Source organism: Streptomyces sp. NPDC053755 (assembly GCF_040677675.1).
Classification (GTDB): Bacteria; Actinomycetota; Actinomycetes; order Streptomycetales; family Streptomycetaceae; genus Streptomyces.
In genome coordinates, this window is sequence record NZ_JBFASK010000025.1 from 1 (window position 1) to 56,213 (window position 56,213).

A 56,213-nucleotide genomic window follows, 5' to 3' on the forward strand; every position below is an offset into this window, starting at 1 on the left:
CCACCGTCAGCGACAGGCCCTCGATGAGCGGCTTGTCCGGCTCGTAGCGGAAGGACGTCTTCTCGAAGGAGACCCGGCCGGCGGCGGGCGGCCGCGCCGCCGCGTCCCGGTCCGGGCGCCCGGGCGCGGCCGGGGCCGGTGACTCCTCGTCCGCGTCGAGCAGGTCGAAGACGCGTTCGGCCGAGGCGACGCCGGACTGGAGCAGGTTCGCCATGGCGGCGATCTGGGTGACCGGTCCGTTGACGTCGTAGGAGTACTGGACGAACGCCTGGACGTCACCGATCGACAGGGAGCCGGTGGCCACCCGCAGTCCGCCGACGACCGCGATGAGGACGTAGTTGAGGTTGCCGACGAAGGTGAGGGCGGGCTGGATGAAGCCGGACATGAACTGGGCGCGGAAGCTCGCCGTGTAGAGCTCCTCGCCGAGTTCGCCGAAGCGCGCCACCGCCTCCTCGCCGCGCCCGAAGGCGACGACCTCGGCGTGGCCCGTGAACATCTCCTCGACATGGCTGTTGAGGCGGCCGGTGACGGCCCACTGGCGGACGAACTGCGGCTGGGCGCGCCTGCCGATCCGCGCCGCCACGACCACCGAGACCGGCACCGTCGCCAGCGCCACCAGGGCGAGGAGCGGGGAGATCCAGAACATCATCAGCAGTACGCCGACGAGGGTGAGCAGCGCCCTGATCATCTGACTGAAGGCCTGCTGGAGGGTCTGCGTGATGTTGTCGATGTCGTTGGTGGTGCGGCTGAGGATCTCGCCGCGGGGCTGCCTGTCGACGTACGACAGGGGCAGGCGGGAGAGTTTCCGCTGGGCGCCGGCGCGCAGCCGGTGACCGGCCCGCTGGACGACCGCGGTCGCGAGCCGCTGCTGGAGCCGGTTCAGCGCGGCGGAGCCGGTGACGAGGGCGACGGACAGGGTCAGGGCCCGGGCGACCGCGGGGAAGTCGACCCCGGCCGGGCTCCTGGCACCGGAGACGACGAGGTCGGTGGCGTGCCCGAGGATGAGGGGGCTGAGGACGGCGAGGCCGACGGCGGCCGCGGCGGCGGCGAGCACGGCGAGGATCAGGGGGCGCTCCGGGGCCATCGTGCGCAGCAGCCGCAGACCGGAGGAGCGGAAGTCCAGGGACCTCTCGAGGGCGGGGGCGCTCAGCCCGGGTCCTCGCTGCCGGACGGCGGGGCCCCGGCGCTCGGGGGTCCGGGAGACGGGCCGGGTGCCCGGTGCGGGTGGGGTGGGCGAGGTGCGCGAGGTCCCTGGGGACTGCGTAGCGCGAGAGGGACCCGAGGCCCCTGAGAGACCCGAGGTGCGAGAGGGACCCAAGGCGCCCGGGGTGCGCGGGGTACCCGGCGTGCGCGGGGCGGGCCCGTCCTTCGGGCGGGTCTCGCTCATGCCGCTTCCTCCTCGGTGAGCTGGGAGAGGACGATCTCCCGGTAGGTGGGGTTGTCGCGCATGAGTTCCTCGTGGGTGCCGCTGCCGACGGCCCGGCCCTGGTCGAGGACGACGATCCGGTCGGCGCCCCGGATGGTGGAGACGCGCTGGGCGACGATGACGACGGTCGCGTCGGCCGTCTCCCGTGCGAGCGCGTCGCGCAGGCGCGCGTCGGTGGCGTAGTCGAGGGCGGAGAAGGAGTCGTCGAAGAGGTAGACCCGGGGACGGGCGACGAGGACCCGGGCGATCGCGAGCCGCTGGCGCTGGCCGCCGGAGAGGTTGGTGCCGCCCTGGGCGACCGGCGCGTCGAGCCGTTCGGGGAGGTCGCGGACGAAGTCGGCCGCCTGCGCGACCTCCAGGGCGTGCCACAGCTCCTCGTCGCCCGCCTCGGGCCTTCCGTACCGCAGATTGCTCGCCACCGTCCCGGAGAAGAGGTACGGCTTCTGCGGCACGAGGCCGACCGTGCGGGCGAGCAGGGTGCGGTCCATGGAGCGGACGTCGACGCCTCCGACGAGGACCTCGCCGCCGGTCACGTCGAACAGCCGCGGGACCAGGCCCAGCAGGGTCGACTTGCCGCTGCCGGTGGAGCCGATGACGGCGGTGGTGCGGCCGGGGAGGGCGGTGAGGTCCACCGCGCGCAGGACGGGTTCCTCGGCTCCGGGGTAGCTGAAGTCCGCGCCGCGTATGTCGAGCCGGCCGGGGCCGTGCAGGTGCCGGACGGGGGCGGAGGGCGGGGCGACGGAGGGTTCGGTGTCGAGGATCTCCCGGATGCGTTCGGCGCTGACCTCGGCGCGGGGCATGTGCATCAGCAGGAAGAGGACCATCATCACCGACATGAAGATCTGGAGCAGGTAGCCGAGGAACGCGATCAGCGAACCCGCCTGGAGCGCGCCGGAGTCGATCCGGTGGGCGCCGACCCAGATGATGCCGACGGTGGCCAGCTCCCAGACGATCAGCACGATCGGGAACATCAGGGCCTGGAGGCGTCCGACGCGCATGCCCACGGAGAGCAGGTCGTCGTTGGCGGCCGCGAACCGGCGCTGCTCGTGCCGGTCGCGGACGAAGGCGCGGACGACGCGGACGCCGGTGACCTGCTCCCGCAACACCCGGTTGACCCGGTCGACGCGCTCCTGCATCCCGCGGAAGAGGGGCCGCATCCGGACCACGACCGTGCCGACGGCGCCGCCGATCAGCGGGACGAAGACGAGCAGGAGCAGGGCGAGCGGAATGTCCTGGTCGAGGGCCATGACGATGCCGCCGACGCACATCAGGGGGGCGGCCACGAGCATCGTGAGGACGAGGACGGCGAACGTCTGGACCTGCTGGACGTCGTTGGTCGTGCGGGTGATCAGGGAGGCGGTGCCGAAACGGCTCATCTCGCGTGCGGAGAAGTCCTGGACGCGGCGGAAGACGGTGATACGCAGATCACGGCCGATGCCCATGGCGATCCTGGCGCCGACGTAGACGGCGGCCGCCGCGGCGGCCGCCTGGAGGAGGGTGACGGCGGCCATCAGGCCGCCGCCGGACAAAACGTGCGCGGTGTCGCCGCGCAGGACGCCGCGGTCGATGACGTCGGCGTTGAGGGTGGGCAGGGTGAGGGAGGCGAGGACCTGCAGGAGCTGGAGGAGGACGACGAGGGCGAGTGTCCGCCGGTGGGGCCGCAGCCGCCCGGCGACGAGTCGCAGGAGCATGGGTGTCCGTCCCGCTCAACCGGTGTAGGCGCGGACGGCCTTGGCGTCGCGCAGGGCGCGCGCCCACCAGGCGATCTGGTCGAGCATCGTCTTCGCGGCGGCGTCCGGCCCTGTGGGGTCCTTGTGCCGGCCGTCCTGTCCGAACTGCCCGTGGACGAAGGGGAAGGCGACCGAGTCCCGCATGGTGACCGCGTGCAGCTCGGCGTAGATCTGGCGCAGTTGCTCGACCGCCCGCAGGCCGCCGGAGATTCCGCCGTAGGAGACGAAGCCGACGGGCTTGGCCTGCCATTCGGTGTAGTGCCAGTCGATGAGGCTCTTGAGGGAGGCGGGGAAGGAGTGGTTGTACTCGGGGGTGAGGACGACGAAGGCGTCGGAGGCCGCGAGAACCGGGGAGACCTTGGCGAGTTCGGCGCGGACCTCGGGGCCCGGCGAGTGCGAGAGGGAGGTGGGCAGGTGGATGCCGGCCAGGTCGACGACGTCGACCCGGAAGTCCTCGCGCTCGGCGGCCCGGTCGAGGAACCAGTCGGCGACGACGGGTCCGAACCGGCCCTCGCGGTTGGAGGCGATGACGACGGCGAGCGTGAGCGGCATGACGGAGTCGGCGGACTCCGTGGAGTCGATGAGGTCCATGCGGACGATCGTGTTACCTCAAGTTTGGTTGAGGTCAAGCGCCGTTTCTCCCGGGGCCCCCGGCATACGGTGGAGCCATGACCACGGCACCCGTGCACGTCGAGATCGACGGCTCCCCCGCATCCGACCCCGCCCTGTCGGCCACGCTGATGAGCGGCTACGGCCACTTCACCGCGATGCAGGTCCGTGACGGCCGGGTACGGGGTCTCGGCCTCCATCTCGACCGGCTGGACCGCTCGACCCGCGAACTGTTCGACCGGGCGCTCGACCCCGGGCACGTCCGCGCATCGGTGGCCGGCGCCCTGAAGGCGGCGGGACGGCGGGACGCGGCGGTCCGCGTCCACGTGTACGAGGGCGTACGGCTCGTGGTGACGGTCCGGGAGCCCGCCTCGATGCCTCGCACCCCGCAGAGCCTGAAGTCGGTGGACTACTGGCGTCCGGCCGCCCACATCAAGCACCTCGGCGGCTTCGGCCAGCGCTACCACGGCGGCGCGGCCCGCCGGGCCGGCTTCGACGAGGCGCTGCTGACCGGTCCGGGCGGCGAGATCGCGGAGGGTGCCGTCGCCAACATCGCCTTCTGGGACGGCGCCTCGCTGGCGTGGCCGTCGGCGCCGGCCCTGCACGGGATCACGATGGCCCTGCTGGAGCCGCGCCTCGGGTCGGTGCGGCGCCGCGTCACGCTGGAGGACCTGCCGGGACTCCGCGCGGCCTTCGTGGCGAACGCACGCGGGATCGCCGCGGTGGAACGGATCGACGACACCCGGTTCGAGGTCGACGAGGAGTTGATGGAGCGGGTGTACGCGGCGTACGACGCGGTTCCCTGGGACGAAGTCTGAGCCAGGTCGCGGCAGGCCAACTGCGCGCCCGGGTCGCGCCGTTCACCCGCTCCGGTACCATCGACGGCTCCAGACGAGGGCATCGGGGGTCCGGGAGATGGTCGCGAGGTACGTGGTCTCTCCGCGCGGCGGCCGTCGCGCCCACCCCGACATCTCGTCCGCCCTGCGCGCCGCCGCCGCACGCGGACGGGCCGCCGTGATCGAGATCGCTTCCGGCCATTACGAGGAGACGCTCACCGTCCGGGGCGAGGTCCGGCTGGTCGCGGCCGACGGTCCCGGCTCGGTGAGGGTGAGCCGGGCGCACGGCGGCGTCCTGGAGGTCTTCGGCGCGGTCGAGGCCGTCGGTCTCGCGCTGACCGGCCGCGGCGCCGACGTCGTCGCCTGCCACGGCGGGAGGCTCATGCTGGAGCACTGCGAGATCCGGGCGCACGACGGCGTCGCCCTGCACGCGCGGCCCCACACCTTCGTCACCCTCCGGGACAGCGTCGTCCTGTACGGCCGCACCCTCTTCACCGGTTCCGGCGGACTCGTCGAGCGGTGCCGGTTCACCGGGGCCGCCGACAACGCGATCGCCGCGATCGAGGGCGCCCACGTCTCCGTCCGGGCCAGCCGGATCGAGGACAGCCGGATCCACGGCGTGCGCGTCAGCGACGCCCGCGCCGAGGTCACCGGCTGCGAGCTGACCGGCACCGGGCAGGCCGCCCTCATGGCGGACACCCGGGCGGAACTCACCGTGGCGGACTGCTCGATCACCGCCGTGCACGCCGAGGGAGTCATGTTCCTCGACCAGTCCCGGGGGACCGTGGACGACACGCACGTGACGGACGCGCTGCACGGGATCGCCGCGGCGAACGGCTCCGACCCGGTGGCGCGCCGCTGTGTCCTCACCGCCTGCCGCGACACCGGCATCAACGTCCGCGCCTCGGCCCGGGGCAGGTTCGAGGACTGCCGGGTCGTCGACGCGGGCAACGTCGCCGTGTTCTCGACGCAGGGCGGCGCCCCCGAGGTCCACGGCGGCCACATCACGGGGGGCAACGTCGGCATCGCCGTCACCGACGGCGCCAGGGGCCGCTTCGCCCGCGTCGAGGTCCGGGATCTGACGGGCACCGCGCTGCGGGTCCGGGACGGGGCCCGGGGCGTCTTCGACCACGTCCGCGTCGACCGCTGCCCCTCGGGCCTGGACACCACCGGCGACGGCGGCACCACGGCCGAGCTGACCGACGTGGTGTTCCGCGACTTCGACATCACCGCGGTGACCGTCCTCGGCCAGTCCAGGGTCACGCTCAGGGGCGTGACGGCGCAGCGCGGCACGGTGGGTTTCGGCGTCGGCGAGGAGGCCCAACTCCTCGTCCACGACAGCCGTGTGGCAGCGGTCAGGGTCGGCGGCGCGGTCGCGTACGACAGGGCGAGGCTCGTCGCGCGAAACCTCACCGTCGCCGGGTCGGAGGGGTGCGGCCTGAGCGCCTCCCACTCCGCCTACGTGGACGTCGCGAACGGCGAGTTCACCGACTGCGCGACCGCGGGCGCCGCCTTCACCGACGAGAGCGCCGGCCGTCTGGTCGAGTGCTCGGTGAGCGGGACGGGCGAGACCGGCGTGCTGCACAACGGCCGCGTCGACCTCGTCTCGGTGCACACGTCCCTGCCGGTCGTCAGGAAGACCGTCCGCACGGTCGAACCGATCCCGACGGTGATCCACAACCATCACATGGGCCCGGTCATCTACGGCCCGGTCAGCAACGCCCAGCTGGCCTGGAACAACGAGCAGGTCATCCAGCAGCAGTCCGAAGGGGAGGATCCCGGCCCATGAGCGACCCGCGGAACCCGAACGACCACCACGGCCCGCGCTTCGACGCGCCCGTATCCCATGCGCAGTTCGCCTGGGGCAACCAGTCCGTCACCCAGAACCAGCAGAACGTGGGGGGCCACGGCGCGGTCGCCCCCGGGTTCGAGGCCCTCGCCGAGCTGGTCACCGAGCTGCTCCGGCAGCTGCCCCAGGCCGGCCTCGCCGACCGGGACCGCGAGGACGCCGAGGCGGCGGCCGACGAGGTCCTCGCGACGATCACCCGGCCGGACGCCCCCGAGCCGGGCAGGGTGCGCCGCGCGGTGGCCGCGCTCAAGGGGGCGCTGGCCCCGGTCGCGACGGGCGTGGTGGCCGGTACGGCGGTGGGGGCGCAGGAGTGGGCCCGCGCGGCGATCGAGGGCCTGACCGGCCTGGTCTGAACCGGCCGGTCTGAACCGGCCGGTCCGAAGCGGCATGCCGAGGTGAGCCCGGCCGGGTGGCGAGGGCCGGCCCGGCGGGGGGCCGGCCCGGCGGTGGCCCGGCCCCGTGCGAGCCGGGCCGGCGGTGGGGCCGGCCCCGGAGCGGCCTCGTCCGAAACGGGCGGCTTGACCCGAAGCGGCCTGGTCCGACGGCGAGGCTGCCCCCTGGGCTCACCCGTTCGGCGCGTGCCGCCGACATCCACCCCACCACCGGCCCTGACCTGCGCAAACAGTGCCGGGGCAAGCCGACACACCGCACCGGACAGCGTAATTCTGACCCTCCATCAGCAGGCGCGTGGCGCACCGCGGCTCTTACCTCGGACAAGAGGAGACGGCTCGCAACGGCCGCTCGGAAGACCGCTCGCGCGCCACGGAGGACCCCATGCGCACCACTGCCCGCCTGCTCACCGGTACCGCGTTGTCGGTCGTCGCGATCGGCGCCTTCGCCGCACCGGCCGCGTACGCCGGGGACTACCACACCCTGGAGGTGTACCCGTCCTCCGCGACGCCGGGCACGACCATCACCGTCAACACCCTCGCGTGCGGCCACAAGGGGCACGGCATCGGCGACGCGCAGTCCCTCGGGGCGGGCGACTTCCAGCTGAACCCGAGCACGCACAAGGAGGTCGTGGTCGGCCAGTTCACCGTCCCGCAGCACACCCAGCCGGGCACCTACGGCATCAGTGTCGCCTGCGACAACGGCAAGACGGCCCGCGGCGACCTCGTCGTCAAGCACCGCGGCCCGAGCGGGCACGTCCAGACCGGCGTCGGCGGCAGCGTGGGCCCCGACACCGCCCAGGTCACGGCGGGCGCGGCGGTGCTGGCCGCGACCGCCGTCGGCGGTACCTGGCTCCTGCGTCGCCGGGCGAGCGGCGCGCAGGGCCGTTAGCCGTACCGCACGTCCTGCCCCCGTCGCGCGCCCGCATACGGCCCGGCGGGGGCAGGGCCACATCCGGACGACGGCACCGGCGGCGACGCTCGCGACAGCGCCGCCCCGGGAGCCGAGAAGGGAGACCGAACGCCGTGAGCAACAGGAGCAAGGGCTGGGGCATCGCGGTCGCCGCGTGCGTCGGCGTCTGGCTCGTCCAGAACGGGTCGGAGAACGTCACCCCGCCCGTCCCCTCCGCCGCGCAGGCCTTCGCCGCGGGCCCCAACGAGCACACCGACGCGGCCGCCGACCCCCTGCCGCCCTCGGCCCCGGTCCGGCTGCGCATCCCCGAGATCGACGTCGACACCCCGATGACCCGGCTCGGCCTGGACCCGAAGGGCTCGCTCGAGGTGCCGCCGGCGAGCGACCGCAACCTCGCCGGCTGGTTCGGGGACGGCACCACGCCCGGCGCCAAGGGCACCGCGATCGTCGCCGGACATGTCGACAACGCGCAGGGACCGGCCGTCTTCTACGCCCTCGGCGCGCTCCGGAAGGGCAACCGCGTCGAGGTCGACCGCGAGGACGGGCGTACCGCCGTCTTCACGGTCGACGCCATCGAGGTCTACGACAACGAGGACTTCCCCGACCGGAAGGTCTACGGCGAGCGGGACCGGGCCGAGCTGCGGCTGATCACCTGCGGCGGCGGCTTCTCCGAGAAGTCCGGCTATCAGGGGAACGTGGTCGCCTTCGGGCACCTCATCGGGGTACGCGGGACGGCCTCATGACCCCCTGTCCGGGCGGCCCCGCGGCCGCGGTGACCGGGCCGCCTCATGACCACTGGTCGAAGGCGAGCTTCGCGACCAGGGAGAGCACGACCACGAGCAGCACCCCGCGGACGAACTCGGCGCCCTTGCGCAGAGCCATCCGCGCCCCGATCATCCCGCCCGCCAGGTTGAACACCGCCATGACCGCCGCCAGCTGCCACAGCACGGTGCCCTGGTAGGCGAACATCGCGAGCGCCCCGGCGTTGGTGCAGACGTTGACGATCTTGGCGGTGGCGGAGGCGGTCACCAGGTCCAGATGGAGTACGGCGCTGAGCGCCAGGACGAGGAAGGTGCCGGTCCCCGGACCGAAGAGGCCGTCGTAGAAGCCGATCCCGCCGCCGACCAGCACGATCGCGGTGACGACCCTGGCCCGGCCGACGGGGGCCTTGCTCCCGCCCCCGGTGCCGAAGGACGGCCGCAGCATCACGAACGCGGCGACCGCGAGCAGCACGACCATGATGACCGGGCGCAGCACGTCGCTGCTGATGCCGGCGGCGAAGAAGGCACCGCCCATGGACCCGGCGAGGGCCGCGAGCCCGATGCGTACGGCGGTCTTCACCTGCACCGGCGCCTTGCGGACGTACGTGACGGCGGCGCCGGAGGTGCCGACGATGGCGACGGCCTTGTTGGTGCCGAGGACGTGGGCGGCGGGCACGTGCGGGAGCCCGAGCAGCAGCGCGGGCAGCAGGAGCAGCCCTCCTCCTCCGACCACGGCGTCGATCCAGCCGGCCACCAGGGCGGCGGCGCAGAGCAGCAGAAGCGTGGTCAGGGATATGTCAGGCATGATCCCGAGCCTAGGGAGGGGTTGGATGGCCCGTCCATCGATCCCCGGAGCCCTGAGCTACATCTGAGGTTGCCGTCCACCGCCGGGAGACGGCCGGGAGCGGCGCACCCGCCCCGGAGGAGCGGCCCGCGAAGGCGGTGAGGGTGATCCGCCGGTATACGGGAGATCCCCGGCGCGGAGCCGCAAAGGCTCACACCGCCGCCCGCTCGCCCGTGAGCGGCGCGCGCCTCACAGCGTGCTCCCCCGCGGGCTGAGATCAGCGTTCCGTACGGGAAACAGTCGGGATGCCGACGGGTAACACCGGCCCCGCACTCTCGTGTCATGAGTACACGGATCGTGGTGGTCGGCGGCGGAACGGCGGGCGCCCGGCTCGCCCAGCGCCTGCCGGTCACCCTCCTCGGCGAAGAGCCGCACGCCCCCTACAACAGGGTGCTGCTCGCGGACGTCCTCGCCGGACGGTACGCGCCGGAGGTGATCGCGCTGCCCGCTCCCAAGGAGCCGGTGCGGCGCGGGGTGCGGGCGGTGCGGATCGACCGCGCCGCCCGGATCGTGGAGTGCGAGGACGGGACGGCGGTCGGCTACGACCGGCTGGTCCTGGCGACCGGCTCCAACCCGGTGCTGCCCCCGCTGCGCGGACTGCGCGGCTCGCGGCTGCCGTCGGGCGTCCACCCCTTCCGTACGCTCGACGACTGCCTGGAGCTGCGCGCCCTGGTGCGTCCCGGGATCCGCGCGGTCGTCATCGGCGGCGGGCTCCTCGGGGTCTCGGCCGCCCGCGCGCTGGCCGCTCTGGGTGCCGAGGTCGTGCTGACCCAGCAGGGCGAGCGCCTGATGGAGCGGCAGCTGGACGAGCAGGCGTCGGTGCTGCTGCGCGAGCACGTGGAGTCCCTCGGGGTGGAAGTGCACACCGAGTGCCGCGTCAGCGGGCTGCGCCAGGAGGACGGCGCGGTGACGGCCGTCGAACTCGCCGACGGTTTCGTGCTCGACGCCCAGGTCGTGGTGCTGGCCTGCGGGGTCAGGCCGCGTATCGGCCTGGCGAGGGACGCGGGCCTCGAGGTCCGCACCGGCGTCGTCGTGGACGACGAGCTGCGGACCTCCGACCCGTTCATCCACGCCATCGGCGACTGCTCCGAGCACGACGGCCGGGTCTACGGCCTGGCGGGCCCGGCCCTGGAGCAGGCGGACGCCCTGGCAGGCGTCCTGCTCGCCACCGCGGCCGACGCCTCCGACGCGGCCCGCACGGCGTCCGTGCCGTCGGCTCCCGTCCCCGCCGGACAGGGCGCCCGAGCCCCGTACACCGGCACCCGGGCGCTGACCCGCCTCACCCTCGGCGGTGCCGAGTCGCTCGATCTCGCCGCCTTCGGCGACGCCACCCCCAGGCCGGGCGACGACGTCGTCCAGCTGACCGACGCCACCCGCCGCGCCTACCGCAAGGTCGTCGTCCGCGGGGACCGCCTGGTCGGCGGCGTGCTGCTCGGCGATCTCGCCGCGGTCGGTGCGCTCGCCCGGGCCTGGGAGGGCGACGAAGCCCTTCCGCCCGCTCCCCTGCTCCACCTGCTCACCCACGACGGAGGCTCCTGAGATGTCGACCATGCCCGCGCACACCCCCACTGTCGTCCTGGTCGGCCACGGAATGGTCGGCCAGCGCTTCCTGGAGGCACTGGCGGACCAGGGCGTCACCGAGCGCGCCCGGATCGTGGTGCTCTGCGAGGAGCCCCGCCCCGCCTACGACCGCGTCCAGCTGTCCTCGTACTTCAGCGGCCGCACCCCCGACGACCTCTCGATGGTCGAGGACGGCTTCATGGAGAAGCACGGCATCGAGCTGTACGTCGGCGACCCCGCGGAGTCGATCGACCGCGAGGCCCGTACGGTCACCGCCCGCTCCGGGCAGGTCTTCCCGTACGACACGCTGGTCCTGGCGACCGGCTCGTACCCCTTCGTGCCGCCCGTCCCCGGCAAGGACGCCCGCGGCTGTTTCGTCTACCGGACGATCGAGGACCTGCTCGCCATCGAGGAGTACGCGAAGACCTCGACGACCGGCGCGGTCGTCGGCGGCGGTCTGCTGGGCCTGGAGGCGGCCGGCGCGCTCAAGGGTCTCGGAATCGACACCCACGTCGTGGAGTTCGCACCGCGGCTGATGCCGGTGCAGGTCGACGAGGGCGGTGGCGCGGCGCTGCTGCGCACGATCGAGCAGATGGGGCTGAGCGTCCACACGGGCACCGGCACCCAGGAGGTCGTGACCGAGGACGGCGTGGTCACCGGGATGCGTCTGTCGGACGGCTCCGAAGTGGCCGTCGACATGGTCGTCTTCTCCGCCGGTGTCCGGCCCCGGGACCAGCTGGCCCGCGACTGCGGCCTCACCGTCGGCGAGCGCGGGGGCATCGCGGTCGACGAGCGGTGCCGGACCTCCGACCCCGCCGTCTTCGCGATCGGCGAGTGCGCGCTGGCCTCGGACGGCCGGGTGTACGGCCTCGTGGCGCCCGGCTACGAGATGGCGCTGACGGCCGCGGCGACGATCGCCAGCGCCGAGGAGCGGTCCTTCACCGGGGCGGACATGTCGACGAAGCTGAAGCTTCTCGGCGTGGACGTGGCGTCCTTCGGCGACGCGCACGGCACGGCCGAGGGCTGCCTCGACGTCGTGTACTCCGACTCCCGCTCCGGGGTCTACAAGAAGCTCGTGATCGACCAGGAGGGCAGGCTGCTCGGCGGTGTGCTGGTCGGTGACGCCGACTCGTACGGCATGCTGCGGCCGCTCACCGGCTCGGTGCCGCCCGTCTCCCCCGAGCAGCTGGTGCTGCCGGCGGGCGCCGGTGCCCCGGTCGCGCTCGGCCCGTCCGCGCTGCCGGACGACGCCGTCATCTGCTCCTGCCACAACGTCACCAAGCACGCGATCACCCAGTGCTCGACGCTGCCCGAGGTCAAGAAGTGCACCAAGGCCGGTACGGGCTGCGGCAGCTGCGTCAAGCTGATCGGCCAGCTGCTGCCGTCGGCCACCGACAAGGGGCTCTGCGGCTGCTTCTCGTACACCCGCAGCGAGCTGTACGAGATCACCCGCACGCTGCGGCTGACGTCCTTCGCCGAGCTGCTCGACTCGCACGGCCGGCCCGAGGCGCGCGGCGGCGAGGGCTGCGAGGTCTGCAAGCCGACCGTCGGCTCGATCCTCGCCAGCCTGGCCCCGGCGCTCGAACTGGGCGGCTACATCCTCGACGGGGAGCAGGCCGCCCTCCAGGACACCAACGACCACTTCCTGGCCAACATGCAGCGCAACGGCTCCTACTCCGTCGTGCCGCGCATCCCGGGCGGCGAGATCACCCCGGAGAAGCTGATCGTGATCGGCGAGGTGGCCCGCGACTTCGGGCTCTACACCAAGCTCACCGGCGGTCAGCGGATCGACCTGTTCGGCGCCCGGGTCGACCAGCTGCCGGCGATCTGGACCCGGCTCGTCGACGCCGGCTTCGAGTCCGGCCACGCCTACGGCAAGTCGCTGCGCACGGTGAAGTCCTGCGTCGGACAGACCTGGTGCCGCTACGGCGTGCAGGACTCGGTGAAGATGGCGATCCAGCTGGAGCTGCGCTACCGCGGCCTGCGCTCCCCGCACAAGCTGAAGTCGGCGGTCTCCGGCTGCGCCCGCGAGTGCGCGGAGGCCCAGTCGAAGGACTTCGGCATCATCGCCACGGCCAACGGCTGGAACCTGTACGTGGGCGGCAACGGCGGCGCGACCCCGCGTCACGCCGACCTGCTGGCCAAGGACCTGTCGGACGCCGAACTGGTGCGGCTGATCGACCGCTTCCTGATGTTCTACATCCGGACGGCCGACCGGCTGGAGCGCACCTCGACCTGGCTGGAGCGGCTGGAGGGCGGGCTCGCCCACCTGAAGGACGTGGTGGTGCACGACTCGCTGGGGCTGTGCGACGAGCTGGAGGCGCTGATGGCGGCGCACGTCGAGGACTACCAGGACGAGTGGGCGCAGACGCTCGACGACCCGGACAGGCTGCGCCGCTTCGTCTCCTTCGTCAACGCGCCGGACGCGCCGGACCCCTCGGTCAGGTTCGTCCCGGAGCGCGACCAGATCAAGCCGGACCTGACGGTCCTCACCATCGGATCTCTGGAAAGGGTCTGAAGCAGATGAAGCTCGAACTCTCCCACGACGTGGCGGCGGACGCGTGGACCGCGATCTGCGACGAGTCCCGGCTGACGCCGGGCCGGGGCGTGGCGGCGCTGCTGCCCGACGGCCGGCAGGCGGCGCTCTTCAAGGACCGCTCGGGGCGCGCGTACGCGATCGACAACCGCGATCCCTTCACCGGCGCGCAGGTGCTGTCCCGCGGGCTGCTGGGGTCGGCGGGCGGGCGGCCCTTCGTGGCCTCGCCGCTGCTGAAGCAGCGCTTCGACCTGGAGACGGGCCGGTGCCTGGACGACGACGAGGTGACGGTGACGGTGTATCCGGTCCGCACCATCTGACGCACTCCGCACGATCGGACGCGCTGCGGCCGGTCCGGCTCGCTCCGAGGTATCCGGCTCGCTCCGGACGCCGACGGTCTCCGCACAAGGGGGTGCGGGGCCGGAGGCCGACCGAACATTGTTGACCGATCGTTCCGGATTGATCTAGGCTCGCAGGCATGGCCAGGACCAAGGAATTCGATCCGGACGCCGCGCTCCAGGCAGCACTCGAGCTGTTCTGGGAGCGCGGTTACGAGGCGACGTCGATGTCGGACCTCGTGGAGCACCTGGGGATCGGCCGCGCCAGCATCTACGCCACCTTCGGCAACAAGCACCAGCTGTACATGAAGGCGATGGACCGCTACCTCGCGACGCGGGACCCGCTGATGACCGAGGAGCTGTCCCAGCCGGGGCCGGCCCTGCCCGCCGTGCGCACGCTGGTGCGGCGGTTCGCCGCGGAGGCGGGGGCGGACGGGACCCGGACGATCGGGTGCTTCCTCACCAACTCGGCGGCCGAGCTGGGCGCGCGCGACGACATCGTGGCGCGCCGGGTGGAGCTGAGCTGGGAGCAGATCGAGACCCTGCTGCTCGCCTCGCTCACCCGGGCACGCGCGCAAGGCGAGCTGTCCGCGGACCGCGATCCGCGGGCGCTGGCCCGGATGCTCCTGGTCCTGATGCAGGGCATCCGTCTGGTCGGCAAGGCCTCGTCGGACCCCGCGAGGGTCAGGGACGCGGCGGAGCAGGCGCTGGCACTGCTGGACTGAGCACGGAAGAGGAGGGCGCCCCGCGGCGCCCCTTTTTTCGACCCGAATACTGGAACGTACGGTCAAAAAAACCAGGGAGTCGACACCACATGTCCGCACGCTTCACGCACAAGACCGTCCTCGTCACCGGCGCCGGCAGCGGCCTGGGCCGGGGCATCGCGCTCGCCTTCGCCGCCGAGGGCGCGAGGGTGGTCGTCTCCGGCCGCCGCGCCGCGCCCCTGGACGAGACGGTGTCCCTGATCGAGGCGGCCGGCGGCACCGCGGACGCCGTCACCGCCGACGTGTCCCGCGCCGAGGACGTCCGCGCGCTGGTGGCCCGGACCGTCGAGATCTTCGGTGGCCTCGACGTCGCGGTGAACAACGCCGGGATCTTCCGGGGCGGGCACGCGGCCGCCGACTTCCCGCTGGACGACTGGCGGGCCCTGCTCGACGTCAACGTCACCGGCGTCCTGCACGCGCTCCAGGCCGAGGTCGCCCACATGCGGGCCCACGGCGGGGGCGCCGTCGTCAACATCTCGTCCAACCTCGGCGCGCACGTCCGCGTCCCGGGCGTCTTCGGCTACCAGGTCTCCAAGGCGGCCGTCTCCGCGCTCACCCGCGCCGCCGCCCGCGACCACATCGCCGACGGCGTCCGGATCAACGCCGTCAGCCCCGGCCCCTCGGAGTCCACGATGTCGCTGCTGCCGGGCGAGACGGAGGCCGAGCGGGAGGTCCGGATCAAGGACCAGTCGCCGCTCGGCCGCATCTCGTCCGCCGCGGAGGTCGCGGCCGCGGTGCTCTACCTCGCCTCGGAGGACGCCGGCTCGGTCGTGGGGGCGGACCTGGTGATCGACGGCGGCGTCTCCGCCTGAGGCCCCGGGCGGGTCTCAGCCCTCGCCGGCGGCCGGGTCCATCCAGGCCAGCTCCCAGTGGTGGCCGTCGGGGTCCGTGAAGGACCGGCCGTACATGAAGCCGTGGTCCTGGGCCTCCGCCGCCGGTGAACCGCCGCTCGCCAGGGCCGTGTCGGCGAGCCGGTCGACCTCCTCCCTGCTCTCCGCGCTGAGCGCGAGCAGCACCTCGGAGGTCTTCGAGGCGTCGGCGACCTCCTTGCCGGGCGCGGTGAAGTCCTTGAAGCGGGGCTCGGTCATCAGCATCGCGAAGATCGTGTCGCTGATGACCAGACACGCGGTGTTCTCGTCACTGAACTGCGGGTTGAAGGAGTAGCCGAGCTTGCTCCAGAAGCTCTTCGAGGTGGCGAGGTCCTTCACCGGCAGGTTCACGAAGATCATCCGGGCCATGGTGGTCTCTCCTCTGTGTGGCGCTGGCGTCGTGCGCTCCGTTGCGGCGCTTTCACGAGGTAAGACGCCGGGGGCAGGCGGAACTCATCGCCGCTCCGGCACTTTCCTCGGAGATTCTCCCGGGATCCGCCGGGGCCCGCCGACGCCCCCGGGCGCGGGGGCGTCGGCCCCCGCCCGCGCGCCCGTCGCGCGGAGCCATCAGGCACCCGCCGCTTCCCCTTCACCGTGTGTTGCTGCACAGTCAATGCGGCACCTCTAGCTTCCGGAAGCGCGCGACCCCGCCGCCGACCCGGCGGCGGGGCGGTCATCACCACCCCCTCTGGAGTGAGACGTGGAGCGACGCAGTTTCCTGCGTGGAGCGGTCATCGGCACGTCGGCCGCCGCCTTCGGCGGCACCCTCATGCGCGGGGCCGCCTACGCGGCCCCCGCCCAGCCCGGCGCCGGTCCCTACGGGGCCCTGGGCGCCGCCGACGCCAACGGCATCCAGCTGCCCAGCGGTTTCACCAGCCGGGTGATCGCCCGGTCCGGCCAGAAGGTCGGCGGCACGGCGTACACCTGGCACAACGCCCCCGACGGCGGCGCCTGCTTCGCCGACGGCTCGGGATGGATCTACGTCTCCAACTCGGAGATCAACCCCGGCGGCGGCGCGGGCGCGGTGAAGTTCGACTCCGCGGGCTCCGTCGTCGGCGCGTACCGCATCCTCTCCAACACCCGCACCAACTGCGCGGGGGGCAAGACCCCCTGGAACACCTGGCTCTCCTGTGAGGAGGTCAGCCTCGGATACGTCTACGAGACCGATCCGTACGGCGTGAACGCGGCCGTGCGCCGGGACGCGATGGGCCGCTTCAAGCACGAGGCCGCCGCGGCCGACCCGGTCCGCAAGGTGATCTACCTGACCGAGGACGAGTCCAGCGGCTGCTTCTACCGGTTCATCCCCACCACCTGGGGCAACCTCTCCTCCGGGACGCTCCAGGTCCTGGTCGCCGGCACCGCCACCTCCGGCTCCTTCACCTGGCAGAACGTCCCCGACCCGGACGGTTCGCCGACGGCGACGCGCAGCCAGGTCGCCGCCTCGAAGAAGTTCAACGGCGGCGAGGGCTGCCACTACGCCAACGACACCGTCTGGTTCACCACCAAGGGCGACAACCGCCTCTGGCAGCTCAACCTCGCCGACAACACCTACGAGCTGGCCTACGACGACTCGCTGGTGTCCGGCGGCGGCGTCCCGCTGACGGGTGTCGACAACGTCACCGGCTCCTCCTCCGGCGACCTGTTCATCGCCGAGGACGGCGGCAACATGGAGATCTGCGTCATCACCCCGGACGACGTCGTCGCCCCCTTCCTGCGGATCAACGGCCAGTCCGGCTCCGAGATCACCGGACCGGCCTTCTCCCCCGACGGCAGGCGGCTGTACTTCTCCAGCCAGCGGGGCACGACCGGCAGCTCCTCCGGAGGCATCACCTACGAGGTGACGGGCCCGTTCCGCGCCTGACGCCCGTCCGGTGACGGGCCCGTCGCGTCCGTGGGCGTCACGACGTGACGGGCCCGTTCCGTACGTAGCACCGCTCCTCCGCGCGCCGTTGGGCGCTGCCCAGCAGGGCGGCGCCCAACGGCGTCAGCGTGTGCAGGACGGCGTTGCCGTGGCGCAGGGTGGAGACGAGTCCCGCCTCCCGCAGCACGCCGGCGTGCTGGCTCGCGGAGGCCAGCGACACCCCTGCCCTGCGGGCCAGTTCGCTGGTGGTGCCGCCGTCGCCGATGGCGTGCAGGACGGCGGAGCGGGTGTTGCCCACCAGCTTCGCCAGCGAGGAGCCGCCCGGCGCGCGGACCGTCGGGGCCTCGCAGTGCGTGACCGGGTAGACGAGCACCGGCGGCAGCGCGGGATCGCGGAGCACCACCGGGGTGCCGCGGCAGAAGTACGAGGGCTGGAGCAGCAGCCCCCTGCCGTCGAGGTGGAGGTCGCGGTCGACGGGATAGTCGGCCTCCAGGACCGGCGAGCGCCAGCGGAGCATCGGCGGGAGGGAGGCGAGCAGTTCGTCGGCTCCGCCGTCGAGCAGGGCGCGGCCGCGCACGGCGCGGTCGGCCTCGACGCGGGCGCGGACGTCGGGCCAGTACGGCTCGATGGCCGCCCGGTGGTAGCCGCGCAGGGCGCCGATGAGCCGGCTGAACGGCTCCGCGCCGCCCTCGGCGAGCGCGCGCAGCGAGTGCGGCACGGTCCGGCCGCCGGTGCGGTCGGCGCCGAGCAGCGAGAGTTCGGTGTGCAGGCGGGCGGCCGGGGTCGCGCGGACCGCCTCCAGGCCCTCGTCGAGGCCGCTGACGCCCTCGGCGGGGGTCAGGAAGTCGGGGAAGTAGCCGCGGCTGGGGATGAGGGCGGCGAGCAGTCGCGTCTCACCGTTGAGCCGTGTGCGGGTTTCCGAGCGCCATTCTCCGTAGACGACGGGCCCGCGCCGGTCCCTTAAACGGTGAAAACTGAGAATCGTTTCCCATAGAACGTCCGGCCGGGCTGCCATGCGCACTCCCGCCAAGTCGTTTCCTGTGAAATGAATCCGGAGCATCGAACCCCCACCTGTGCACTCGCAACCACCCCCTTCAATGAGTATGCACAGCATCACTGCACGTTACCAGGGTGTTTCAGCCACACTTGAAAAGCATCGCGGAGGACGGGGGCAAACCGAAAAGCTGTGCGTGTCGGGCAGGAAACCTTCAGGACCGAGGTGACGTGACGAAGACCGTGGGGGGCTTCGCACGTCCGGCGGCGGTCGGCGAGGTTGCGGCTCACCTGCCTGGCACGGGTAAACGGGCGCGGCCACCGGGTGGGGATCCGGTGGCCGCGCCCAGCTCGTTCTTTGCGGTACCAATCGTGAAAAGGTTCAACGGCGAATAATCCAACCGCGCGTAATTGAACAGGAACTCACATCCTGCCCAACACCCGGGTGCGGGACGAACCGGCACTATGCGCGCGGACGAAATACGACGGGGCGGACACCTCCGCACAAGGTGTCCGCCCCGTCTCTCTTGCGACCCGGAGCCGCCGCCCGCCGGTGAGGGTGGTGGTGACCGACGGCGGCTCCGGTGGCCTTTGCTACTGAACGGAGGTTCAGCGGCTGTCGCTGCCGCTCGACTGCGCCGCCGCGCGGCCGGCCTCCAGGCGCGCCACCGGGATCCGGAACGGCGAGCAGGAGACGTAGTCGAGGCCGACCTCGTGGAAGAAGTGCACCGACTCCGGGTCGCCGCCGTGCTCGCCGCAGACGCCGAGCTTGAGGTCGGGGCGGGTGGCCCGGCCGGCCTCCACCGCGCTGCGCACGAGGGCGCCGACGCCGTCCTTGTCGATGGTCTCGAACGGCGAGACACCGAAGATGCCCTTCTCCAGGTACGCGGTGAAGAAGCTGGCCTCCACGTCGTCCCGGGAGAAGCCCCACACCGTCTGGGTGAGGTCGTTCGTGCCGAAGGAGAAGAACTCCGCGGCCTCGGCGATCTGGCCGGCGGTCAGCGCGGCACGGGGCAGCTCGATCATGGTGCCCAGCGCGAGCTTCAGCTCGACGCCGGTCTGCGCCTGGACCTCGGCGATGACGCCCTCGGCCTCCTCGCGGACGATCTCCAGCTCCTGGACGGTGCCGACGAGCGGGATCATGATCTCGGCGCGCGGGTCGCCCTTGGCGTCGATCCGCTGGGCCGCGGCCTCGGCGATCGCCCGCACCTGCATGGCGAAGAGGCCGGGGATGACCAGGCCGAGGCGGACACCGCGCAGACCCAGCATCGGGTTCTGCTCGTGGAGCCGGTGCACGGCCTGGAGAAGCCGCAGGTCGTTCTCGTTCGCGTCCTTGCGGGACTCGGCGAGGGCGACACGGACCGACAGCTCGGTGATGTCGGGGAGGAACTCGTGCAGCGGCGGGTCGAGCAGCCGGACCGTGACGGGCAGGCCGTCCATGGCCTCGAACAGCTCGATGAAGTCCTGCTTCTGCTGCGGCAGGAGGGCCTCCAGGGCCTCCGTGCGCTCCTCGTCCGTGTCGGCGAGGATCAGCTTCTCGACCATCTCGCGGCGCTCGCCGAGGAACATGTGCTCGGTGCGGCACAGGCCGATGCCCTGGGCGCCGAAGCGGCGGGCCCGCAGCGCGTCCTCGGCGTTGTCGGCGTTGGCCCTGACCCGCAGCCGGCGGACGCGGTCCGCGTAGGCCATGATCCGGTGCACGGCGGAGACCAGCTCGTCGGCGTCGTCCGCACCGGCGTGCATGCGGCCCTCGAAGTACTCGACGACCGGCGAGGGTACGACAGGTACCTCACCGAGGTACACCTTGCCGGTGGAGCCGTCGATGGAGACGACGTCGCCCTCCTCGACGACCTGCCCGCCGGAGGTGGTCATCCGGCGGCGCTTGGTGTCCACCTCGAGTTCCTCGGCGCCGCAGACACAGGTCTTGCCCATGCCGCGGGCGACGACGGCGGCGTGCGAGGTCTTGCCGCCGCGCGAGGTCAGGATGCCCTCGGCGGCGATCATGCCGTCCAGGTCGTCCGGGTTGGTCTCACGGCGGATCAGGATGACCTTCTCGCCGGAGCGGGACCACTTGACGGCCGTGTACGAGTCGAAGACGGCCTTGCCGACGGCCGCGCCCGGCGAGGCGGCGATGCCGCGCCCGATCTGCTCGACCTTGGTGTTCTCGTCGAACTTCGGGAACATCAGCTGGGCGAGCTGGGCGCCGTTGACGCGCTGGAGCGCCTCGGCCTCGTCGATCAGGCCCTGGTCCACGAGCTGGGTGGCGATCCGGAAGGCGGCCCCGGCGGTGCGCTTGCCGACGCGGGTCTGCAGCATCCACAGCTGACCGCGCTCGATCGTGAACTCGATGTCGCAGAGGTCCTTGTAGTGGGTCTCGAGCGTCTCCATGATCTGCATCAGCTGGTCGTACGACTTCTTGTCGATGGACTCGAGCTCGGCGAGCGGCACGGTGTTGCGGATACCCGCGACGACGTCCTCGCCCTGCGCGTTCTGCAGGTAGTCGCCGTAGACGCCCTGGTGGCCGGAGGCGGGGTCGCGGGTGAAGGCGACGCCGGTGCCGGAGTCCGGGCCGAGGTTGCCGAAGACCATCGAGCAGACGTTCACGGCGGTGCCGAGATCGTGCGGGATGCGCTCCTGGCGACGGTAGAGCTTGGCGCGGTCGGTGTTCCAGGAGTTGAAGACGGCCTCGATGGCGAGGTCCATCTGCTCGCGCGGGTCCTGGGGGAAGTCGCGGCCGGCCTCGGCCTTCACGATCTTCTTGAACTGCTTGACGACCTTCTTCAGGTCGGCGGCGTCGAGGTCGGTGTCGACGGTGACCTTCTTGCCGGCCTTGGCCTCGTCGAGCGCGTCCTCGAACAGCTCGCCCTCGACCCCGAGGACGGTCTTGCCGAACATCTGGATGAGGCGGCGGTACGAGTCCCAGGCGAAGCGCTCGTCCCCGGCCTGGGCGGCGAGACCGGCGACGGACTCGTCCGACAGGCCGATGTTGAGGACCGTGTCCATCATGCCGGGCATCGAGAACTTGGCGCCCGAGCGCACGGAGACGAGCAGCGGGTCGTCGGCCTGGCCGAGCTTCTTGCCCATCTTCTGCTCGAGGGCGTCGAGGTGCGCGCTCACCTCGTCGCGGAGCTCGACCGGCTCGGAGCCGCTGTCGAGGTAGACCTTGCACGCCTCGGTGGTGATCGTGAAGCCGGGAGGTACCGGCAGGCCGAGGTTGGTCATCTCGGCCAGGTTCGCGCCCTTACCGCCGAGGAGGTCCTTCAGGTCCCTGTTGCCCTCGGTGAAGTCGTACACGAACTTCTGATCTTTGTTTTCCGACACGGGTCTCGACTCCTCGACGACTCGGTGGCTGCCCTGACGGCGAGGAACATACCCAGATCGAAGGCTTCTGGGGAGGTACGCCTAGCGGTCATCGGGGCTTAACCACCCGTCCGCCACCAGATCGAAAGTAACCGAGGGGTAGCTTCCGCTTTCAGACTCCGAAGCCCACTTGACTCATTCCTGGGCTTACGCGCTCAGGTGAGCGCCTGGGCGGGCACTTGCGTTCATCTTCTGAACACAAGAGGGGTGGCACCCAGTGCCACCCCTCCAGGAGTCCAACGCCCCGTAATCCGCTCATCTGAGCACACCCCCTATCAAGGGTGGTGAGGATCACGCCGCGAAATCGGCTTGTTTCCCATCATCCGGACGGGACGAGGGCCGTTCGCGGACAGCTCCGGATCGCGGGCTCCCCGCCCGCGTCAGCCCCCTGACGTGTCGAGTTCCGCCTCCTCGCCGACGCCGGCGCAGTCGTAGGGGTCCTTGAGCCAGCCGTCCGGAAGCACCACCCGGTTGTTCCCCGACGTGCGCCCCCGGGGGCCGTCGGCGCCCACCGGCCAGGGCTGGTCCAGGTCCAGCTCGCTCAACTGAGCGCTCAGCTCTTCCAGGGACGAGGTGATCGCCAGTCTCTTGCGCATCTCGGACCCGACGGAGAAGCCCTTGAGGTACCAGGCCACGTGCTTGCGGAAGTCGATGACCCCGCGCGACTCGTCCCCGAGCCACTCGCCGAGCAGCCGCGCGTGCCGGACCATCGCGTCCGCGACCTCCCGCAGCCCCGGCTGGGCGTAGGAGCCGCTGCCCTCGAAGCCCGCGACGAGATCGGCGAAGAGCCACGGCCGGCCCAGGCACCCGCGTCCCACGACCACACCGTCGCAGCCGGTCTCGCGCATCATCCGCAGCGCGTCGTCGGCCGACCAGATGTCGCCGTTGCCGAGCACCGGGATCTCCGGCACGTGCTCCTTGAGGCGCGCGATCGCCTCCCAGTCCGCCGTGCCGCCGTAGTGCTGGGCCGCCGTCCGCCCGTGCAGGGCGATCGCCGTGACGCCCTCCTCCACGGCGATGCGCCCGGCGTCGAGATAGGTGATGTGGTCGTCGTCGATGCCCTTGCGCATCTTCATCGTGACCGGCAGGTCGCCCGCGTTCGTCACGGCCTCGTGCAGGATCGCGCGCAGCAGCGGCCGCTTGTAGGGGAGGGCCGAGCCGCCGCCCTTGCGCGTGACCTTGGGCACCGGGCACCCGAAGTTCAGGTCGATGTGGTCGGCCAGATCCTCGTCCACGATCATCCGGACGGCCTTGCCGACCGTCACCGGGTCGACGCCGTACAGCTGTATGGAGCGCGGCTTCTCGCTGTCGTCGAACCGGATGAGCTGCATCGTCTTCTCGTTGCGCTCGACCAGCGCCCGCGTCGTGATCATCTCGCTGACGAACAGCCCCTTGCCGCCGCTGTACTCGCGGCAGAGGGTGCGAAAGGGGGCGTTGGTGATGCCGGCCATCGGGGCGAGCACCACCGGCGGCTGCACGATGTGCGGCCCGATGGCGAGAGGGGAGAACGCGGTCATGGGGCCATTGTCGCGCACCGTCGAACACTTCCGTCCGTGCACGGCCGGCTCCGCTCCCTCCCGGATGGCACAGGGTGTCTCGCCCGCGGCGACGCTGCCACGCGCCCTCGCCGCCCTTCACTCCTCGACGGTGGGCGACAGGCGCGGCCGGGCCTCGCGCGGTCCGGGCGCCGCGGAGGGGCCGCGCACGAGGGGCCCGGACCGCCTCCGCGACCCGGGCCCTCCGCGTCCTGCCCGCTCCTACTTCCCGCCGCCCGTGGCGCCTTCGGCGCTCTGCGCGGCTTCGGCGCTCTCGGCGCTCTCCGCACCCAGCGCGCGCTCGCGCATCTTCCTCAGCAGCTCCTGCTTGTGGTCGACCGCCGCCTTGCGGTCGGCGCTGCTGGTCCGGACGGCGCCCTGCTGGTCGGCGCGGGACAGCTTCTTGCGCTGTCCGCCGACGCCGAGGAGGTTGTTGCGGCCCTTGGACATGGGGTTCTCCCGTCAGTGAGGAATGCGGTGGTCGATCGGCCGGAGCCGCGCGGGGGTTGCCCGCGGCGCTCTCACTCGTAGATCTGGAAGAACGAGGACATACCGCAGACGCTACCTCCCCGCCGTGAGGGGGTCACGCCGTTTTCCCTTCCGCATGAGGAATGACAGACATTGAAATCTGTCAGTCGTCATGTCATGGTTGTCATGCGTCGCTCCCCCGGCGCTTCGACTCCCTCTTCCGAGGAGACCTCCATGACCTCCGCCCGCACCCTCCCCACCCGCGCCCTCGGCACCACCGGCCCTCAGGTCTCCGCCCTCGGCCTCGGCTGCATGGGCATGTCCGCGCTGTACGGCGAGAGCGACCGCGCCGAGTCGATCGCCACCCTGCACGCCGCACTGGACGCGGGCGTCACGCTCCTGGACACCGGCGACTTCTACGGCATGGGGCACAACGAACTCCTGATCAACGAAGCCCTGCGGACAGCCCCCGCCGCCGCCCGTGAGAGGGCCCTGACCAGCGTGAAGTTCGGCGCCCTGCGCACGGTCGAGGGCGGCTTCACCGGCTACGACGGCCGCCCGGCCGCGGTGAGGAACTTCGCCGCCTACTCCCTCCAGCGTCTCGGCACGGACCACATCGACATCTACCGCATCGCCCGCGTCGACCCCGACGTGCCGATCGAGGAGACCGTGGGCGCCATCGCCGACCTGGTCGCGGCCGGCCACGTGCGGCACATCGGCCTCTCCGAGGTCGGCGCGGACACGCTGCGCCGGGCGGCGGCGGTCGCCCCGATAGCCGACCTCCAGATCGAGTACTCCCTGCTCTCCCGCTCCATCGAGGAGAAGATCCTCCCGACCGCCCGCGAGCTGGGCATCGGCATCACGGCGTACGGCGTCCTCTCGCGCGGCCTGATCAGCGGCCACTTCGCACGTGACCGTGAGCTGGCTCCGGGTGACTTCCGCGGGATGAGTCCGCGCTTCCAGGGCGACAACCTCCACCGGAACCTGGACCTGGTGGACCGGCTGCGGGCCGTCGCCGAGGCGAAGGGCGTCACGGTCGCGCAGACCGTGATCGCCTGGGTCCTCGCCCAGGGCCCGCGGCGCGGCGCCGACATCGTGCCGCTGATCGGCGCCCGCCGCCGGGACCGCCTCGCCGAGGCGCTCGGCGCCCTGGACGTGACGCTGGACGCCGCCGACCTCGCCGCGATCGAGCGGGCCGTCCCGGCGGGCGCCGCGGCCGGCGAGCGCTATCCGGCGGCCCAGATGGCCCACCTGGACAGCGAGCACTGATCCGCTCGGTGGCTGACAGGTACTGTCATTCCATGCCCACCGAGACCCTGACCGCCGAGCGCATCCTCGAAGTCACCGAGGAGGTGCTGCGTCGCTACGGCCCGGCGAAGGCCACGGTCGTCGACGTGGCACGCGCCCTCGGCGTCAGCCACGGCAGCGTCTACCGCCACTTCCGTACGAAGGCGGCTCTGCGCGAGGCGGTGACGGGACGCTGGCTCTCGCGGACCGAGGCCGCCCTCGCGGACGTGGTCGCCGCCCCGGACCGGCAGGCGCCCGACAAGCTGCGGGCCTGGCTCGCCACGCTGTTCGAGGCCAAGCGGCACAAGGCGGGCGACGACCCGGAGCTCTTCGCCACCTATCAGGTGCTGCTCGGCGAGAACAGCGGCGTGATCGAGGAGCACGTGAGCGTGCTGGTCGGCCAGGTCCGCCGCATCGTCGAGGAGGGCGCCCGCGAGGCGGAGTTCACCACGCCCGACCCCGAGGCCACGGCCCGCGCCGTCTTCGACGCGACCGCCCGCTTCCACGACCCCGCCTACGCCCCGGAGTGGCGCCGCCCGACGATCGACGCCGAATTCGACGCGGTGGTGGACCTCCTGCTGCGCGGCCTGCACGCATAGGCCCCGGCGGTCCCGCCGGGACGGCGGCGCGCGCGCGCCTTCCGCACGGTCGCGACGCATGCCGAGAGGCCCCCGGTTCCAACAGGGAACCGGGGGCCTCTCGGTGTCGGCGGTGCGCTCGTCAGCAGCCGAGCAGGCGGCTGCCGAGGTAGCCCTGGATCTGGTCCAGGGAGACGCGCTCCTGCTTCATGGTGTCGCGCTCGCGCACGGTCACCGCGTTGTCGTCCAGGGTGTCGAAGTCGACGGTGACGCAGAACGGCGTACCGATCTCGTCCTGGCGGCGGTAGCGGCGGCCGATGGCGCCGGCGTCGTCGAACTCGATGTTCCAGTTCTGCCGCAGGTCGGCGGCGAGGCCCTTGGCCTTCGGCGACAGCTGCGCGTTACGGGACAGGGGAAGCACGGCGACCTTGACCGGCGCGAGGCGCGGGTCGAGGCGCATCACGGTGCGCTTCTCCATGACGCCCTTGGCGTTCGGGGCCTCGTCCTCGTTGTAGGCGTCGAGCAGGAAGGCCAGCATGGCGCGGCCGACACCGGCGGCGGGCTCGATGACGTACGGCGTCCAGCGCTCCTGGGTCTCCTGGTCGAAGTAGATGAGCTCGTTGCCGGAGGCCTTCGAGTGCGCCTTGAGGTCGTAGTCGGTGCGGTTGGCGACACCCTCGAGCTCGCCCCACTCGCTGCCGCCGAACTGGAAGCGGTACTCGATGTCGGCGGTGCGCTTGGAGTAGTGGGAGAGCTTCTCCTGCGGGTGCTCGAACCAGCGCATGTTCTCCTCACGCATGCCCAGGCTCGTGTACCAGTTCCAGCGCTGCTCCATCCAGTACTCGTGCCACTGCTCGTCCTCGCCCGGCTTGACGAAGAACTCCATCTCCATCTGCTCGAACTCGCGGGTGCGGAAGATGAAGTTGCCCGGAGTGATCTCGTTCCGGAAGGACTTGCCCATCTGCGCGATGCCGAACGGGGGCTTCTTGCGCGAGGTCTGCTGCACCTGGCCGAAGTTGGTGAAGATGCCCTGCGCGGTCTCGGGGCGCAGGTAGGCGACCGAGCCGGAGTCCTGGGTGGGGCCGAGGTGGGTGGAGAGCAGACCCGAGAACTGCTTGGGCTCCGTGAAGGTGCCCTTGTTGCCACAGTTGGGGCAGTTGAGGTCCTTGAGGCCGTTCTCGGGGAGACGGCCGTGCTTCTCCTCGTACGCCTCCTCCAGGTGGTCGGCGCGGTAGCGCTTGTGACAGGAGGTGCACTCGGTCAGCGGGTCGGTGAAGGTGGCGACGTGACCGGACGCCTCCCAGACCTCGGTGGCCAGGATCACCGACGAGTCGATACCGACGACGTCCTCGCGCGCGGTGACCATGTAACGCCACCACTGACGCTTGATGTTCTCCTTCAGCTCGACACCCAGCGGTCCGTAGTCCCAGGCGGCCTTCTGGCCGCCGTAGATCTCACTGCACGGGTAGACGAAGCCACGGCGCTTGCTCAGGCTGACGATGGTGTCGATCTTGTCGGCGGCCACGGTGCTCTCTTCATTACGACGACGAAGTGCGAATGCCTCAGATTACCGGCGCCGCCACCCCCCGTATCAAATCGGTTCGGCCCCCGAGCCCGCCCGGGACCGCCCGGGCCGACCGTGGGCGGGACCACAGGAAGCACAATTGACAATCGTTTCCAGTTTTGTTGAAAATGAGTGTCATGAACGTACGTCGCCTGATACCCACCACCGCCGTCGCCGGAGCCGTCACCCTCGGCCTTCTCACCCTGTCCGCCTGCGGCGGGACCTCCGGCGCCGCCGACAAGGCGAGCGACGGCAAGCTGAGCGTGGTGACGTCGTTCTACCCCATGCAGTACCTGGCCGAGCAGATAGGCGGGGACCACGTCTCCGTCGACACCCTCACCGAGCCGGGCGTCGAGCCGCACGACCTGGAGCTGAAGCCGAGGCAGATCGGCGAGCTCGGCGAGGCCGACTACATCCTCTACCTCAAGGGCGTCCAGCCCGCAGTCGACGAGGCGATCAAGCAGGCCGGCGTGAAGCACACCGTCGACGCCGCCACCCTGACCACCCTCGAGGAGCACGGCACCGAGGCCGGGCACGACCACGCCGGCGAGACCGCCGAGGAGCACTCCGCCCACGAGGGCGAGGCGCACGCCGACGAGCACGGCCACGCGTCCGAGGCCGGCGCCGACCCGCACATCTGGCTCGACCCCGTGAAGTACGCCGAGGTCGCCAAGGGTGTCGGCGCCTCCCTGCAGAAGGCCGACCCGGACCACGCCGCCGACTACCAGAAGAACACCGACGCCCTGGTGAAGAAGCTCGGCGACCTGGACACGGCGTTCGAGAGCGGCCTGAAGAACGCCACCACCCGGACCTTCATCACCACGCACTCCGCCTTCGGCTACCTCGCCGAACGCTACGGCCTGGAGCAGGAGGGCATCACCGGCATCGACCCCGAGTCCGAGCCGAGCCCCGCCCGGATCAAGGAGCTCCAGGAGACCGCGAAGAAGGACAAGGTCACCACCGTCTTCTTCGAGACCCTCGCCAGCGACAAGACCGCCAGGACCCTCGCGTCCGACACCGGACTGAAGACGGACGTCCTGGACCCCCTGGAGGGAATCACGGACACGTCCAAGGGCGATGACTACATCGAGGTCATGCGGTCCAACCTCGCCGCGCTGAAGACGGCGCTCGGCGCCAAGTGACACCCACGTACGTATCGGAGGCACGAGCCATGGGCATGGATCCCGTCATTTCCGTCCGGGGAGCCACGGCCGCCCTCGGCTCGCGCCCCGTCCTGCGTGGCATCGACCTCGCCGTGCACCGCGGCGAGGTCGTCGCTCTGCTCGGCGCCAACGGCTCGGGCAAGTCGACGGCCGTCCGTGCGGTCATCGGCCAGGTGCCGCTGACCGGCGGGTCCATATCCCTGTTCGGTACGGAGCAGAAGCGGTTCCGCGACTGGGCCCGCGTCGGGTACGTACCGCAGCGCACCACCGCCGCCAGCGGTGTGCCCGCCACGATCCGCGAGGTCGTCTCCTCCGGCCGGCTCTCCCGCCGCAAGCTGGGCTGGCCGGCCAAGGCGGACCGGGCCGCCATCGAGCGGGCCATCGAGCTGGTCGGCCTGGCCGACCGCGCCAAGGACTCGGTGAGCGCCCTCTCCGGCGGCCAGCACCAGCGGGTCCTGATCGCCCGCGCGCTCGCCTCCGAGCCCGAGCTGCTGATCATGGACGAGCCGATGGCCGGGGTGGACCTCGCCAGCCAGGAGATCCTCGCCCGGACCCTGCGCGAGCAGGTCGCCGGCGGCACCTCCGTCCTCCTCGTCCTGCACGAACTGGGCCCGCTGGAGCCGCTGATCGACCGGGCCGTGGTCCTCCGCGACGGCTGTGTCGTGCACGACGGCCCGCCGCCGCAGGCCGTGGGACAGCACGCCCTGCCCGGCCACGACCACGTCCATCCGCACGCGGCCGACGAGCCGCTCCGCACGGGTCTGCTGACCTGAGGAAGCTGACCTGATCATGGAATTCCTCGAACCCGCCTTCATGCAGCGGGCGCTCCTCGCGGCCGTCCTCGTCGGCATCACCGCCCCCGCCGTCGGCATCTACCTCGTCCAGCGGCGCCAGGCTCTGATGGGCGACGGCATCGGCCATGTCGCCATGACCGGCGTCGGCCTCGGCTTCCTGCTGAACTCCAGCCCCGTGTGGATGGCGACCCTGGTCGCCGTCGCCGGTTCGGTGACGATGGAGCTGATCAGGGCGTACGGCAGGACCCGCGGCGACCTCGCGCTCGCCCTGCTCTTCTACGGCGGCATGGCGGGCGGTGTCCTGCTGATCAACCTCTCGCCGACCGGCTCCAACGCCAACCTCAACTCGTACCTCTTCGGGTCGCTGTCCACCGTCTCCACCGAGGACGTCACCGCGATCAGCGTCCTGGCGGCGTTCGTGGTCCTGGTCACGGTCGGTCTGCGCCGACAGCTCTTCGCGGTCAGCCAGGACGAGGAGTTCGCCCGCGTCACCGGCCTCCCGGTGCGGGCGCTGAACCTGCTCGTCGCGGTCACCGCCGCCGTGACCGTCACGGTCGCGATGCGGGTGGTCGGCCTGTTGCTGGTCAGCGCGCTCATGGTGGTCCCGGTCGCGGCGGCCCAGCAGCTCTCGCGGTCCTTCCGTACGACGTTCGTGCTCGCGGTCGTGATCGGCACCGGGGTCACGCTGGGCGGCACCGTCACGTCGTACTACCAGGACGTGCCGCCGGGTGCGACCATCGTGCTGCTCGCGATCGCCGTCTTCATCGCCCTCACCCTCCTCGCGACACCGCTGGCCAGGCGCCGTGCCCGGGCCGCCGAGGCGGCTTCGGCGGAGTGCGACATGGCGGTTCCGGTCACCCGCAGGCCGACGGACGACGTCACGCTGTAGCGGCCTGGCAGAATGACGGGGGCAACGGAGACAACAAGGAGGCCCCTGTGGCGACGGCAGGACCCCCCGTACGCGGTCGCTCGACCAAGCAGCGGGCCGCTGTGTCGGCCGCACTGAACGAGGTCGACGAGTTCCGCAGCGCCCAGGAGCTGCACGACATGCTCAAGCACCGCGGTGACTCGGTCGGCCTGACCACGGTCTACCGCACGCTCCAGTCCCTCGCGGACGCGGGCGAGGTCGACGCGCTGCGCACCAGCGAGGGCGAGACCGTCTACCGCCGCTGCTCGACGGGCGACCACCACCATCACCTGGTGTGCCGGATGTGCGGCAAGGCGGTCGAGGTCGAGGGCCCGGCGGTGGAGCAGTGGGCGGAGACGATCGCGTCCCAGCACGGCTTCGTGAACGTGGCCCACACGGTCGAGATCTTCGGCACCTGCGCGGAGTGCGCGGCGAAGTGACGTGAGACCCGGCTCGAGGAGAGGGCCCGCACCGGATGTCCGGTGCGGGCCCTCTCCGTGTCCGGTCAGCCGGTCACGCCTTGTCGAGGACGGCCATGTCCTCCGCCGAGACCCCGCCGAAGCGACGGTCGCGCGAGGCGTACTCGACGCAGGCCCGCCACAGGTCGCGGCGGTCGAAGTCCGGCCACAGCACGTCCTGGAAGACCATCTCCGCGTAACTGCTCTGCCAGATGAGGTAGTTCGAGGTGCGCTGCTCGCCGCTGGGGCGCAGGAAGAGGTCCACGTCCGGCATGTCCGGGTAGTAGAGGTACTTCTGGAAGGTCTTCTCGTTGACCTTCGCCGGGTCCAGCTTCCCCGCCGCCACGTCCCGCGCGATGGCCTGCGCCGCGTCCGCGACCTCCGCGCGGCCGCCGTAGTTCACGCAGAAGTACAGCGTCATGGCGTCGTTGCCGACGGTCTGCTCCTGGGCGACCTGGAGCTCCTGGACGACCGACTTCCACATCTTCGGCATCCGGCCGACCCAGCGGATGCGGATGCCTAGCTCGTCCATCTCGTCCCGCCGGCGGCGGATGACGTCGCGGTTGAAGTTCATCAGGAAGCGGACCTCCTCGGGGGAACGCTTCCAGTTCTCGGTGGAGAAGGCGTAGAGGGAGAGGTTCTTGACGCCCATCTCCAGGCAGCCCTTGAGCACGTCGAGGACGACGCCCTCACCGACCTTGTGGCCCTCGGTGCGGGGCAGGCCGCGCTCCTGGGCCCAGCGGCCGTTTCCGTCCATCACGCAGGCCACGTGGTTGGGCACCAGCTCGGCGGGGAGCTTCGGCGGGGTCGCGCCGGACGGGTGCCGCTCGGGGACCTTGTACTCCCGGCGCTGCCGTCCGAGGATTCCGCGTCGTGCGATGGCCATGGCGATGGATCTCCTAGCTCTTCTCTACATACCGCAGTGAGCGCAGGCCGCGCTCCAGGTGCCAGTGGAGGTAGGCGGACACCAGTCCGCTGCCCTCCCTGACGTGACGCGGCTCGCACGCGTCCGCCGTCGCCCAGTCGCCGGTGAGCAGCGCGCTGAGCAGGCCGATGGCCTCCGGAGAGGGTACGACGCTTCCCGGCACCCGGCAGTCGCCGCATATGACGCCGCCGGCCGCGACCGAGAAGAACCGGTTGGGGCCGTGGATGCCGCATTTCGCGCAGTCCTCGAAGCTGGGCGCGTAGCCGTTGACCGCGAGCGAGCGCAGCAGGAACGCGTCCAGGATGAGATGGGGCGCGTGCTCGCCGCGGGAGAGGGTCCGCAGGCCACCGACGAGCAGCAGGTACTGCTGGACGGCCGGCTCGCCCTCGTTGTCGGTGAACCGCTCCGCCGTCTCCAGCATCGCCGTCCCGGCGGTGTACCGGGCGTAGTCGGTGACGATCCCGCCGCCGTAGGGCGCGATGGTCTCGCTCTGCGTGCACAGCGGCAGCCCGCGCCCGACGAGGTCGCTCCCGCGCGCGAAGAACTGCACGTCCACGTGCGAGAAGGGCTCCAGCCTCGCCCCGAACTTCGACTTCGTCCGCCGCACCCCGCGCGCCACGGCGCGGACGCGGCCGTGGCCGCGCGTGAGGATCGTGATGATGCGGTCCGCTTCGCCCAGCTTCTGGGTGCGCAGCACGATGCCGTCGTCGCGGAACAGACTCATGCGCCCATTCTCGCGTACGGATACGACACCCCGGGCCGGCCCGGTGCCGGACCACGGCCGTCAGGGGACCTCGCCCCGGCTCCGGGCGTTGGCGTACGCCGTCGCGGCGCGCAGGCGCTCCGCCGCGGTGGCCTCCCGGACCCCGTCCGGCTGCGCCTCCCACTCCCGCCCGCCGCCGAGCGGTCTCAGCCGGAGGTACGGGCCTTCGTGCCCCATGACCGTGCCGACCTTCCCGGTGCGGATGTCGACGGCGTACGAGCCGATGGGCAGTGTCACGGCCGTCCCCCTTCCCGTGGCAGTACGGCGGCCTCTCGGCCCGCCGTCTCCACCGTGCGTTCCCCGGCCTCTTCCCGAAGCTCTCCTACGGCCCCGGGTCGCGGCCGCTCACGTTCTTCCTTCACCCACGCGTGCTTCCCCGAATCGCTTTCCCGGTTACCGCATCCGGGGTGGTGCCACCTCCCTAGAATCGGCAGATGCGCAGGTCCCAGGACCGCACCGACGGGATCTCCAGCCTCCGCTTTGAGAAGTCATAAGTTCGGCTTATGGGGTCATAGACAGGGGGCGGGTACCGGTTCTCGCGAGTGAGTAATTAGGGTGACCTAAGTGACGGCAGTCCTCGCCGTCACGTCGCTTGCGAAGGGAACCCAGACATGCCCCGCCCTCTCCGGGTCGCGATCGTCGGCGCCGGCCCCGCCGGGATCTACGCCGCCGATGCGCTGCTGAAGTCCGAGGCCGCCGCCGAGCCGGGCGTGTCGATCGACATCTTCGAGCGGATGCCGGCACCCTTCGGTCTCATCCGCTACGGCGTCGCTCCCGACCACCCCCGCATCAAGGGCATCATCACCGCCCTGCACCAGGTGCTCGACAAGCCGCAGGTCCGCCTCTTCGGCAACATCGACTACGGCACCGACGTCCACCTGGACGACCTGCGCGCCTTCTACGACGCCGTGGTCTTCTCGACGGGCGCCATGGCCGACCGCGAGCTCCGCATACCCGGCGTCGAGCTCGACGGGTCCTACGGCGCCGCCGACTTCGCCTCCTGGTACGACGGGCACCCCGACGTGCCGCGCACCTGGCCGCTGCACGCCGAGAAGGTCGCCGTGCTGGGCGTCGGCAACGTGGCCCTCGACATCGCCCGCATCCTCGCCAAGACCGCGGAGGAACTGCTGCCGACCGAGATCCCGCCGAACGTCCACGAGGGCCTCAAGGCGAACAAGGCCGTCGAGGTCCACGTCTTCGGCCGCCGTGGCCCCGCACAGGCGAAGTTCAGCCCCATGGAGCTGCGCGAGCTGGACCACTCCCCCACCATCGAGGTCATCGTCAACCCCGAGGACATCGACTACGACGAGGGCTCGATCGCGGAGCGCCGCAAGAACAAGCAGACCGACATGGTCGCCAAGACCCTGGAGAACTGGGCGATCCGCGACATCGGCGACCGCCCGCACAAGCTCTTCCTGCACTTCTTCGAGTCGCCGGTCGAGATCCTCGGCGAGGACGGCACGGTCGTCGGCCTGCGCACCGAGCGCACCGAGCTGGACGGCACAGGCAACGTCAAGGGCACCGGCGCGACCACCGACTGGGACGTCCAGGCCGTCTACCGCGCCGTCGGCTACCTCTCCGACGAGCTGCCCAAGCTCCCCTGGGACGCCGTCTCCGGCACCGTGCCGGACGAGGGCGGCCGGGTCATCGAGGAGGGCGGCGCGCCCATGCCGTCGACGTACGTCACCGGCTGGATCCGTCGCGGCCCCGTCGGGCTCATCGGCCACACCAAGGGCGACGCCAACGAGACGGTCGCGAACCTCCTCGACGACTTCGCGCACGGCCGGCTCCTCACGCCCGCGAACCCGGAGACGGACGCGGTCGTCGCCTTCCTGGAGGGCAAGGGCCTCACGTACACCACGTGGGAGGGCTGGTACGCCCTCGACGCCGCCGAGAAGGCGCTCGGCGAGGCCGAGGGCCGCGAGCGCGTGAAGATCGTCGAGCGCGAGGACATGCTCCGCGCGAGCGAGGCGGTCACCCCGCGGCGGTAGCGGCACGCACGCCGTTCGGCCGGAACGGGCCCGACTCGCGGGAGTACCCCCGGGTCGGGCCCGTTCCCGTGCCCCCGGCTTCCCCGCGCTCCGAGGGCCCCGCGATCTCCGTGTCCTTCCCGCGCCCCCTCCCCGCAGGGCCAGGGCGGCGCGGCCGGGCACGCGCTCCTACCCTGGAGGGGCGGAAGGGAAGTGAGCGGCGATGGCCGTCCCCGTCGGAGAGGCACCGGTCCTGGAGCGGGCGCGGGACGCGGGGGCCCGGGAATCCTGGGCCGAGGCGTACGCGCTGCTGTGCGAGGCCGACCTGCATCCGTCCGCCGCCCTGGACCCCGGCGACCTGGACGTCCTCGCCGACGCGGCCTGGTGGACGGGGCACGTCGACGGGTCGATCGCCGCTCGGCTGCGCGCCCAGGCCGGGTACGCGGCGGCCGGGGACCACCGCGGGGCGGGCCGCGCCGCCTGGTGGCTGTCCTTCGAGTACCGCCGTCTGGGACGGCCCGCGGCCGCCGCCGGCTGGCTGCACCGGGCACGGCACCATCTGGAGCACGTGCCGGACAGCCCCGAGCAGTGCTATCTGGCCTGGAGCGACGCGGAGGAGGCGCGGGAGCACCACGACCTCGGCGCGGCGCTCGCCGCGGCGCTGCGCATGGACCTCGTCGCCCGCCGCTCCGGCGACCCGGACCTGATCGCCCTGAGCCGTCAGGCGCGGGCGGCCGTCCTCCTGGCGAGCGGCCACCGGTCACGCGCCCTGGGGCTCCTGGACGACGTGATGGGTCCGGTGACGGCGGGGGAGCTGAGCGCGATGACGACCGGCAGGCTCTACTCGCTCGTCCTGACCCGCTGCCGTGAGGCGGCGGACCTCGGCCGCGCGGCGGCCTGGACGGACGCGGCGATGTCGTGGTGCGAGACACCGTGGTCCGGCCGCCGCCGGGACGCGGCGGCCGGGAGGAACGGGCCCCTCACGACACCCGCGCCGACCGGTCCGGCGGCCGGCGGCCCCGCGGCCGCACCGGACGGGGCACGGGCCGGCGGTGGACACCCCGCGGGCCGGGACGCCGGGGGCGAGGGTCTTCGTACGGGGTTTCCCGCCGGCGCGTGGCACGGCGCCGGCAACCCCTTCCGGGGCCTCTGCCGGATCCACCGGGTCGAGGTGCTCGATCTGCTGGGGATGTGGACGCTCGCCGAGGCCGAGGCGGCGCGGGTCTGCGCCGAGGTGCTCCCGGACGGCCTGGAGGCGGCCGCCGCGGCCCACTACGCCGCCGGGGAGATCCGGCGCAGGCAGGGGCGGCTCGACGAGGCCGTCCGGTCGTACTCCCACGCCCACGCGCTGGGCCGCGTCCCGCAGCCGGGCCTCGCACTGCTGCGGCTCGCCCAGGGCCGGACGGACGCCGCCGTGGCCGGGCTGCGGCCGGCGCTGCTGCGTCGCGGCGACCCGCCGCACGATTCGCTGGGCCGTGCCGGACTGCTCGCCGCGCGGACGGAGGTGGCGCTGGCGGTCGGGGACGAGGACGGCGCGGCGCGGGCCGTCACGGAGCTGGAGGGACTCGCCGGTGACGCGCCGTTCCTGGAGGCCGTGGCCGGCACCGCTCGTGGCGCCCTGGCACTGGCCCGGCACGAGCCGGCACGGCGGCCGCTGCGCCGGGCCCTCGCGGGCTGGCGGGAGCTGAGGGTGCCGTACGAGGCGGCGCGGGTACGGCTGCTCCTCGCCGCCGCCGAGCGGGCCGCGGGCGACGAGGACGCCGCCCGGCGCGCGCTCAGGGCCGCACGGACGGCGTTCGAGGAGCTGGGCGCCCTGCCGGACGCCGCACGGGCGACGACGGCGCTCTCCCAGGCCGGGCGGCCCGGGGCCGCCGCCTAGGGAGTGGCGCGAGCGCCGTCCGCCCCGAGGCGGCGGGTCGCGGCGGCCGGTGGGCGCGCTCGCGCGGCGGAGAGGGAGAATGGCGGAGCCCTGGGGACCGACGACCACGCGGCTGGGGGCACCTCCCGTGCCCGAAGGGCTTCGGGGGAGTGCGTGCAGGGCGTCGCGACCCAGGCGGGACTCCACGGACACGACCTGGCGAGGCCCCCGCGTCAGAGCAGGGTCCTCGCGGTGGCCAGGAGGCGGGCGGTCTCGTCGGCGCACAGGGCCAGCGCGTTGCCGACGGTGCACAGGACGTCCCGCTCGGCCGGGCTGTACGCCCCGTCGGCGAGGGCGATCCGGGCTCCCTGGAGCAGGATCGTCTCGCGCCCGGAGGCCGCCAGGTGCGGGGTGAGCGGTTCCAGGGCCTCGTGCAGCTCGATCGCGAGGGCGGCGCCGCCCTCGCCCACGTCGGGGAGGAAGCGGCCGGTGTCGGCGGCCAGCGCCTCGACGAGGTCGGTGAGCTGGGTGGCGGTGCACTCGTCGAACCCGGCGGCGCGCACCGCCGTGACCGCGGTGTCCACCGCCGTACGCGAGGAGGTGCCGCCCGCGGCCAGGACGGCGAGGGCGACCGTGTGCACGGCGTCCCGCAGCATCGCGGAGAAGCGGCTCGTCGTCGGGTGGTCGAGCACCTCCGTACCGAAGTGGGTGTGGCAGGCGGCGCACTCGACGACCGGCCCGGCGTACCCGCGGGGCAGGACCGGCACTCCCAGGACGGCGAACCGGCGACGGCCGGTGCGTCGTCGGTAGTTGCGGTCGCCGCCGCACTCCTCGCAGAAGAACTCGCCGTCCCCGACGGTGTTCCAGGAAGTACGGATGCCGCAGACGCCCACTTTGCGACCACGTGACTCTCGGGCAGACCGCACGTCGCACCTCCCTTAACGACACGGCAACACTGCCGACGTGGGCGTGATGTTAGCCACATCCGTGATGTGACGTCAGCACCTCGTCGGCAGATCGCCGCCGACATGGCCGAGACGCACCACGGGCTCCGCCCGCCCCGAGGAGGCGGGCGGAGCCCGAAACAGGCGGTCCACCGACGGCTTCCCGGCCGCCCGCCCGGTCTCCGGGCCGCTCGGGACGGCCGGGCCGGGGTGGGACGGGAAAAACCGTTGGCCGGAATCGATCGCTGCGTCGATGCCCGTACGAGGGTCAGCGCGCGGCGCGGTTGACGGCCGAGATGACCGCCTTCAGGGAGGCGCGGGTGGTGTTGGCGTCGATGCCGATGCCCCACAGGACCTTGCCGTCGATGGCGCACTCGATGTACGAGGCGGCCTGCGCGGAGGCGCCCTCGCTCATCGTGTGCTCCTGGTAGTCCAGCAGCCGGGCGTCCACGCCGATCGCCTGCAGGGCGGCGAAGAAGGCCGAGATCGGGCCGTTGCCGGAGCCGCTCAGGACGGTCTCGGCGCCGTCCACGACCGCCTCGACGGTCAGGGTGTCGGTGCCGTCCGTGTCGGAGGTGGTCTGGCCGGAGCGCAGCTGGATGCGGCCCCAGGCGTTGTCCGGGTTGGGCAGGTACTCGTCCTGGAAGACCGACCAGATCGCGGCGGGGGTGATCTCGCCGCCCTCGGTGTCCGTCTTCTGCTGGATGATCTTCGAGAACTCGATCTGCATCCGGCGCGGCAGGTCCAGCTTGTGGTCGTTCTTCAGGACGTACGCGATGCCGCCCTTGCCCGACTGGGAGTTGACCCGGATCACGGCCTCGTAGGAGCGGCCGACGTCCTTGGGGTCGATGGGCAGGTAGGGAACGGCCCACTCGATGTCGTCGACCGTCTTGCCCGCGGCGGCCGCGTCGGCCTCCATGGCGTCGAACCCCTTCTTGATGGCGTCCTGGTGGGAGCCGGAGAAGGCGGTGTAGACCAGGTCGCCCGCGTAGGGGTGGCGCGGGTGGACCTCCATCTGGTTGCAGTACTCGGACGTGCGGCGGATCTCGTCGATCTGCGAGAAGTCGATCTGCGGGTCCACGCCCTGCGAGAACAGGTTCATGCCCAGGGTCACCAGGTCGACGTTGCCGGTGCGCTCGCCCTGGCCGAACAGGCAGCCCTCGATGCGGTCGGCGCCGGCCATGATCGCCAGTTCGGCGGCCGCCACCGCCGTACCGCGGTCGTTGTGGGGGTGCACGGACAGACAGATGTACTCGCGGCGCGTCAGGTTCCGCGACATCCACTCGAACCGGTCCGCGTGCGTGGACGGCGTCGAACGCTCCACGGTGGCGGGCAGGTTCAGGATGATCTCACGGCCCTCCTCGGGCTGCCAGACGTCGCAGACCGCCTCGCAGACCTCCAGGGCGAAGTCCAGCTCGGTGTCGGTGAAGATCTCCGGGCTGTACTGGTAGCCGAAGATCGTCTCGTCGCCCAGCAGCTTGTCGGCGTACTCCATCACCAGGCGCGTGCCGTCGACGGCGATCTGCTTGATCTGCTCCTTCGAGCCGCGGAAGACGACCCGGCGGAACGTGGGCGCGGTGGCGTTGTACAGGTGGACGGTGGCGCGCTTGGCGCCGACCAGGGACTCCACCGTCCGCTCGATCAGGTCCTCGCGGGCCTGGGTCAGGACGGAGATGGTGACGTCGTCCGGGATCGCGCCCTCTTCGATGATGGAGCGCACGAAGGCGAAGTCGGTCTCGCCGGAGGACGGGAAGCCGACCTCGATCTCCTTGTAGCCCATGCGCACCAGCAGGTCGAACATCTCGCGCTTGCGGGCCGGGGACATCGGGTCGATCAGGGCCTGGTTGCCGTCGCGCAGGTCCGTGGACAGCCAGCGGGGGGCCTGGGTGATCCGCCGCTCGGGCCAGGTGCGGTCGGGAATGTGCACCGCTTCGTACCGGCCGTACTTGTGGATCGGCATCCCGGACGGCTTCTGCATACGGGTGGCGTTGGTGACGGGCGTGGGGCGGCCAACGGGCTGGGACATCGCGTAGGGCTCCTCGGGTCCAGCGGGAGTGGGGGTCCCCCCTGCTCGGAGAGCTCGGGGGAGGCCGACTGTCTGAACGCAACACCAGGTCCCGCGGGGAGGGGGTCGGCCTACGACTACAGGCCCTCGCCGCGGCAGCTAAGGAGAAGCAGCCCGAAACGCATGATGTGCCGCAGCCTAGCTCAGGGACGGTGGAGGCGGACGTCCCGTTTCAGTATGCGGGACGGTCGGGGCGTCAAGCCCAAAGAGTGACCATCATCCCATTTCGCCAATCATCGTCTCAGCTCGTGACAGCAGGGTCACGGAGTGCGACATTGCGTGACATGACCTCCCCCGCGCGCATCCACGCGCAGCACCGCCCCGTCTTCTGCCCGATCGTGCCTCCGCACCTTCTGGAGAAGCTGGCCCGCAGCGAGAACCCGGCGGTCGCGGCCGGCGCCCGCCACACCCTGATGGCGGACGCCCGCCACCGGACCGGCCGCGGACTCACCGCGTCCCTCACCCCCAGGACGCCCACCGCGCCCGCCCCGCCCGCCTCCCGAGCGCCCGAGGCCCGCCCGCGGCGCACCGTGTACGACGCGCGCCGCCTGACCGCGCTGCCGGGCGTCGAGGTGCGCGGCGAGGGGGACGAGGCGACCGCCGACGCCACGGTCAACCGCGCCTACGCCGGGCTCGGCGCCACCTTCGGTCTCTTCCTCGACGCCTTCGGCCGGGACTCGATCGACGGCTCCGGCCTGCCGCTGAGGGCGACGGTCCACTACGACGAGAACTACGGCAACGCGTTCTGGAACGGCGAGCAGATGGTCTTCGGGGACGGGGACGACGAGATCTTCCTCGACTTCACCCTTCCCGTGGACGTCATCGGCCACGAACTGACCCACGGCTTCACGCAGTACACCGCCAACCTGGAGTACTTCGGCCAGTCCGGCGCGCTCAACGAGTCGGTCTCGGACGTCTTCGGCTCGCTGGTCAAGCAGTACACGCTCGGCCAGAGCGCCACGGAGGCCGACTGGCTGATCGGGGCGGGCCTGTTCCACCCGGACGTCCAGGGGACCGCGCTGCGCTCGATGAAGGCGCCGGGCACGGCGTACGACGACGACGTCCTCGGCAAGGACCCGCAGCCGGGCCACATGGACGACTACGTCCGCACCAGCCAGGACAACGGCGGGGTGCACATCAACTCCGGCATCCCGAACCACGCCTTCTACCTGACGGCCGTGGAGCTGGGCGGCCATGCCTGGGACCGGCCCGGGCAGATCTGGTACGACGTGATGACACGTGCGTCGCTCACCCCCGAGACGCGGTTCACCGAGTTCGCGCGGGCCACGGCGAAGGCGGCGAAGGCGCGGTACGGCGACGGGGCGGAGATCCAGGCAGTCCTGAAGGCGTGGGCGGCCGTGGGCGTCCCGACGGACTGACGCCAGGGCGCGGGGGGCAGCCGTCCTGGCGGGGGGCGACCCGCGAAGGGGCGGCGGGCAGCCGTCCTGGCGGGGGACGTCCGGCGGACGGGCCGGGAGGCGGCGGGCGGGCTGGTAGACAGGACGCATGCGGATTCGAGTGCGGCGCACCGGCGGCTTCGCCGGCATCGAGCGTTCGGCGGAGGTGGACACCTCGGCCCTGTCCGACGCCGGGCAGTGGCACGCCCTGGCCGTCACGGTCCTCCAGGAGGGCGCGGACGACGGCCGGGGGGTGCCGGACGGCTTCTCGTACGAGATCACGATCGACGGCGAGACGGTCCGCTGCGGGGACCCCCGGGTGACCGAGGCGCAGCGGGCCCTGATCAGGAAGGTCCTGAAGGAGGGCGCCTGACGCCCTCCCGCCCCGCCCCTCCTCGCGCCGGGCGTCTCAGGTCGTGTCCGTCGGATCCCGCCTGGGTCGTGGTGTCCGGAGACGCCCTAGAAGCCGAGCTTGCGCAGCTGCTTCGGATCCCGCTGCCAGTCCTTGGCGACCTTGACGTGGAGGTCGAGGAAGACCGGCGTCCCGAGCAGCGCCTCGATGTGCTTGCGGGACTTCATGCCGACCTCCTTCAGCCGGCTGCCCTTCGGGCCGATGATGATGCCCTTCTGGCTGGGGCGCTCGATGTAGACGTTGGCGTGGATGTCGAGCAGCGGACGGTCCGCCGGGCGGTTCTCGCGCGGGATCATCTCCTCGACCACCACGGCGATCGAGTGCGGCAGCTCGTCGCGCACGCCTTCGAGCGCGGCCTCGCGGATCAGCTCCGCGACCATCACCTGCTCCGGCTCGTCCGTGAGGTCGCCCTCCGGATAGAGCGGCGGGGACTCGGGCAGCAGCGGGATCAGCAGGTCGGCGACGAGCTGGACCTGCTGGTCGCCGACGGCGGAGACCGGGACGATCTCCTGCCACTCGAAGCCCAGCTCCTTGCCGAGCTGGTCGATGGCGATGAGCTGCTCGGCGAGCGTCTTGGAGTCGACCAGGTCGGTCTTGGTGACGATCGCGACCTTCGGGGTCTTCTTGATCCCGGCCAGCTCCTTGGCGATGAAGCGGTCGCCGGGGCCGAGCTTCTGGTCGGCGGGCAGGCAGAAGCCGATCACGTCGACCTCCGCCCACGTCGTGCGCACGACGTCGTTCAGGCGTTCCCCGAGGAGCGTGCGGGGCTTGTGCAGGCCCGGCGTGTCCACCAGGATCAGCTGCGCCTCGGGGCGGTGCACGATGCCGCGGACGGTGTGCCGGGTGGTCTGGGGCCGGTTGGAGGTGATCGCCACCTTCTGGCCGACCAGAGCGTTCGTGAGAGTGGACTTGCCCGCGTTGGGGCGGCCTACGAAGCAGGCGAAGCCGGCCCGGTGGACGGCTTCGGTTTCAGGGTTACGAGCGCTCATGGAGGCCATTCTCCCCGATGCGGGACCTCGTCACGTACGCAGAGCCCGCCGGCGTCGCGGCCGCAGGCCGATCAGCGCCGCCGCCGCCCCGGCGAGGACGGTCGCCGCGGCGAGCCACGGCAGCGCCAGGAAGCGCACGCGCGCCGTCTCCCGCACGTCCCTCGCCGTGGCCGTCAGGGTCACGTCACCCCAGTCGAACCGCGGTGATCCCGTCCACCGCTCCGTCAGGCGGATCTTCTGCCCCGGGGCAGCGGCTCGGCGGGGATCCCCGTGAGGTCGCGGTCGAGCAGGGTGCGGCCGAAGAGGCCCTCGGCGCGCAGGACGACCTTCGGGTCCAGGGTGATGTTGCCCCGGTTGTGCAGGGTGTACGACAGGAGGGCGCCGCTCGTGCCGGCGCCGGGGACCGGCGGCCGGTCCTGGGCGAGGGTGACGTCCTCGACGGCGAGGGCGGGCACGGTGGGGCCGGTCACCCGGAGGTGGACCCGGGCCCCGACCGCCCGCCTGGGGCCCGGCGGGACGCCGGACCCCCGCGCGCGTCGTCCGCGCCGGTGGGCCTCCCGGGCCCCGGAAGCCTTCGAGGCCGTCCGCGAGTCCTTCGGGACGGCCCTCCGGGCGGGCGCTCCGGGTCGGCGCTGCGGACAGTCCTCCGAAGCGCCACGTCGGGCCTGCGGCCTCAGCCGGCCGTGACCGCCACGCGCAGCTGCCCGTCCGGACCGGCGAGCAGGACCGGGGTCTCGGCCCCGCCGAGGTCCCGAACCGCCGCGCGGTCCGCGTCGGAGGCGGCGTCGGCGTTCGAGACGACGGCGGCGGCCTCCAGCGACCGGGCCCCGCTGGCCACGGCCATGGCGACCGCGGTCTGCAGCGCGCTCAGCTTGAGCGACTCCAGGGCCACGGTCCCCGCCACGTAGGTGCGGCCGGTCTCGTCCCGTACCGCCGCACCCTCCGGCACACCGTTGCGGGCGCGGGCGCTGCGCGCCAGCGTGATGATCTTGAGGTCCTCGGCGCCGAGATCGCCGTGCTCGCGGTTGAGTGTCATGCCCCGAGGATAGGCCGGGGCACGGGGTCAGCTCTGGGCGCCCTTGACGAACTTGTCGGTGGCGACCTTGGCGAGGGCGTCGAAGTCCTTCTTCCCGGCGGCGTCGGCGAGGTGCAGGAAGCGCATGACGCCGGCGCCCTGGCGAACGAGGACGATGTTCGGCTCGATCGTGATGCCGGGCGCGACCTCCGTCGACATCTGCAGGGCGAGCGCCTCCTCGGCCCCCTGCGGGGCGGTGATCTTCTTGACGGCCACCTTCATCTTGCTGCCGTCGACGTCGGCGGTGAACGCGGGACAGGCGTCCAGAGCGGTGCCCAGCTTCTTGATGTAGTCCGCGGCGCCGGCATCCGCGAAGGTCACGACCTCTTCGGAGATCTCGGAGTCGTTGTTGCCCACGGCGAAGTCGGCGCTCGCGCCCTTGGTGGCGCCGGCGATGTCGCCGCCGAGCATGGGGGCGAGCGGCTCGCACTCGGGCTTGTCGACCTTGTAGACGGCCGAGGACTCCTCGTGCTTGGTGGTCTTCCAGCCCGAGGGCAGGTCCTTCAGCTCCAGGACGGCGGCCTTCATCTGCGCGGTCGTCAGCGGCGAGGCGGCCGCCGGGGCAGCCGACGTGGTCTGCTCGGCGGGCTTGTCGGCGGCCTTGTCCTTGCCGCCGTCCTTGCCGCCGTCCGAGCCGCCGCACGCGGCGACCAGGGAGAGCGCGGAGACGGTGAGAGCGGCCGCCAGGCCGTGGCGGATGCGAGTGCGCATGGTGAACGGAACCCCTTGTGGGTGCGGGTGAGTTGGGAGGGACCGGCACCGGTGGGAGGGGGAGCGGCCGGATCTTGAGGAGGATATAGGTCGCCTGTGACGGTCCTGTGAGCAGGTACCGCCCTCCCCGGTCCTCCCGGATGCCGGCCGACCGGACCGCTCCGTTCAGCCCGCCACCGGGAACATCGCCCCGCGCCGGCCCTCCGGGGAGACCAGCCACTCCAGCTTCGCCTCCGTGTCCGCCTCCGCCAGCGGGGTGTGCCTCACGATCACCAGGTCCGGCCGGGCCGGGACCCTGAGCTGGGTGGACTCGACGACCAGCGTGCCGACCAGCGGGTGCTGAAGCTCCTTGCGGACCTGGCCGCCCGGCATGACGTCCCGCCGCTCCCGCAGCGCGGCGAACTCCGGGCTCGCCTCCCGGGCCTCCTCGATCACCGCGCGGAAGCCGTCGTCCTCCGGGCGGTCCGAGCAGGCGGCCCGGTACTGGGCGACGACCCGGCAGGTCGGCCTCACCGTCGGCATCCCGCTGCTCGGGGTCCTCGCGACCACCGGCGGGGACCTCTACGGCGGCGTCCGCACCGTCCTGGCCGTCGACGCGGCGGTCGTCCTGATGGCGGCCCTGGTGGTGGCCCTGGGCCTGCGCGAGCGAGGGTAGGGACGGCCCGGTGACCTCAGGGCCGGTCCAGGCGGAGGCGTACCGCCTTGGGGAGGCCGGCGACCACCAGGTCGTAGGAGTCCTCGATGAGCTCCCGGACCATGCGGTCCGGGAGTCCGCCGACGGTCACCGTGTTCCAGTGCCGCTTGTTCATGTGGTAGCCGGGAGCGACGGCCGGGTGCTCCTCCCGGAGGCGTTCGGCCTCCTCCGGTTCGCACTTGAGATTGATCCGGAGCGGCTCCGCGTCCAGCGCCGAGAGCGCGAACATCTTTCCGGCGACCTTGAAGACGGAGGTCTCCGGGGTGAAGGGGAACTCCTCCGTCGCGTCGTTGAAGTCCAGGCAGAAGGCGCGCAGCTCGTCGGGGGTCACTCCGGCGTCTCCTCCGGTTCCACCAGGACGGTGACGATCTTGTTCCGGCGGCCGGCGGGGGACTCGGCCGTCAGCCGCAGCGAGCGCCCGTCCGGCAGCTTCACGACCGCCTTGGCCCCGGCGATCGGCACCCGGCCCAGCGCCTTGGCGAGGAGGCCGCCGACGGTCTCCACGTCCTCGTCGTCGTACTCGTCGGCGCCGAGCCCGTACAGCTCGCCGAGGTCGCCGATGTCGAGGCGGGCCGTGACGCGGTAGCGCGCGTCGCCCAGCTCCTCGACCGGCGGCAGCTCGCGGTCGTACTCGTCGGTGATCTCGCCGACGATCTCCTCCAGGATGTCCTCGATGGTGACGATCCCGGCCGTGCCGCCGTACTCGTCGATGACGACGGCGACGTGGTTGCGCTCCTGCTGCATCTCCCGCAGCAGGTCGCCGGCGTTCTTGGTGTCGGGCACGAAGGCGGCCGCCCGCATCGCCGTCGAGACCAGATCGGCCTCGGCGTCCCGGTTGATGTGCGTCTTGCGGACCAGGTCCTTCAGATACACGATGCCGACGATGTCGTCCTCGTTCTCGCCGGTGACGGGGATGCGGGAGAAGCCGGAGCGCAGCGCCAGCGTGAGGGCCTGGCGGACGGTCTTGAACCGCTCGATGCAGATCAGGTCGGTCCGCGGGACCATCACCTCGCGGACGAGCGTGTCGCCGAGCTCGAAGACGGAGTGCACCATACGGCGCTCGTCGTCCTCGATCAGCGACTCCTGCTCGGCGAGGTCGACCATGGCCCGCAGCTCCGCCTCGGAGGCGAAGGGGCCCTTGCGGAATCCCTTGCCGGGGGTGAGGGCGTTGCCGATGAGGATGAGCAGCTGCGGGATCGGGCCCATGATCCTGGCCAGCGGCAGCAGGACGTACGCGGCGGCGGTCGCCGTGTTCAGCGGGTGCTGGCGGCCGATGGTCCGTGGCGATACGCCGACGGCGACGTACGAGACGAGGACCATCACCCCTATGGCGATGAGCAGCGCCTCCCAGGTGCGGGAGAACTCCTCGAGGCAGGCGTACGTGACGAGGACGCCGGCCGCCATCTCGCAGGAGACGCGGACGAGCAGCGCGACGTTGAGGTAGCGCGTGGGGTCGGAGGCGACCTGGGTGAGCTTGTCGGCGCCGCGCCGCCCGGACCGTACGGCCTCGGCGGCGCGGAAGCTGGAGACGCGGGCGATCCCGGCCTCGGCGCAGGCGGCGAGCCAGGCGACGATGACCAGGGCGACCGCGCCGAGGATCAGCGATGCGTTCATCGGGTGCCGCGCGCCGTCAGGAGACGGTCGGGGCGGGGGACGGGCCGGTGTGGCCCTTCTCCGCGCGCCAGCCGTCGACGATGGCCGCCTGCAGGCCGAACATCTCGGCCTTCTCGTCGGGCTCCTCGTGGTCGTAGCCCAGGAGGTGCAGCACGCCGTGGACGGTCAGCAGCTGGAGCTCCTCGTCCATGGAGTGCCCGGTCGGCGCCTCCTCGCCCTGCTTCTTGGCGACCTCGGGGCAGAGCACGATGTCGCCGAGGAGCCCCTGCGGGGGCTCCTCGGTGTCCTTCGACGGCGGGCGCAGCTCGTCCATCGGGAAGGACATGACGTCCGTCGGACCGGGGAGGTCCATCCACTGGATGTGCAGCTGCTCCATGGCCTCTTCGTCCACGACGATCACCGAGAGCTCGGAGAGCGGGTGGATGCGCATCCGGGTGAGGGCGTAGCGGGCGATGTCGAGGATCGCCTGCTCGTCGACCTCGGTTCCGGACTCGTTGTTGACGTCGATCGACATGGTGCGGCTGGTCTACTTCCCGTTGCGGCTGTCGTACTGCTCGTACGCGTCGACGATACGGCCGACGAGCTTGTGCCGTACGACATCGTGGGACGTGAGCCGGGAGAAGTGGACGTCGTCCAGGCCTTCCAGGATCTCCTGCACCTGGCGCAGACCGCTCTTGGTGCCGCCGGGCAGGTCGACCTGGGTGATGTCGCCGGTGATGACGATCTTCGAGTCGAAGCCGAGCCTCGTCAGGAACATCTTCATCTGCTCGGGGCTGGTGTTCTGCGCCTCGTCGAGAATGATGAACGCGTCATTGAGCGTGCGACCGCGCATGTACGCCAGCGGGGCGACCTCGATCGTGCCCGCGGCCATCAGCTTCGGGATCGAGTCGGGGTCGAGCATGTCGTGCAGCGCGTCGTACAGAGGCCGCAGATAGGGGTCGATCTTCTCGTAGAGCGTGCCCGGCAGGAAGCCGAGACGCTCGCCCGCCTCGACCGCCGGCCGGGTCAGGATGATCCGGGTGACCTGCTTGGACTGCAGGGCCTGGACCGCCTTGGCCATGGCCAGGTACGTCTTGCCGGTACCGGCCGGGCCGATGCCGAAGACGACCGTGTGCTTGTCGATGGCGTCGACATAGCGCTTCTGGTTGAGGGTCTTGGGGCGGATGGTGCGTCCGCGGCTGGAGAGGATGTTCTGCGTGAGCACCTCGGCCGGGGTCTCCTGGCCTGCCTCCGCCTTGCCGTTCTCGCTCGCCCTGAGCATGGCGATCGAGCGTTCCACTGCGTCCTCCGTCATCGGCTGCCCGGTGCGGAGCACCAGCATCATCTCGTCGAACAGGCGCTGGATCAGCGCGACTTCCGCCGCCTCGCCGACCGCGCTGACCTGGTTGCCCCGGACGTGGATGTCCGTCTTGGGGAAGGCCTTCTCGATCACGCGCAGAAGTGCGTCACCGGAGCCGAGAACGGTCACCATCGGATGCTTGGCGGGGACGGTGAAGTGGGCGCGGGTCTCGCCCGGTGCGCCATTGCGGGCTGTGGGTGTCTGAGTCATGGGCCGGCACTGTGGCCTGCACATACCTCCCGTTGCAGGGTTCTCGCCGCTCGACAACCTCTGGAGACCAAGCCTACGACTTGGCGGTGACAAGTCCGAAGTCTTTTCCACGGGCGGTGCGACCGGCGCCTGGGCGGGCCGGCGCGGGCACGGGCCAGGCGCAGACAGGGGCGGGCGCAGGCACGGGCCAAGCGCAGGAAGGGACCAGGCGCAGGGGCGGGCCGGCCCCGCGGGCCCTGGCTCAGGCGCTGCGCCGGAAGCCGATCGTGGGGACCGCCCGCCGCAGGGGCCAGGGCCGGGAGGCGGCCGGGAGCAGCCGCTCCAGGAAGGCGTAGCGTCCCCGCAGGGCCTCGGGGTCCTGGCAGACGTGGCCCTGGACGTGCTGCCACCAGGCGGCGACCTCCCCCCAGCCGGGGGCGGAGAGCGAGCCGCCGAACTCCTGGACCGACAGGGCGGCCGTCAGCCCGGCGAAGGCCAGCCGGTCCGCGAGCGGCCAGTCGGCGAGCGTTCCGGTGACGAAGCCGGCCACGAAGACGTCCCCGGCGCCCGTGGGATCGAGGGCGGAGACCTGGATGGCGGGGACCTCTGCGGTCTCGCCGGTGGCCCCGTCGACCGCGTAGGCGCCCTCGGCACCCAGCGTGACCACGGCGTAACGGACCTTGTCGGCGAGGGCCCGGGCCGCGGCGCGCGGGCAGTCGGTGCGGGTGTAGCGCATCGCCTCCTGGGCGTTGGGCAGGAATGCCTCGCAGTGCTCCAGGTCGGTCAGCCCGTCGAGGTTCCAGCGGCCGGTCTCGTCCCAGCCGACGTCGGCGAAGACCTTCGCCCCGCCGCGGGCCGCCTGGGCGACCCACTCCTCGGCGCGCCCCGGCGCGAGGGAGGCGACGGCGGCGCGCGCGTGGGGCGGATAGGCGGGCAGGGCACCGTCCAGCGGCGGGGCCTCGTGGCCGTGGGAGACCATCGTGCGCTCGTCCTCGTACGCCATGGAGACGGTGACCGGGGAGTGCCAGCCGGGGACGGTGCGGGAGAGCGAGAGGTCGATGCCCTCGCCCTGCTCGAGGGCGTCCCAGCAGTACTCGCCGTAGTGATCGTCGCCGAAGGCCGCGGCGAGCGAGGTGCGCAGCCCGAGCCGGGCGAGCGCGGTGGCCATGTTGGCGACCCCGCCGGGGCTGGACCCCATGCCCCGGGCCCAGGACTCGGTGCCGCGCACGGGGGCGCTGTCCAGGCCGGTGAAGATGATGTCGAGGAAGACGGTGCCGGTGAGGAAGACGTCGCAGTCCGGGTCGGTGGGTTCCCGCAGGCGCACCAACGGGTCGACCCCGGCGTCGTGTTGCTGGTCTCCCCTTGGTGTGGTCACGGCGGCTCCCCGGTCGTGGTGCGGATCAGGTCAGTGTGCCCGATGGGGGTGGGGTGACGCGGGTTGGCAGAGCCGGGAAGCGGCCGCCCCTACCCGTCGGAACCGACACCAAACCCATTGTGTCCCAGATCACACACCGGGAGAGTGTTCCCGGCTTCTCCCCGGCCTCGGTCACTTGGTTACATAGTTCCGCGATCCCGTGCAACACCGGGCGCTCCACCCCCTCTTCTTCCTCTTCTGGAACGCCCATGTTGTCGCGCCCGCGCGCCCTGGGGCCTCTCGTCGCCCTGTTCACGGCCGGTTACCTCGCCCCGTACCTCCTGCCGACCGTCGTCGGCCGGCTCTCCGCCGGACTCGGCCTCACCCCCGCCCAGGCGGGTCTGGTGGGGTCGGTCCTCCTGCTCGCCTCCGCGTCCGCCGGTTTCACGCTCGCCGCGCGCGTGGAACGGATCGGCCCGCGCCGCGCGGCGCGGATCGGCCTGCTGGCCATGGGCTTCGGCTACGGCACGGCCGCGCTCGGCGCGAGCGTCCCGCTCGTCGTCGGCGGCGCGGTCGTCGGCGGCTTCGGCTCCGGTACGGCGACGGCGGTGGCCGCGACCGGGATCGCCGCTCGACGGGACCCGCACCGCGCCTCGACGCTGGGCCTCCTGTCGGTCTCGGCGGCGGCGGGCGCGCTCTATCTGACGCTGCCGCACCTCGGCGGGGGTCACGCGCTGCCGTTCGCCTCGATCGCCCTGGCGGCGCTGCTGGTCTGGCCGCTGACGTCGGGTCTGGCGGCCGGGCCCCGGCGGGGCGGTGCGCGGAGGGCCGTGACGGTGACCGCACCGGTCTCCGCCCCGCTGCCCCACCGGCGCTCGGGCATGGTGCTGGCCGCGGGGATCGTCCTGTGGTCGATGGCGCAGAACGCGCTGTGGGGCGTGAGCGGCCGGATCGGGCTGACCCAGGCCGGACTGAGCGAGGTCACCGTCGGTGCCGTCTTCGCGGTGGCGCTCGGCGCCGGTCTGCTCGGGGTCACCGCGGCGGGCGCGCTCGGCGCGCGCCTCGGCCGGGCCGTGCCGATCGGGGCCGGTACGGCGGTCATCGCCTGCTGCGTCCTGCTGAGTTCGGCGGCCGGGAGCCTGCCCGCCTTCGCGGCCGGCGAGGTCCTCTGGAACCTCTTCTACCCGGTGGTCCTGTCCTACCTGCTGGGTCTGGCCGCGTCCCTGGACCCGCGCGGCCGGTGGGCGGTGCTGGTCGGCTCGGCGTCCTCGCTGGGCGTGGCCTGCGGACCGGTCGTCGGCAGCGTCCTGTCGGAGGCGGCCGGGTACCCCGGCATGGGCCTCGTGCTCTGCGTCGTGCTCCTCCTGGTGGCGGCCCCGATGACGGCGGTCGCCCTGCACACCTCGGGCCGGCCGCTGGTGCCGGGCTCCGTCCGCCGCCGCGGCGGCGCCCCGGCTGCGGTGGTCGCGGGCACGACGAGCGCCTCCACCGGCCTGCTGCCCCAGATCGGCGCCCCGGAGCAGGAGATCGCGGAGCTGCCCGTGGCGACCTCCCGCCGGGCCGTCCAGCGTTCCTTCCGTCTGGCCCGCCCCGCCGACCGGGGATAGCGCCCCGGTCAGCCCGCCCCGCGGGCGCCGGGCCCTTTGTGTGACGAGATGGGATAGGGGACATCCGGGTGGTGAACGGGACGTACCGCAACCGCCACGAGCCGTCCCGTACTCCTCCAGGTCAGTCGCACGACACCTGAGGAGGCACTCATGAACGGGCTCCAGACCTTCCCCATGGCCCCGACCGCGCTCTCGGACCTCGACCCCTACCGCTTCCCCGCCGCCCTCGCCCACGAGGGTCCCGAGGACCCCCGGACGGTCCTGGGGATCATGGGGCACGGCGACCGCCCGCTGCCGGCACCCGCCCCCGCGAGCCGCCTGCCGATGCCGCTGGAGCCGGAGGACCGCCGCCGGCTGGACCTGCACGCGGCGCTCACCACGGCTGGTGTGGCGCCCCTGCCGGGCGACCTGGCGGCCATCGAGGCGCTGTGCCGGCTCGACGACGCGACCCACACCGCGCTCCAGCGGTGGATCACCCACGTCCTGTGAACCGCCGCCCGGAGCCCTTCGGACGTGCCTTCCCCGCCCGGGGACGACCGGCCGTGACGCCCAGGGCCGCGCGGAGCCGCCGCGGGCCCCGGCCGCCGGGCCGACCGGGGCGCTCCGGCCGGGAGGGCGACCCCGCGTGGCACGGGTGTACGGATCAGAACTCGTCCGCGCCGTCCCGCAGCTGCGGCGTCCAGTAGCCGGTCAGCCACTTCGCCGGGTCCACGGCGATGCCCGCCGCGCCGGGCGCCCGCACCGCGATCACCTCGTCGCTCCCCTGGAGCGTGACGGAGAAGTCCGTCACCGGCTCGTTGTGCTCGTCGACACCGCCGTCCGACAGCTTCACCCGGGCGTAGGCGGGGGCGCCGGCCGTCAGGAGGACGGGAGCGGCGGGCTTGCTCTTGGCGACCGCCGGCACGTTCTGCCGGTGGCTCTCCAGGAACTGGATCTCCGGGAAACCGTTCAGCCGGCAGGTCTGGCGCGAGGTGTTCCGCGCCGTCAGGACGAGGTGGGTGTGGGGCGGTCCGTCCTCCAGCGCGGCGCTGAGGGTGACGTCCTGGGGCGTGCAGGCGCGGGTCGTGGCGGCCCGGCCGCCGGTCGCCTTCCCGGCACCGGTCCCCCGCACGGTGCCGGTGTTCCCGCCGCTGGTGGAGCCGCCGTCCGTCGTCTCGCCGCCGCCCGACGCGGGCGGCGCGGTGGAGGTGGAGGCGGCGGGTACGGGGTCGCCTGCCACGGAGGCGGTGGAGCCGGCCGGGGCCGAGCCCGCCGCCTTCGGCACCGAACCGTCCCCTCCACAGGCGGTGAGCGTCAGGGTGAGGACGGCGCCGGCCGCGGTGGCGAGGACGGCGGTGCGGTTACGGAACGTACGCATGGGTGTTCCCCCGTAGGTGATGGCGTGGATCTGTCCGACGCGGCGCCGGGTGATCCGGCGGCGCTGGACACCACCGTGCCCGGCGGACGGGCGCCGCCGCCATGGTTCCCCGCCGACGCGGGACGCGGGAACGTTCCACCCCCATTGACCTGCGGAGACGACCGTTCCTGGAACGCCGGGACGGGACGGCCGACTCGCCGTCCCGTCCCCGTTCGGCGTCGTGCCGCCCGCCGGTCCACGCCGCCCCCCGGCCCGGCGCTCCGGCCCGGGGGGGGGGGGCGGCTCCCGCGGCTACTCCGCGTCGAAGTCGTACGCCTCGACCTCTGCGAGGTACCGCTGCCTGCGGGCCTCGTCGTCCTCGAGGAACGACGCCTCGAAGGAGTTGCGGGCCAGCGTCCGCAACTGGTCGCGGCTCAGATCCAGCGCGCCGCGCACCGCGGCGAACGTGTCGCCGACGTAGCCGCCGAAGTACGCCGGGTCGTCGGAGTTGACCGTCACCTTCAGACCCGCCGCCATCATCGCGGCCAGCGGGTGGTCCTCCAGGACGTCGATCGCCCTCAGCCGTACGTTCGACAGCGGGCACAGCGTCAGCGGGACCCGCTCGCGGACGAGCCGCTCGACCAGCCCGGGGTCCTCCATCGCGCGCAGCCCGTGGTCGACGCGCTCCACGCCGAGGAGGTCCAGGGCCTCGCGGATGTACGCCGGCGGCCCCTCCTCGCCCGCGTGGGCGACCTTGCGCAGTCCGAGCGCCTCCGCCGCCGCGTAGACCTCGCGGAACTTCGACGGCGGGTGGCCGACCTCGGCCGAGTCGAGGCCCACACCGGTGATCCGGTGCAGGTACGGCTTCGCCGCCTCCAGGGTCGCCATCGCCGACTCGGCGGACTCGTCGCGCAGGAAACACATGATCAGCCGGGTGGAGACGCCGTGCCGCTCCTCCGCGCCGTCCAGCGCCGTCGCCAGTCCCTCCACGACCGTGCCGATGCCCACGCCGCGTGCCGTGTGCGCCTGCGGGTCGAAGAAGATCTCGGCGTGCCGGACCCCCTGGGCCGCGGCCCGCGCCAGATAGGCGTCGGCGAGTTCGGTGAAGTCCTCGGCCGTACGCAGGACGGCCATCAGCTCGTAGTACAGGTCGAGGAAGGACTGCAGGTCGTCGAAGAGGTACGCCTTGCGCAGGTCCTCGGTGCCGGCGTACGGCAGGGTCACGCCGTTGCGGGCGGCGAGCGCGAAGGCCAGCTCCGGTTCCAGGGTGCCCTCGATGTGGAGGTGCAGTTCGGCCTTGGGGAGGGGCATGGATCTATCTTTTCGGTAGGGGGACCCTCATGAGGTCCTGGGCGATGCTCAGCTCCCCCTCGAACCCGGCCGCTCGCGCCTGGCGTTCGAACTCCGCCGGGTCGTCGTAGCGCTGCGAGAAGTGGGTCAGCACGAGATGCCGTACCCCCGCCTCGCGCGCCACTCCGGCGGCCTGTCCGGCCGTCAGATGGCCGTGGTCGGTGGCGAGCCTGACGTCCTCGTCGAGGAAGGTCGACTCGATGACGAGCATGTCGGCGCCTTCCGCGAGCACCCGCACACCGTCGCACAGCCGGGTGTCCATGACGAACGCGAACCGCTGGCCGCGCCGCACCTCGCTGACCTGGTCGAGCGTGACCCCGTCGAGGACGCCCTCGCGCTGGAGCCGGCCGACGTCCGGGCCCCTGATCCCGTGCTCGGCGAGCTTCGCCGGAAGAATGCGCCGCCCGTCGGGCTCGGTCAGCCGGTAGCCGTACGACTCGACGGGGTGCGAGAGGCGGTACGCGTCGAGCGTGTACGCGTCGGTGACGACGAGGGGGCCGTCGGCGGCGACCGGGGCCTCCGCCAGCTTCACGGTCTCGCGGTAGGCCGTGGCGTACCGCAGCCGTTCGAAGAAGCGCTGCCCGCTCGCCGGGTAGTGCGCGGCGACCGGATGCGGGACCTGGTCGAGGTTGATCCGCTGGATCACCCCGGCCAGGCCGAGCGAGTGGTCGCCGTGGAAGTGCGTGACACAGATCCGGTCGATGTCGTGGGCCGCGACGCCGGCCCGCAGCATCTGGCGCTGGGTGCCCTCGCCGGGGTCGAAGAGGATGCCCTGGCCGTCCCAGCGCAGCAGATAGCCGTTGTGGTTGCGGTGCCGGGTGGGGACCTGGCTGGCCGTGCCGAGGACGACCAGTTCACGTACGGACACGACCGGTTCCCCCTATCCGGGCGGCCAGTTGAGCCCGCGGCCGCCGAGCACGTGCGCGTGGGCGTGGAAGACGGTCTGGCCGGCGCCCGCACCGGTGTTGAAGACGATCCGGAAGCCGCTGCCGTCGACCTTCTCCTGCGCGGCGATCTCCCCGGCCTCACGCAGCACGTCGGCGGCCACGGCCGGCTCGGCGGCCGCGAGGGAGGCGGCGTCGGGGTGGTGGAGTCGCGGGATGACGAGCACGTGCGTGGGCGCCTGGGGGTTGATGTCCCGGAAGGCGACGGTCGTCTCCGTCTCCCGGACGATCGTCGCCGGGACCTCCCCGTTCGCGATCTTGCAGAACAGGCAGTCGCTCTGTGGCTCTCCGGCCATGGCCCGGGCCTCCTCGCCTCCGATGATCAGTACCTCGGCATCGTATCGGCCGCACCGGGGGCGGGGCCCCTGGGCGCGGCACCACGGCTGCCGGAGAGGCGGAGGTCTCGGGCGCGCGGCGCCACCGCCGCCCGAGGGACCTCAGGGCTTGGGCGCGCGGCGCTGGAGCGCGGCGCGGCTCACCCAGTAGGTGATCACCACGACCCAGAAGAGCGGGAATCCGAGCGCCCCGACGGCCGGGGCGTCCACCGTCCACAGCGCCATCGTCAGCACCGAGTGCAGCGCGAGCAGCCCGACGGCGACGCCCATGGCCACCACCGGCCGGCAGTTGCGCGCGACCAGGAGGAGCGGGCGGCGCAGCCGGGGCGAGACGCGCCGGGCCATCCACAGCGCCCAGCCGCCCCAGCCTCCGACGATCACGGCCGCGCCCACCAGGAGCGGGCCGAGGGCCTCCCCCGCGCTCGCACCGGGGTCGACGGCCGAGGATCCGACGGCCGACGCGACGAAGCCGAGCAGGGCGACCCAGCGGGCACCCGCGACGGCGCCCCAGGCCATGGTCTCCAGGTTGTACCGGGCCTGCCGGTCGTTCAGGTCGAGGGCCGCGGACTCGACGAAGCCCTCGGCGGCCTTCGTCCAGGCGCCGGGCCGCAGCCAGCGGCGGCGCAGGTGGAGCAGGGAGAGGTTGTTGTGCGCCTCGCTGCTCTCCGGGTTCAGCCGCAGCGCCGTCTCGTAGGCCCGCTGGGCGAGCCGGTGGTCGCCGACGCGGTGGGCGGTGAGGCCGACCAGGAAGTGCGCGTCGCTCTCCTCCGGTGCGAGGGCGACGGCGGCGCGGGCGGCCTGATAGGCCTCGAGCTTCCGCTCGGCGCGCACGGACCGGTCGAGGACGCTGCCGAGGGCGTAGTGGCTGCCCCAGTACTGGGGAGCCAGCTCCACGGAGCGCCGGGCCGACCACTCGGCCTCCTCGTAGCGCTTGAGCGCGAGCAGGACGTGCGTGCGCATGAGCCAGCCGCCGAGCGCGTCGGGCTCGGAGCGCAGGGCCTGTTCGACGGAGGCGAGGGCCTCTTCCTCGCGGCCCAGGCGGTGCTGGCAGCGGGCGAGCAGCACGAGCGCGGTGGCGTCCTCCGGGTCGGTCGCCAGGTGCCGCGCCGCGTGGGCGGCGGCCTGCTCGTACCGGCCGGTGTCGTAGAGGGCGTCGGCGCGCCGGAGCTCCTGGCTCGCGCCGGGCGCGGTCACAGCTTGCGCTTCTTCTTGAGGTAGGCGACCAGGTCGTCGTACATGCCGCCGTCGTTGGCGAACATGGCGACGTTGCGGGCGGCCGCGAACCAGGACTCGCTGGACGGCTTGATCTGCCGGGCCGCGCCGAGCAGGTCCTTCATGCCGATCATGCGGACGGTGCCGGTACGGGCGGAGTCCAGGAGCGCGGACTCGGCAGCCGTCTCGCACAGATGGGCGAGGTCGGCGCCGGAGAAGTCCTCGGTGACCTTGACGAGCTTGCCCAGGTCGACGGATTCGATGGGGCGCTCACGCAGGTGGTAGCGGAGGATCGCCTCGCGGGCCGGGGCGTCGGGCGGGAGCACGAGCAGGGTGCGGTCGAGCCGGCCGGGGCGGCGCAGCGCGAGGTCCACGTCCCACGGCACGTTGGTGGCGGCGAGCACGAAGACGCCGTCGTTGCCCGGGCCGCTGTCGACGCCGTCGAGTTCGGTGAGGAGCTGGTTCACGACGTTGCGCAGGCCGCTGTGGTGCGTACGGGAGCGCTTGGCGCCGAGGGCGTCCAGCTCGTCGAGGAAGACGACGCAGGGGGCCTGGCGGCGGGCGGTCTCGAAGACGTCGTGGACGTTCTTCTCGGACGTGCCGATGTACATGTCGAGGATGTCGGAGAGCGAGATCGACATGAAGCTCGCGCCGAGCTCGCCCGCGACGGCCCGGGCGATGAAGGTCTTGCCGCAGCCGGGCGGTCCGTAGAGGAGGAGACCGCCGCGCAGCGACTTG

52 protein-coding genes and 3 pseudogenes (1 of these 55 running past the window's edge) are annotated in these 56,213 nt (G+C 72.2%); 24 read left to right on the plus strand and 31 right to left on the minus strand.

The window, feature by feature from the left end:
- The 3 genes from AB0K65_RS22735 to AB0K65_RS22745 all read right to left on the minus strand — a co-directional run.
- Positions 1-1,150 (minus strand): ABC transporter transmembrane domain-containing protein (locus tag AB0K65_RS22735; protein WP_365719463.1); only part of this gene is annotated, 1,150 nt, incomplete at its 3' end.
- Positions 1,151-1,383: 233 nt separating this feature from the next.
- On the minus strand, positions 1,384-3,117 hold the full coding sequence (locus tag AB0K65_RS22740; protein ID WP_365719286.1) for an ABC transporter ATP-binding protein: 1,734 nt from the start codon (positions 3,115-3,117) through the stop codon (positions 1,384-1,386).
- Between the two features lie 15 nt (positions 3,118-3,132).
- Complete coding sequence (locus tag AB0K65_RS22745; RefSeq protein WP_365719288.1) at positions 3,133-3,747, minus strand: NAD(P)H-dependent oxidoreductase; 615 nt, start codon at positions 3,745-3,747, stop codon at positions 3,133-3,135.
- A gap of 77 nt (positions 3,748-3,824) precedes the next feature.
- On the opposite strand from AB0K65_RS22745, the gene AB0K65_RS22750 reads away from it, so the two are divergent.
- The 5 genes from AB0K65_RS22750 to AB0K65_RS22770 all read left to right on the plus strand — a co-directional run bounded on the left by AB0K65_RS22750 (position 3,825) and on the right by AB0K65_RS22770 (position 8,495).
- The gene (locus tag AB0K65_RS22750) at positions 3,825-4,583 is read left to right on the plus strand and encodes an aminotransferase class IV (RefSeq protein WP_365719290.1); all 759 of its coding nucleotides are present in this window, start codon (positions 3,825-3,827) and stop codon (positions 4,581-4,583) included.
- A gap of 97 nt (positions 4,584-4,680) precedes the next feature.
- A complete protein-coding gene (locus AB0K65_RS22755; protein WP_365719292.1) occupies positions 4,681-6,390 on the plus strand; it encodes a right-handed parallel beta-helix repeat-containing protein in 1,710 nt (569 codons plus the stop codon).
- The gene (locus AB0K65_RS22760; protein ID WP_365719294.1) at positions 6,387-6,803 is read left to right on the plus strand and encodes a hypothetical protein; all 417 of its coding nucleotides are present in this window, start codon (positions 6,387-6,389) and stop codon (positions 6,801-6,803) included. Before AB0K65_RS22755 ends, AB0K65_RS22760 begins: the two co-directional genes overlap by 4 nt.
- Positions 6,804-7,224: 421 nt before the next feature.
- Positions 7,225-7,731, plus strand: a complete 507-nt coding sequence (locus tag AB0K65_RS22765) for a hypothetical protein (protein ID WP_365719296.1) — start codon at positions 7,225-7,227, stop codon at positions 7,729-7,731.
- A 134-nt stretch (positions 7,732-7,865) separates the two neighbouring features.
- Complete coding sequence (locus tag AB0K65_RS22770; protein ID WP_365719298.1) at positions 7,866-8,495, plus strand: class F sortase; 630 nt, start codon at positions 7,866-7,868, stop codon at positions 8,493-8,495.
- A gap of 43 nt (positions 8,496-8,538) precedes the next feature.
- On the opposite strand, the gene AB0K65_RS22775 is transcribed toward AB0K65_RS22770, so the two are convergent.
- On the minus strand, positions 8,539-9,318 hold the full coding sequence (locus tag AB0K65_RS22775) for a TSUP family transporter (RefSeq protein ID WP_365719300.1): 780 nt from the start codon (positions 9,316-9,318) through the stop codon (positions 8,539-8,541).
- A 321-nt stretch (positions 9,319-9,639) separates the two neighbouring features.
- On the opposite strand from AB0K65_RS22775, the gene AB0K65_RS22780 reads away from it, so the two are divergent.
- The 5 genes from AB0K65_RS22780 (at position 9,640) to AB0K65_RS22800 (ending at position 15,367) form a co-directional block, all read left to right on the plus strand.
- Entirely contained in the window at positions 9,640-10,896 is a 1,257-nt protein-coding gene (locus tag AB0K65_RS22780; RefSeq protein WP_365719302.1) for an FAD-dependent oxidoreductase, read from the plus strand.
- A 1-nt stretch (position 10,897) separates the two neighbouring features.
- On the plus strand, positions 10,898-13,435 hold the full coding sequence (nirB, locus tag AB0K65_RS22785; protein WP_365719304.1) for a nitrite reductase large subunit NirB: 2,538 nt from the start codon (positions 10,898-10,900) through the stop codon (positions 13,433-13,435).
- Between the two features lie 5 nt (positions 13,436-13,440).
- The gene (gene nirD / locus AB0K65_RS22790; protein WP_365719306.1) at positions 13,441-13,773 is read left to right on the plus strand and encodes a nitrite reductase small subunit NirD; all 333 of its coding nucleotides are present in this window, start codon (positions 13,441-13,443) and stop codon (positions 13,771-13,773) included.
- 158 nt (positions 13,774-13,931) lie between these two features.
- The gene (locus AB0K65_RS22795) at positions 13,932-14,516 is read left to right on the plus strand and encodes a TetR family transcriptional regulator (protein ID WP_365719308.1); all 585 of its coding nucleotides are present in this window, start codon (positions 13,932-13,934) and stop codon (positions 14,514-14,516) included.
- Between the two features lie 89 nt (positions 14,517-14,605).
- A complete protein-coding gene (locus AB0K65_RS22800) occupies positions 14,606-15,367 on the plus strand; it encodes a glucose 1-dehydrogenase (RefSeq protein WP_365719310.1) in 762 nt (253 codons plus the stop codon).
- Positions 15,368-15,382: 15 nt separating this feature from the next.
- Here AB0K65_RS22800 and AB0K65_RS22805 read toward each other — a convergent pair whose 3' ends face one another.
- The gene (locus AB0K65_RS22805; RefSeq protein WP_365719312.1) at positions 15,383-15,793 is read right to left on the minus strand and encodes a VOC family protein; all 411 of its coding nucleotides are present in this window, start codon (positions 15,791-15,793) and stop codon (positions 15,383-15,385) included.
- Positions 15,794-16,124: 331 nt separating this feature from the next.
- On the opposite strand from AB0K65_RS22805, the gene AB0K65_RS22810 reads away from it, so the two are divergent.
- A complete protein-coding gene (locus tag AB0K65_RS22810; protein ID WP_365719314.1) occupies positions 16,125-17,285 on the plus strand; it encodes an alkaline phosphatase PhoX in 1,161 nt (386 codons plus the stop codon).
- A gap of 37 nt (positions 17,286-17,322) precedes the next feature.
- Here AB0K65_RS22810 and AB0K65_RS22815 read toward each other — a convergent pair whose 3' ends face one another.
- The 4 genes from AB0K65_RS22815 to AB0K65_RS22830 all read right to left on the minus strand — a co-directional run bounded on the left by AB0K65_RS22815 (position 17,323) and on the right by AB0K65_RS22830 (position 23,623).
- Positions 17,323-18,345 carry a helix-turn-helix domain-containing protein gene (locus AB0K65_RS22815; RefSeq protein ID WP_365719316.1) on the minus strand — a complete coding sequence of 341 codons (1,023 nt, stop codon included), beginning with the start codon at positions 18,343-18,345 and terminating at the stop codon, positions 17,323-17,325.
- 542 nt (positions 18,346-18,887) lie between these two features.
- Positions 18,888-21,599 (minus strand): pyruvate, phosphate dikinase, encoded by a 2,712-nt coding sequence (gene ppdK / locus AB0K65_RS22820; protein ID WP_365719318.1) that lies wholly within the window; start codon positions 21,597-21,599, stop codon positions 18,888-18,890.
- Positions 21,600-22,018: 419 nt separating this feature from the next.
- On the minus strand, positions 22,019-23,155 hold the full coding sequence (gene dusB, locus AB0K65_RS22825; protein WP_365719320.1) for a tRNA dihydrouridine synthase DusB: 1,137 nt from the start codon (positions 23,153-23,155) through the stop codon (positions 22,019-22,021).
- 240 nt (positions 23,156-23,395) lie between these two features.
- Positions 23,396-23,623: a DUF6243 family protein gene (locus tag AB0K65_RS22830; RefSeq protein WP_365719322.1), complete on the minus strand. Its 228-nt coding sequence runs from the start codon at positions 23,621-23,623 to the stop codon at positions 23,396-23,398.
- 252 nt (positions 23,624-23,875) lie between these two features.
- Here AB0K65_RS22830 and AB0K65_RS22835 point away from each other — a divergent pair, with 252 nt between their 5' ends.
- Positions 23,876-24,910, plus strand: a complete 1,035-nt coding sequence (locus AB0K65_RS22835) for an aldo/keto reductase (RefSeq protein WP_365719324.1) — start codon at positions 23,876-23,878, stop codon at positions 24,908-24,910.
- A 32-nt stretch (positions 24,911-24,942) separates the two neighbouring features.
- Positions 24,943-25,527, plus strand: a complete 585-nt coding sequence (locus AB0K65_RS22840; RefSeq protein ID WP_365719326.1) for a TetR family transcriptional regulator — start codon at positions 24,943-24,945, stop codon at positions 25,525-25,527.
- 121 nt (positions 25,528-25,648) lie between these two features.
- On the opposite strand, the gene AB0K65_RS22845 is transcribed toward AB0K65_RS22840, so the two are convergent.
- On the minus strand, positions 25,649-27,031 hold the full coding sequence (locus AB0K65_RS22845) for a glycine--tRNA ligase (protein WP_365719328.1): 1,383 nt from the start codon (positions 27,029-27,031) through the stop codon (positions 25,649-25,651).
- A gap of 176 nt (positions 27,032-27,207) precedes the next feature.
- Between AB0K65_RS22845 and AB0K65_RS22850 the strand changes: the two genes are divergently transcribed.
- The 4 genes from AB0K65_RS22850 to AB0K65_RS22865 are packed head-to-tail and all read left to right on the plus strand — an operon-like array spanning position 27,208 to position 30,374.
- Positions 27,208-28,212, plus strand: coding sequence for a zinc ABC transporter substrate-binding protein (locus AB0K65_RS22850; RefSeq protein WP_365719330.1), 1,005 nt, complete (start codon positions 27,208-27,210; stop codon positions 28,210-28,212).
- Between the two features lie 29 nt (positions 28,213-28,241).
- Positions 28,242-29,006 carry a metal ABC transporter ATP-binding protein gene (locus AB0K65_RS22855; RefSeq protein ID WP_365719332.1) on the plus strand — a complete coding sequence of 255 codons (765 nt, stop codon included), beginning with the start codon at positions 28,242-28,244 and terminating at the stop codon, positions 29,004-29,006.
- A 10-nt stretch (positions 29,007-29,016) separates the two neighbouring features.
- Entirely contained in the window at positions 29,017-29,916 is a 900-nt protein-coding gene (locus AB0K65_RS22860; RefSeq protein ID WP_365719465.1) for a metal ABC transporter permease, read from the plus strand.
- A 47-nt stretch (positions 29,917-29,963) separates the two neighbouring features.
- Entirely contained in the window at positions 29,964-30,374 is a 411-nt protein-coding gene (locus tag AB0K65_RS22865; protein WP_365719334.1) for a Fur family transcriptional regulator, read from the plus strand.
- 73 nt (positions 30,375-30,447) lie between these two features.
- On the opposite strand, the gene AB0K65_RS22870 is transcribed toward AB0K65_RS22865, so the two are convergent.
- From AB0K65_RS22870 to AB0K65_RS22880, 3 genes are read right to left on the minus strand one after another with little or no spacing between them, the layout of a single operon-like run.
- A complete protein-coding gene (locus AB0K65_RS22870) occupies positions 30,448-31,272 on the minus strand; it encodes an isoprenyl transferase (protein WP_365719467.1) in 825 nt (274 codons plus the stop codon).
- A 19-nt stretch (positions 31,273-31,291) separates the two neighbouring features.
- Positions 31,292-32,041 (minus strand): DNA repair protein RecO, encoded by a 750-nt coding sequence (gene recO / locus AB0K65_RS22875; protein WP_365719336.1) that lies wholly within the window; start codon positions 32,039-32,041, stop codon positions 31,292-31,294.
- A 60-nt stretch (positions 32,042-32,101) separates the two neighbouring features.
- On the minus strand, positions 32,102-32,317 hold the full coding sequence (locus AB0K65_RS22880) for a hypothetical protein (RefSeq protein WP_365719338.1): 216 nt from the start codon (positions 32,315-32,317) through the stop codon (positions 32,102-32,104).
- Positions 32,318-32,691: 374 nt separating this feature from the next.
- Between AB0K65_RS22880 and AB0K65_RS22885 the strand changes: the two genes are divergently transcribed.
- Positions 32,692-34,071: an FAD-dependent oxidoreductase gene (locus AB0K65_RS22885; protein ID WP_365719340.1), complete on the plus strand. Its 1,380-nt coding sequence runs from the start codon at positions 32,692-32,694 to the stop codon at positions 34,069-34,071.
- Positions 34,072-34,273: 202 nt separating this feature from the next.
- Positions 34,274-35,929: a LuxR family transcriptional regulator gene (locus AB0K65_RS22890; protein ID WP_365719342.1), complete on the plus strand. Its 1,656-nt coding sequence runs from the start codon at positions 34,274-34,276 to the stop codon at positions 35,927-35,929.
- 212 nt (positions 35,930-36,141) lie between these two features.
- On the opposite strand, the gene AB0K65_RS22895 is transcribed toward AB0K65_RS22890, so the two are convergent.
- Together AB0K65_RS22895 and leuA are read right to left on the minus strand one after the other, a co-directional pair.
- Positions 36,142-36,834, minus strand: coding sequence for a TerB family tellurite resistance protein (locus tag AB0K65_RS22895; protein ID WP_365719344.1), 693 nt, complete (start codon positions 36,832-36,834; stop codon positions 36,142-36,144).
- 286 nt (positions 36,835-37,120) lie between these two features.
- The gene (leuA, locus tag AB0K65_RS22900; RefSeq protein ID WP_365719346.1) at positions 37,121-38,878 is read right to left on the minus strand and encodes a 2-isopropylmalate synthase; all 1,758 of its coding nucleotides are present in this window, start codon (positions 38,876-38,878) and stop codon (positions 37,121-37,123) included.
- Between the two features lie 323 nt (positions 38,879-39,201).
- Here leuA and AB0K65_RS22905 point away from each other — a divergent pair, with 323 nt between their 5' ends.
- Both AB0K65_RS22905 and AB0K65_RS22910 read left to right on the plus strand, forming a co-directional pair.
- Positions 39,202-40,296, plus strand: a complete 1,095-nt coding sequence (locus AB0K65_RS22905) for a M4 family metallopeptidase (RefSeq protein ID WP_365719348.1) — start codon at positions 39,202-39,204, stop codon at positions 40,294-40,296.
- A gap of 127 nt (positions 40,297-40,423) precedes the next feature.
- Positions 40,424-40,687, plus strand: a complete 264-nt coding sequence (locus AB0K65_RS22910; protein ID WP_365719350.1) for a protealysin inhibitor emfourin — start codon at positions 40,424-40,426, stop codon at positions 40,685-40,687.
- An 86-nt stretch (positions 40,688-40,773) separates the two neighbouring features.
- Here the strand turns inward: AB0K65_RS22910 and era are convergent, their stop codons facing one another.
- The 5 genes and pseudogenes from era to AB0K65_RS22935 form a co-directional block, all read right to left on the minus strand.
- Positions 40,774-41,715 carry a GTPase Era gene (gene era, locus AB0K65_RS22915; protein WP_365719352.1) on the minus strand — a complete coding sequence of 314 codons (942 nt, stop codon included), beginning with the start codon at positions 41,713-41,715 and terminating at the stop codon, positions 40,774-40,776.
- Between the two features lie 30 nt (positions 41,716-41,745).
- Positions 41,746-42,236: pseudogene (locus AB0K65_RS22920) on the minus strand (DUF916 domain-containing protein); the annotation flags it as partial.
- Between the two features lie 152 nt (positions 42,237-42,388).
- Positions 42,389-42,751, minus strand: coding sequence for a cytidine deaminase (locus AB0K65_RS22925; RefSeq protein ID WP_365719354.1), 363 nt, complete (start codon positions 42,749-42,751; stop codon positions 42,389-42,391).
- A gap of 27 nt (positions 42,752-42,778) precedes the next feature.
- On the minus strand, positions 42,779-43,501 hold the full coding sequence (locus tag AB0K65_RS22930; RefSeq protein ID WP_365719356.1) for a hypothetical protein: 723 nt from the start codon (positions 43,499-43,501) through the stop codon (positions 42,779-42,781).
- Positions 43,502-43,666: 165 nt separating this feature from the next.
- Positions 43,667-43,999 (minus strand): annotated as a pseudogene (locus AB0K65_RS22935) (XRE family transcriptional regulator); the annotation flags it as partial.
- Between AB0K65_RS22935 and AB0K65_RS22940 the strand changes: the two are divergent.
- Positions 43,992-44,156: pseudogene (locus AB0K65_RS22940) on the plus strand (MFS transporter); the annotation flags it as partial. The pseudogenes AB0K65_RS22935 and AB0K65_RS22940 sit on opposite strands and share 8 nt — an antisense overlap.
- Positions 44,157-44,172: 16 nt before the next feature.
- Here the strand turns inward: AB0K65_RS22940 and AB0K65_RS22945 are convergent.
- The 5 genes from AB0K65_RS22945 to AB0K65_RS22965 all read right to left on the minus strand — a co-directional run bounded on the left by AB0K65_RS22945 (position 44,173) and on the right by AB0K65_RS22965 (position 48,712).
- Complete coding sequence (locus AB0K65_RS22945; RefSeq protein WP_365719358.1) at positions 44,173-44,526, minus strand: MmcQ/YjbR family DNA-binding protein; 354 nt, start codon at positions 44,524-44,526, stop codon at positions 44,173-44,175.
- Positions 44,523-45,809, minus strand: a complete 1,287-nt coding sequence (locus tag AB0K65_RS22950; protein ID WP_365719360.1) for a hemolysin family protein — start codon at positions 45,807-45,809, stop codon at positions 44,523-44,525. Before AB0K65_RS22950 ends, AB0K65_RS22945 begins: the two co-directional genes overlap by 4 nt.
- Positions 45,810-45,825: 16 nt before the next feature.
- Positions 45,826-46,323, minus strand: coding sequence for an rRNA maturation RNase YbeY (ybeY, locus tag AB0K65_RS22955; protein WP_365719362.1), 498 nt, complete (start codon positions 46,321-46,323; stop codon positions 45,826-45,828).
- 12 nt (positions 46,324-46,335) lie between these two features.
- Positions 46,336-47,358 carry a PhoH family protein gene (locus AB0K65_RS22960; protein ID WP_365719364.1) on the minus strand — a complete coding sequence of 341 codons (1,023 nt, stop codon included), beginning with the start codon at positions 47,356-47,358 and terminating at the stop codon, positions 46,336-46,338.
- Between the two features lie 241 nt (positions 47,359-47,599).
- Positions 47,600-48,712, minus strand: a complete 1,113-nt coding sequence (locus AB0K65_RS22965) for a PfkB family carbohydrate kinase (protein ID WP_365719366.1) — start codon at positions 48,710-48,712, stop codon at positions 47,600-47,602.
- Between the two features lie 248 nt (positions 48,713-48,960).
- Here AB0K65_RS22965 and AB0K65_RS22970 point away from each other — a divergent pair, with 248 nt between their 5' ends.
- The gene (locus AB0K65_RS22970) at positions 48,961-50,298 is read left to right on the plus strand and encodes an MFS transporter (protein ID WP_365719368.1); all 1,338 of its coding nucleotides are present in this window, start codon (positions 48,961-48,963) and stop codon (positions 50,296-50,298) included.
- 150 nt (positions 50,299-50,448) lie between these two features.
- Positions 50,449-50,787, plus strand: a complete 339-nt coding sequence (locus AB0K65_RS22975) for a hypothetical protein (protein ID WP_365719370.1) — start codon at positions 50,449-50,451, stop codon at positions 50,785-50,787.
- A 154-nt stretch (positions 50,788-50,941) separates the two neighbouring features.
- Here AB0K65_RS22975 and AB0K65_RS22980 read toward each other — a convergent pair whose 3' ends face one another.
- The 6 genes from AB0K65_RS22980 to AB0K65_RS23005 all read right to left on the minus strand — a co-directional run.
- On the minus strand, positions 50,942-51,655 hold the full coding sequence (locus AB0K65_RS22980; RefSeq protein ID WP_365719372.1) for a DUF4232 domain-containing protein: 714 nt from the start codon (positions 51,653-51,655) through the stop codon (positions 50,942-50,944).
- 291 nt (positions 51,656-51,946) lie between these two features.
- Positions 51,947-52,945: an adenosine deaminase gene (locus AB0K65_RS22985; protein ID WP_365719374.1), complete on the minus strand. Its 999-nt coding sequence runs from the start codon at positions 52,943-52,945 to the stop codon at positions 51,947-51,949.
- A 4-nt stretch (positions 52,946-52,949) separates the two neighbouring features.
- Complete coding sequence (locus AB0K65_RS22990) at positions 52,950-53,852, minus strand: ribonuclease Z (protein ID WP_365719376.1); 903 nt, start codon at positions 53,850-53,852, stop codon at positions 52,950-52,952.
- 12 nt (positions 53,853-53,864) lie between these two features.
- The gene (locus tag AB0K65_RS22995; RefSeq protein WP_365719378.1) at positions 53,865-54,224 is read right to left on the minus strand and encodes a histidine triad nucleotide-binding protein; all 360 of its coding nucleotides are present in this window, start codon (positions 54,222-54,224) and stop codon (positions 53,865-53,867) included.
- 141 nt (positions 54,225-54,365) lie between these two features.
- The gene (locus AB0K65_RS23000; protein WP_365719380.1) at positions 54,366-55,457 is read right to left on the minus strand and encodes a tetratricopeptide repeat protein; all 1,092 of its coding nucleotides are present in this window, start codon (positions 55,455-55,457) and stop codon (positions 54,366-54,368) included.
- Positions 55,454-56,213: the 3' portion of an ATP-binding protein gene (locus AB0K65_RS23005; RefSeq protein ID WP_365719382.1), read on the minus strand. Its footprint extends 629 nt past the window's final position; 760 of the gene's 1,389 nt are visible here — the last part of the coding sequence; the start codon falls outside the window, past its right edge; its stop codon occupies positions 55,454-55,456. Before AB0K65_RS23005 ends, AB0K65_RS23000 begins: the two co-directional genes overlap by 4 nt.

Coding starts and splice junctions, on each gene's coding strand:
- AB0K65_RS22740 (WP_365719286.1), bottom strand. CDS start 3,117: ATGCTCCTGCGACTCGTCGCCGGGCGGCTGCGGCCCCACCGGCGGACA.
- AB0K65_RS22745 (WP_365719288.1), bottom strand. CDS start 3,747: ATGGACCTCATCGACTCCACGGAGTCCGCCGACTCCGTCATGCCGCTC.
- AB0K65_RS22750 (WP_365719290.1), top strand. CDS start 3,825: ATGACCACGGCACCCGTGCACGTCGAGATCGACGGCTCCCCCGCATCC.
- AB0K65_RS22755 (WP_365719292.1), top strand. CDS start 4,681: ATGGTCGCGAGGTACGTGGTCTCTCCGCGCGGCGGCCGTCGCGCCCAC.
- AB0K65_RS22760 (WP_365719294.1), top strand. CDS start 6,387: ATGAGCGACCCGCGGAACCCGAACGACCACCACGGCCCGCGCTTCGAC.
- AB0K65_RS22765 (WP_365719296.1), top strand. CDS start 7,225: ATGCGCACCACTGCCCGCCTGCTCACCGGTACCGCGTTGTCGGTCGTC.
- AB0K65_RS22775 (WP_365719300.1), bottom strand. CDS start 9,318: ATGCCTGACATATCCCTGACCACGCTTCTGCTGCTCTGCGCCGCCGCC.
- AB0K65_RS22780 (WP_365719302.1), top strand. CDS start 9,640: ATGAGTACACGGATCGTGGTGGTCGGCGGCGGAACGGCGGGCGCCCGG.
- nirB (WP_365719304.1), top strand. CDS start 10,898: ATGTCGACCATGCCCGCGCACACCCCCACTGTCGTCCTGGTCGGCCAC.
- nirD (WP_365719306.1), top strand. CDS start 13,441: ATGAAGCTCGAACTCTCCCACGACGTGGCGGCGGACGCGTGGACCGCG.
- AB0K65_RS22795 (WP_365719308.1), top strand. CDS start 13,932: ATGGCCAGGACCAAGGAATTCGATCCGGACGCCGCGCTCCAGGCAGCA.
- AB0K65_RS22800 (WP_365719310.1), top strand. CDS start 14,606: ATGTCCGCACGCTTCACGCACAAGACCGTCCTCGTCACCGGCGCCGGC.
- AB0K65_RS22805 (WP_365719312.1), bottom strand. CDS start 15,793: ATGGCCCGGATGATCTTCGTGAACCTGCCGGTGAAGGACCTCGCCACC.
- AB0K65_RS22815 (WP_365719316.1), bottom strand. CDS start 18,345: ATGCTCCGGATTCATTTCACAGGAAACGACTTGGCGGGAGTGCGCATG.
- dusB (WP_365719320.1), bottom strand. CDS start 23,155: ATGACCGCGTTCTCCCCTCTCGCCATCGGGCCGCACATCGTGCAGCCG.
- AB0K65_RS22830 (WP_365719322.1), bottom strand. CDS start 23,623: ATGTCCAAGGGCCGCAACAACCTCCTCGGCGTCGGCGGACAGCGCAAG.
- AB0K65_RS22835 (WP_365719324.1), top strand. CDS start 23,876: ATGACCTCCGCCCGCACCCTCCCCACCCGCGCCCTCGGCACCACCGGC.
- AB0K65_RS22840 (WP_365719326.1), top strand. CDS start 24,943: ATGCCCACCGAGACCCTGACCGCCGAGCGCATCCTCGAAGTCACCGAG.
- AB0K65_RS22850 (WP_365719330.1), top strand. CDS start 27,208: ATGAACGTACGTCGCCTGATACCCACCACCGCCGTCGCCGGAGCCGTC.
- AB0K65_RS22855 (WP_365719332.1), top strand. CDS start 28,242: ATGGGCATGGATCCCGTCATTTCCGTCCGGGGAGCCACGGCCGCCCTC.
- recO (WP_365719336.1), bottom strand. CDS start 32,041: ATGAGTCTGTTCCGCGACGACGGCATCGTGCTGCGCACCCAGAAGCTG.
- AB0K65_RS22885 (WP_365719340.1), top strand. CDS start 32,692: ATGCCCCGCCCTCTCCGGGTCGCGATCGTCGGCGCCGGCCCCGCCGGG.
- AB0K65_RS22890 (WP_365719342.1), top strand. CDS start 34,274: ATGGCCGTCCCCGTCGGAGAGGCACCGGTCCTGGAGCGGGCGCGGGAC.
- leuA (WP_365719346.1), bottom strand. CDS start 38,878: ATGTCCCAGCCCGTTGGCCGCCCCACGCCCGTCACCAACGCCACCCGT.
- AB0K65_RS22905 (WP_365719348.1), top strand. CDS start 39,202: ATGACCTCCCCCGCGCGCATCCACGCGCAGCACCGCCCCGTCTTCTGC.
- AB0K65_RS22910 (WP_365719350.1), top strand. CDS start 40,424: ATGCGGATTCGAGTGCGGCGCACCGGCGGCTTCGCCGGCATCGAGCGT.
- era (WP_365719352.1), bottom strand. CDS start 41,715: ATGAGCGCTCGTAACCCTGAAACCGAAGCCGTCCACCGGGCCGGCTTC.
- AB0K65_RS22925 (WP_365719354.1), bottom strand. CDS start 42,751: ATGACACTCAACCGCGAGCACGGCGATCTCGGCGCCGAGGACCTCAAG.
- AB0K65_RS22930 (WP_365719356.1), bottom strand. CDS start 43,501: ATGCGCACTCGCATCCGCCACGGCCTGGCGGCCGCTCTCACCGTCTCC.
- AB0K65_RS22950 (WP_365719360.1), bottom strand. CDS start 45,809: ATGAACGCATCGCTGATCCTCGGCGCGGTCGCCCTGGTCATCGTCGCC.
- ybeY (WP_365719362.1), bottom strand. CDS start 46,323: ATGTCGATCGACGTCAACAACGAGTCCGGAACCGAGGTCGACGAGCAG.
- AB0K65_RS22960 (WP_365719364.1), bottom strand. CDS start 47,358: ATGACTCAGACACCCACAGCCCGCAATGGCGCACCGGGCGAGACCCGC.
- AB0K65_RS22970 (WP_365719368.1), top strand. CDS start 48,961: ATGTTGTCGCGCCCGCGCGCCCTGGGGCCTCTCGTCGCCCTGTTCACG.
- AB0K65_RS22975 (WP_365719370.1), top strand. CDS start 50,449: ATGAACGGGCTCCAGACCTTCCCCATGGCCCCGACCGCGCTCTCGGAC.
- AB0K65_RS22980 (WP_365719372.1), bottom strand. CDS start 51,655: ATGCGTACGTTCCGTAACCGCACCGCCGTCCTCGCCACCGCGGCCGGC.
- AB0K65_RS22985 (WP_365719374.1), bottom strand. CDS start 52,945: ATGCCCCTCCCCAAGGCCGAACTGCACCTCCACATCGAGGGCACCCTG.
- AB0K65_RS22995 (WP_365719378.1), bottom strand. CDS start 54,224: ATGGCCGGAGAGCCACAGAGCGACTGCCTGTTCTGCAAGATCGCGAAC.